We start from the raw sequence: 56,802 nt of genomic DNA on the forward strand, positions 1-56,802 counted from the left end.
ACGCCCCGCCCACCAGGACGACGGTGCTGCCCTTCACGCCTTCACCGCCGTGGCACCGGCGCGCATCATGTTCTGGACCGAGGAGGCGTAGGGCGCCGGGGCGACGGTCGCGCGGATGGTGGTCTGCTCGTGGCGCTCCACCTGAGGCTTGCGGGAGCCGCCGTCGGGCTCGCCCCAGGTCAGCACGACCTCGTCGCCGATGGTGGCGTGACCGTGATGGAGCATCGCCAGGGAGAGCAGCTCACCCTCGGGGTTGAGGTAGCCGGCGTGGCAGGAGACCCCGGCGAATTCCCCGGCGGTGCTGCGCACCTCGTCGAACTGGTTCCACGCGTAGTAGGCGACCGGCATCTCGATGGACTTGTAACGGGGTCCGGGGCCGAACTGCGAGGCGAGGACCTTGGCGACGTCCTCGCGGTTCCACACCAGGCTCACCTTGGTGCGGCGCTGCTCGGGGGTGATGGCCTCCAGGGCCTCGCGTCCGACGAAGTCGTGGTCGAACTTGACGATGTTGCCGTAGCCGAGGTCGTAGGGGGTGGCGTAGTAGTCCTCGATGTTCGGGGAGCGGAAGCTGCCGCCGAGCTCGGTGCGGGCCTCCCAGCCGTCGCCCGGGAGCCACTCCCGGAAGCCGCGCAGCTCGTCGGCGGTGAAGATCGCCGGCACGGGGTAGGCCATCCACGCGTTGGACAACGGGGTGCTGAAGTAGGCGCTGGTCCCCACCGGCTTGATGCCATGGCGGGCTCCGACCTCGAGAATGGCGTCCCGGACGCGGTTCTCGTGCGCGAAGGGTCCGGACAGCTCCACGCCGCGATGTCCGGCCATACCGTGGCGCAGGACGAGCACGTCGACGCCGGCGATCTTCACAGTGGCGGTGCGGAAGAACCCGATCTCGGGCAGTTCGCCCTCGACCACCTCGCGGAAGATGTCCTGGGCCGCGGGACCGTCCAGCTGGAATCGGAAGTTGGTCCGCCCGCCGGTGGGGTTGATGTTGGAGGGGGCGTCACGCACCACCTCGACGTCCCAGTCGCCGGTCTCGGCGTTGAAGGCCACCCAGTCCTGCAGGGGCATGCCGCTGACCAGCTCGAAGCGGTCCTCTCCGAGCCGGTAGGCGATGCAGTCGCCGATGACATGGCCGCTGGGGGCGCAGACCACGTACTGCTTGGCGCGGTCGGTGGTGAAGTTGGCGACGCTGTTGATGCCGAGGTGCTCCAGCAGGCGCAGCGCGTCGGGGCCGGACAGGAACAGCTCGGGCATGTGGTGGGACTGATGGAACAGGGCCGCGGTCTCGTCCCAGGCCGTCTGCTCATCGCGCCAGTTGGTGAACGCCGGGGGGATGAAAGCCGCGGACCGACTGCCCGACCGGGCGAAGTGCGGGGCGGGGGCGTCGTTGCTGAAGTGCTCGACCAGATCGGGAGTGCGGTCGATGAGCTGTTGGAGCGACTCCGGTGTGGCTCCACCTGCGACGGACATGGGGTGCTTCCTTTCAAGGGGAGGACCTGGACGGGACAGCTGGTCAGCCCGGGGACGGGCACGCATCGCCTGAGCGTTCGCGGGGCCGGTCGTCCCTCGTCCCGAAAGGCGGACCCCGGCGGTGACCAAATTAATACTGAACGGTGCAGTAAGGAATTGATAGCAGTGCCCGGGAGACCCGTCAAGGGTGATGTCCGGAGGCCGGGTGCACACCGGGTCGGCGACGTGAAGCCAGGGCGGGACTAGCCTCCACAGGGTGACAGGGACGGGAGCGGCAGTGCGCCGTGGGCGACCGCGGGACCCCGCCAAGGACGTCGCCGTCCTCGAGGCGACGATCGCCCTGCTGGCCCAGGAGGGCCTGGGGCGGGTGTCGATGGACCGCGTGGCCGTCGCCGCCGGGGTGTCGAAAGTGACGATCTACACGCGCTGGCGCAGTCGTGACGAGCTGATCGCCGCCGCCCTCCAGCACCTCGAGCTGGGCGACCTGCCCCCGACCACGGGCGACCTGCGTCAGGACCTGGTGAGCCGGCTCGAGGCCATGCGCCGCCAGTACGACCGAGTGGGCGGGATGAGCATCATCGGCAGCTGCCTCGCGGACGAGCCGAGCTCGGGGCAGATGCTCGACATCATCCGCCAGAGCACGCTTCTGCCCCGCCGGGCTCACTTCGCCGAAGTGGTGCACGCCGCCGTCGACCGGGGCGCCCTCCCGGCCGGCCTCGACGTCGAGCGCTTCATCAGCCTGCTCATCGGGTCTCTCTACGCCGAGCATCTTGCGGGCCGCCCCCTGGACGAGCAATGGGCGCCGGCGGTGGTGGACATGGCGCTGCGGGGCGTGCAGGCCTGACGCCCGCGGGTGCGGTCCGGTCGACGGGTGGTGTCGACGCCCACGACACGATGTGGTCGACGTGTGACACACCATTGACAAGCGACCGGAAAACGTTGCACGCTCAGGGCCGCCGTCACCGCTGGTGAAGGGCGCCGCACCCGCCGGCCGTCCTATCCCGCCTCCGCGACCCCGTTCACAGTCGCGCCCCCACACGCACGGGAGCCCGGTCGCTGGTGTGACGCCCCGTCCCGACGGCCCCACTCCCTTCCCACCAGGAGCGTTCAATGACGAACTCCGGTAGTGACCGCCACCCCGAGGACCACCCGCAGCGACGACTCGACGACCGCGACCGGGCCCACGTCGCGCGCCGGGCGGCATGGGGCAGCGCCACCGGCACCATGCTCGAGTGGTACGACTTCGGCATCTACGGGGTCATCGCGGCCCTGGTGCTCAACGGCGCGTTCTTCCCCGCCCTCGACCCGGCCGTGGGCACCATCGCAGCCTTCAGCACGGTCGCCGTCGGCTTCGTGGCCCGACCCATCGGCGCCATCCTGTTCGGGCACCTCGGTGACCGGGTCGGGCGGCGCAGCGTGCTCATCGCGACGCTGGTCATGACCGGCGTCGTCACCATCCTCATCGGGCTGCTTCCGACATACGCCGAGATCGGCATCGCCGCCCCCATCCTGCTCGTCACGCTGCGATTCCTGCAGGGTGTCGGGCTCGGCGGGGAGTTCGGCGGCGCGGTCCTGCTGTCCACCGAACACGCGCCCGAGGGCCGCCGCAGCTTCTACGGCGGCATCATGGCGATGGGCGTGCCGCTCGGCGTGCTGCTCAGCAACGTCGTCTTCCTCGTCATCACGCTGTTCGTGCCCATGGACGCCTTCCAGGCATGGGGCTGGCGTCTGCCGTTCCTGGGCAGCGTGGTGATCCTCGCGGTAGGGCTGTGGATCCGGGTCCGGGTGCCCGAGAGCCCGCAGTTCGCCGAGCTCAAGCGCAGCGCCGAGTTGCCGGGAGAGCAGCAGCACGCCCGGCGCGCTCCCCTCACCGAGCTTCTGGCCACCCGACCGGTCACCGTGCTGTGGGCGTTGCTCGTCATCGTCGGATCGTCCGCGATCGCCTACACCTGCCTGACGTTCGTGCTGTCCTGGGGAAAAGCCGTGGTCGGCTACAACACTCCGCAGCTGCTCGGCGCCATCTGTCTCGGCGCGATCACCTGGGCGCTCACCGCACCGGTGTGGGCCACGCGGGGCGACCGTCCCGGCGGCATGCGCCACCTCTTCATCGGCTGGGGTGTGGTCCGCACCGTCAGCATCGTCCCCTTCTTCCTGGTGCTGGCCACCGGCAGCGTGCCCCTGCTCTACGTGGCCATGGCCGTCATGGGCGTGATCATCAGCGCCACCCAGGTCCCCGCAGGAGCGGCGATCTCCAGCTTGTTCCCGGTGGAGGTGCGCTACACCGGCACGTCCTTCGCCTACCAGGTGGGAGCCATTCTCGGTGGCGGGGTGACGCCGCTGGTCGCTGCGTCCCTCATGGTGACCTCCAGTGGCATCATGGGGGTCGCCGCGTACGTGACGGCCGTGAGTCTCCTCTCCACGGCCGCGGGCCTTGTCTTCCGCCGCTCATCGGTTCCCGGTCGCACCCCCGACGCCACGCCGCAGCCCTCCGGTGCCGCGCGGTCGGCCCGCTGAGCGGAGGTTTCCGCGCTGCGACAACACCATTGGGTCAGGGCATCTCGGACGGGCGAGGGCAGTGTCGACGACGACGCTGCCCTCTCGTTCAGTCGACCGGCGGGGGCTCGCAGATCTCGGCCTGCACCACGGCGGCGACGTACGCGCGAGCCGCCGGGCCCAGTGCGGCATGGGTTCGGGTGAACAGCTCCCAGGCCCGATGACCGGGCCAGTTCGACGGGCACAGCCCGATCGGCAGGTGGGGGTCCCTGAACGGGAACTGCCGGTAGGTGGAGATCAACTCCGTCCGTGCCACCAGCGCCTGAGCCCCGCCGAGGCGCTCCGGGTGGGCCGCGAGGTCGGCGTTCGCGTCGAGGAACTCCTGGTACTCCCCGGCGAGCGAGGGCAGGTTCCAGCACCGGGCAGCGAGCTCCCGATCGTGGTCATGGTCGCGGGCGGCGCAGATGAAGACGTCGATGCGCGCCGTCAGCTCGCCGCCGAGGAGCTCGGAGGTGGCCGCCTCGATCTCCGCCCGCCGGTCGCCCGGGGCCAGCCACGTGGAGGTGGCCATCTGCCCGAAGCCGTGCCAGGCCAGGGCGCGGCGCAGCTCGTCCCGGCCGCCGCGGTCGGATTCCGCCAGGCTGTAAATGACCATGGTCCACGTTCGGTCCCATGTCTGCGGGGGCGCCTCGAAGATCCGACGGCGTCCCTGCTCGAGCAGGGTGATCATCTCGTCGCTGAGCCGGTAGACGGTCTCGCGGCCCACCCGCCGGGTGGTGAACCAGTTCTCGCGGCGCAGCCGCGACAGTGTCATCCGCACGGCGGCCGGGGCGATCCCGAAGACCCCGAGCAGCTCGGTCATGTGCCCCAGGCGGACCTCCTGCCCGGTGTAACGCAGATAGTCGCCGAACAGGTCCAGCACGAACGAGCGGGGAGCAGCTGTCACCGATCCATTCTCGCCGCGCGGATGACCCGGGGTTAGGTGGCGCGAGGGTGCCGGGGCGATCAGGCAGCCCGGATGACGCGGTAGCGCAGGTACTGCACCTGTCCGCCCAGCGTGCGGCTCTCCACCAGGTCGAGCGGGACGGTGCGCTCGTCCCGGGCGAAGTAGGGGATCCCGCCGCCGACCAGGATCGGGTACAGACGGATCCGGTACTCGTCGATCAGCCCGGCCATCGACGCCGACGCGGCGAGAGTGGCCCCGGCGATGGCGATGTCGGTGTCGACCGGCTCGGCCCGCAGACGCTCGATCTCGCCGACCAGGTCAGTGGTCGCGAGCCGCGTGTTGCTGCCTTCGACCGAGGCGAGGGACCGGGAGAAGACGATCTTGGGCAACGCCCGCCAGCTGACGGCCCACTCGCGCTCGATGACGCTCAGGTCCTGGTCCTGCTCGGCCGTCTCCCAGTAGAGCATCGTCTCGTAGAGCCGACGGCCCAGCAGGATGACGCCGATACCGGCCAGCTCGTCCTGCGCGGTCCGGAAGACCTCCTCGTCCGGCTCCGACCAGGCGAACCCGCCGTCCGGGCCGACGATGAAACCGTCCAGTGACGTGCTCATGGAGTAGGTGACGCGACGCATCGGTGAAGCTCCTCGGGTGTGGCAGTGAAGCACAGACCGCGGCGCGCTGGCTGTTCAGTGCTCCCCGGCGATTGTGGTCCCCATCCGTTCCGCTCGCAGCAGAAACCGCCCATATCGGGAATGCGTCGCCGCCCGTCGCGTTGCCACCGGCATGACCACAGTCGGCATCATCGGAGCAGGCAACATCGGTTCGGCCCTGGCGCGGGGGTTCGCCGCCCGGGGCTATCAGGTCGTCATCAGCAACTCCCGGGGTCCGGAGACGCTCACCGAGCTCGTCGACGACCTGGGCGACGGGGCTCGGGCCGCGACCGCGACGGAGGCGGCCGAGGCCGGCGACTTCGTCGTCGTCACAGTGCCGCTCAAGGCCTACCAGGACGTGCCCGTCGAGCCGCTCGCCGGCAAGATCGTCCTCGACACCAACAACTACTACTGGGAGCGGGACGGCCGGATCGCCGACCTGGAGGACAAGCGGACCACCACGTCGCAGATGCTGCAGGAGCACCTCCCGCAGTCCAGGATCGCCAAGGCGTTCAACCACATCATGGCGGCCGACATCCTCGCCGACGGGACTCCCGCCGGCACTCCCGACCGCCGCGCGCTGGCCACCGCCGGTGACGACGCCGACGCGGTCGCCCTGGTCACCCGGGTGTACGACGAATTCGGCTACGACACCGTCAACATCGGCCCGCTGGCCGACAGCTGGCGGGTCGAACGTGACCAGCCCGCGTACGTGGTGCGGCAGAACCGCGACGAGCTGACCGCGAACCTGGCCCGCGCCACCCGCTGACCTGTCCGCGGTGACCTATTCCGCCAGGTGCTCGGCCCACAACCGTTCCACCACCGGCAGATCCGCGTCGGCGATCCGCGTGCCGCTGCCCTGCGGTGTCCACGTCGTCCGCGACGCCTGGGCCACCAGCAGGTCCAGCGGCAGCGGGTCGTCCGGATCCACGACGAACTCCCAGTCGACGGCGACGTACCGCTTGAGCCGGCCGGAGCCGTTCCAGTGCTCGCCCATCCACGTCCCGCCGTCGTCCGGGATGACCCCGCACCCGACGATGCCACGGGGCTCCGCGCCCTGGCGCAGCAGGAACACCCGGTCGCCCCGCCGGTACCCGTGCTTGCGGCCGCCGCTGCCCCAGTCGGCCCGGCCCGGCCGCTGTCCCCGGGCGCTCGCCCGGGCCGCGTCGTCGACCCAGACGTAGGACGGCCGGTACCGCGGATTCCAGGTCAGCAGGAACCCCGACTGCCCGGGTAGGGCCTCACGTGCGCGACTCATACCGGTGGGGTTCCCCGGCCGGCCTCCGTCGAGCGTCGCGGGCGGCGGGGTGACGCGGCTGATCATGGTCGACGCTGATGAAGTCGTCAGGCAACCGGGCAGAACGCCCTGCACATGCCGAGTTGGCAGCGTCAGCCCCGTTCCGCCGCGTCGGCCCACTTCGTCAGCGTCAGCCGACCTCGGCGGGACTACAGCAGCGCCGGGCTGTCCCGCTCGTGGAACGGCGCCGCCCCGCCGACGGGCTCGCCGGCGGCGACGGATTCCAGGATCTCCACGGCGACGTCCCGCAGCTTGCGGTTGCTCTCCTGCGACATCCGCCGCAGGGTGGTGAAGGCCGCGTCCGGCCCGCCGCCGCGCTGGTTCATCAGGACACCCAGGGCCAGATCGATCACCCGGCGGTTGTCCATCGCCGACGTCCGGTCGTCGAGGTTCTGGGCCTGCCGGGTCAGCAGCCGGGCCAGCCCCAGCCCGCCGGCGATCTCAGGGGCGGCGGCGGCCGCCGTCGAGCGGTCCTCGGCCGAGATGCCGTCGACCTCCGGGTGGTAGACCTTCAGCACCGCCGACGGCCGGCCGTGCAGCAGGACCGGCACCGACACACAGCTCGCCGCCCCCAGTTGCGCCGCCTGCGGGCCGTACTCGCCCCACCGGTCGTCCCCGGCGAGGTCCGGCACGTACAGGCCGACCCCCTCGGTCAGCGCGAACAGACACGGCCCGACGCCGATCCGGTACTGCAGTTCGTCGACCGCCCGGGCCAGCTCGGTGCTCGCGCCGACGGTGAACGGCGCGCCGTCCAGATCCATGGTGACCGCGACACCGGCGGTCGGGCCGAGCCGGCTGTCGATGCGCTCGGAGAGGTCGTCCAGGTACTCGATGAGCGCACTCAGCACGTCCGTCACCGCGCCCGAGGCCAGGGGGGCGTCGTTCGTCGTGTCCGTCTCCGTCATGTCGAATCCTCTCCGCGAGCTTCGCCCGGTTTCATCAATTCCGTGACATCGCCGCCACGAGGTCCGCTTCAGGCCGCACAGTAGGGCACCGAGGCGCCTATCGCGCTCCTGCTGTTGCGCTCCGGTGGGCTCGGCGACCGCCGAACACCCCTTGTCCATCCCGGACAATGCCGTGGCCTACTTTTGTCGGCCTGGTCCATCGGCCCGGTCGGCGGACGAGCGGCACTGTGACCACGGCAACAACCGGGCCTCGAGGTGGCGGATCCTCGGCTCCGGTGCCCGCACCCACGGGTCGCGCCCCAACTTCAAGGAGGAAGTTCCATGGCTGAAGTGCTCGCCGAGGGTTTCAACGTCTTCGACACCACCAAATCGCCGGCGGGCACCGTGAAGTACCTGGAATCGCCGTCCGACGTCATCAGCCTGATCCGGTCGGGCAAGCTGGGCGAGCACATCCTGCTCGTCCGCGGCGGCACCACCACGTTCCTCGCCCCCGCGCTGAGTATGGGTGCGATCGGCGTGATCACGATGTCCGGCGCCCCCGAGTCGCACCTGGGCATTCTGTCCCGCGAGTTCCAGACTCCCTGCGTGATGACCGCCCACCTGTCCAGCAGTGAGTCGCGCTACGTCGTCGGCGACACCGACGACGCCCATTTCGTCGAGATCGCCAAGGCCCTCGACGGCCGCCGGGTCCGGCTCGACTGCACCGACCACGAGACCGGTCGCGTCCTCGCCGACGACTGACCCGCTCACCCCACCCTCAGCCAGCACGCAGCACCGGACAGGAGCGCGAGTCAATGACGACCACTGCAGCACAGGGCACCACCACCGGGTCGACCTTCCGCGACCGCTACCGACCCGAGGACGAGGGTCTGCGGTTCCAGGAACTCACCTACACCGGAAACTTCGTCGGCATGGAACCGGTCACGGACGGCATCAAGGGCGACAAGATGATGCGGGCCCGGGCCAAGAGCAAGGTCCTCGAGAAGGTGACCGCCGACGACGTCCGCAAGGACCAGTTCACGATCGACGAGCTCAACGACCTCAACAACTACCTGGCCTGGAACATCTGGGACGTCCTGGTCATGCGGGCCACCGAGGGCGTGAGCGGCATGATCCCGCGGCAGGAATACGAGATCCTCGCCTTCATGCACGAGTTCTACCGGTGGCCGGAGATCCTGCGCATGACCACCCGCGAGGTCGGCGGCGCCCAGGGGATCATGGACATCGGCGCGACCGCCCGCCGGGAGATCGGCACCAAGGTCAACGCGGTCCACGACTGGGCCATCGGGGCCGTCGGTTTCGGTATGGGCCGGTGTGGCCTGCTCGCCCTGGAGGCGATCGGACCCGACGACTACATCTCCGAGTCCAACGACATCCTCAAGTTCATGCAACGGGTGCTGTGGGGCAAGCGGCAGGACGGGTATCTGCTGAACTCGCAGGACCGCTACCGCTGCAAGATCCACGACGACGACTTCCTGGCCACCCTCACCGCGCAGATCGAACCGCTGGAGGCCGGCGGACCCGAGCACGCCGCGTTCACCCAGTTCAACGCGGCCGCCGAGTTGCTGTCGTTCCTGGACCACTACGACTGTCGGCTCGGCCTGGGCGACACCGGCCCCTACGAGCTGCCCGACGGCAATCTGCTGATCCTGCGGGACCTGTTCGTCAACGAGGAGGTCTTCCACTGGAGCGACGTCTGTGACGACGCCGGCCTGCCGCACGCCTACACCCTGGCGATCGTCCTGGACCCGGAGAAGATGTCGCTGGCCGAGATCCGGGTCAACGACATCTCGACCACCTTCACCCGCCCCAAAAACTACATCGACGCCATCGTCGGCGGAGCCGTGTTCTCGCGGGAGAAGTGGAACACCCCCATGGGCCAGGTCGCCAACATCCCCATCAAGGACCTGCCCGGCCACCTGGAGCGGGTCCGGACGGCGACGCTCAAGCTCTACAGCAAGACGTCGCGGATGTGCCGTCGCGATCTCATCTGGAACGGCCAGTACGTCTACTACGTCGACATGATCCTGCCCCACCTGCGATTGGCCGGCACCTACGACAAGGCCTGCCGGGACTACAACCTGTGGGAGATCGACCAGCGGGTGGCCAACTACTACTACGACATCACCAAGCGCGGCTTCGCCCAGGAGACGGTGCCCAGCAAGATCTTCTCCGGCGCGGGATACCTGCCCTTCTCCGACGGGGCCGACCTGGGCAATTCGAAGGGGCGTTGGCTCTAGGCCCGGCCCACTGTTTTTTCCTGCACCACCGGTGAGAACGACAGGCGCGGTCGACGGCTCCCGTCGGCCGCGTCTGGCTCTCCCACCCGCCGATCCAGGAGGAAGTGCTCCGATGGTCCACCCGCTGGACGACACCGATTACGACGTACTGAATGTCGTGGCGTTGAAGAAGATGGCGTCGGCCGAGGTGGTCGCCCACGACGCCCGGATCGACATCGGCACCGCCGAACGGGCCCTGGCCGCGTTGGCCGATCAGGGGCTGCTCGTACTGGCCGGCGGGATGGCCCTGCCGAGCGACGCCGCGGAACCGGCCCTGCGGTCGACCGCCGACACCCGATACGCGCGGCTCCGCACCGACGACGAGATCGCGCGCCTGGTCGACCGTTTCGAACCGATCAACACCCAGTTCCTGACCACCATGTCGGCCTGGCAACAGGTCGAGGTCGGCGGTCGGAAGGTCACCAACGACCATTCCGATCCTGAGTACGACGGAAAGATCATCGATCGGGTCGACCGCCTCGTCACCCGCTTGCAGCCGCTACTCGACGCGCTGGCCGGATTCGACCCCCGGTTCGCCGGCTACCCGGAACGGTTCGCTGCCGCCCTGGCCCAGATCGATGCCGGCCGGGTCGAGTTCGTCTCGTCGCCGACCCTGGACTCGGCCCACACCGTCTGGTTCGAGTTCCACGAGGACCTGCTCCGCACCCTCGGACGGGAACGCGCCGAATGAGCGCGCCGACACCCACGACCGAACAGACCACCCCACCGATGCCCGAACGCTTCACCGTCACCTTCGCCGAGGCCGATCCCGCCGACGTGGACAGCCTGGGCGGCAAGGGATCCGGCCTGGCCCGGATGACCCAGCAGGGGCTGCGCGTACCGCCCGGGTACGTCGTGCGGACCCCGGCCTGCCGGGCGTACCTCACCGCCCGGCGGCTGCCGGAGGGTCTGGCGCAGGAGGTCCGGGACCGGCTGGCCGAGCTGGAGCGGGCCACCGGCAAGACCTTCGGCGGCGGCCCGGTCCCGCTGCTGCTGTCGGTGCGCTCCGGCGCCCCCGTCTCCATGCCCGGGATGATGGACACCATCCTCAACCTGGGCGTCTGCCGGGAGTCGGCCGCCGCCCTCGGGGCCGCCACCGGCGACGCCCGCTTCGTGGCCGATGTCGTCGCCCGTTTCCACGCCATGTACGCCGAGACAGTCCTGGGCGCACTGGAATCCGCCCCCGCGGTGGCCGACGCCGTCGCGGCGGTCGACGCCGGGGACGACCCCGCCGTGGTCTACGAACGGATCTGGTCCGTGGCCGAGGCGGCGCTGGCCGAGGACACCGGGGACAGCGTCCCCGCCGACCCCCGTGAACAGCTGCTCGGCGCTGTCGAGGCGGTGTTCCGGTCGTGGAACACCCGGCGGGCCCGCACCTATCGCGACTTCCACGGCATCCCCAACGACCTCGGCACCGCGGTCGTCGTCCAGTCGATGGTGTTCGGCAATCTGTCCGACGACTCGGGCTCCGGGGTGGTCTTCACCCGGAACCCGGTGACCGGGGAGCCGGGCCTGTTCGGCGAGTATCTCGCCCACAGCCAGGGCGAGGACGTGGTCGCCGGCGTCCGCACCCCGGACCCGGTGGCCGAGGCGTTGGCACCCGCCCTGCTGGACGAACTGCGCGCCACTGCCGCCGATCTCGAGCGCGCACAGGCCGACGTGCTCGACATCGAGTTCACCGTGGAGCGTTCGGAGCTGTTCCTGCTGCAGGTGCGCAGCGCCAAGCGCACCCCGGAGGCCGCGGTGCGCATCGCCGCCGACCTGGTCGCCGAAGGTGTCGCCGACGCCGCGGCGGCGCTGCGGTCGGTCACCCCCGAACAGGTCCGGCAGGTGCAGCGCCCGGGTTTCGACGACGCCGAGGTGCAGTCCGCCCGCGAGGCCGGCCGCCTGCTCACCACCGGCATCGGCGCGTGCCCCGGCCAGGTCACCGGCACCCTCGTCCTGGACCCGGACCGGGCCAAGGCCCAGGCCGAGGACGGCCGCGCGGTCATCCTGGCCCGGGCCGTCACCAGCCCGGCCGACCTGCACGGGATGATCGCCGCCCGCGGGATCGTCACCGCGACCGGCGGGTCCACCAGCCATGCCGCCGTCGTCGCGCGGGCTCTGGGGACCTGCTGCGTCGTCGGTGCCGGGGACCTGCAGATCGACGCGGCCGCCCGCACCGTGACCGTCGCCGGCCACACCGTCGCCGAGGGCGACGAGGTCTCCCTGGACGGCTCGACCGGCGAGCTGTTCACCGGGAGCTTCGCGGTGGCCACCGCCGCCGCGGCCACGACGGCGATGGACGCGCTGCTGGGCGTCGCCCGGCGGGCCTCCGGGTGCGAGGTCCTCAGCCGGGTCACCCTGGTCGACGACGTCGAGGCGGCCCGTTCCGCCGGGGCCGACGGACTGGTCACCGCGATCGATGACGTCCTCGCCGCCACCGGGCACCTCGACGGGCTCATCGATCACCTGCTGGCCGCGCCCGGACCGGGTGCCCCCGAGTTCGACGACTTCGCCGAACTGATCGCCCGCGAGATGACGCCGCTGCTCCGAGCGGCCGGTGACATCGCGATCGGCGTCCGCGCCATCGATCTGGTCGCCGACGAATCCCGCGAGCTGCTCCAGCAGACCGCGGTGACCACCCGGCACCCGGAGCTATCGCTGCCGCTGGGGCGGCTGGCCCTCATCGAGGCCCAGCTGGCCGGGCTGCACCGGGCGGTCGCCGCCGTCGACGGAACCCCCCGGGTGCACCTGGCCGTGCGGCACCTCACCGACCCCGCGGAGGCGCAGCTGCTGCGCGACACCGCGGACCGCATCGCCCCGGGCATCGCTGTCGGTTCCTACCTGACCAGCCCGCGGGGGATCGACCGGATCGACGGTATCGCCGCGGCCGGCGACGTCGTGTGGGTGGAGACGCGCGCCCTGCAGGCCGCGCTGTTCGGTCTGCCGGCCCGGCTCCTGCTGACCGCCGAACCGCTGGACGAGTACGTGCGCCGCGGCCTGCTGGCCACCGATCCGCGGACCACCCTGGACCCTGTCGCCGAACGCCTGCTCGCCGACGTCGCCGCCATCGACGGCCGGAACGGCGTGCGGGTCGGCGTGCGCATCTCGGGCGAGGTCAGCCAGGGCCTGGTGTCCCAACTCCACGCACTCGGCTTCCGCCGGTTCGCCATCTCGACCGGCGAGACCCGCCCCCTGCAGGTGGCGTTGGGACGAGCCGCGACCGGGCGCTGACGCCACCGCCGGCCGGGCCGGGGACCGCGCACCTCCTGCACAGCGGTCCCCGGCCCGTTGCGGCACCCCGAGGTGACCGGCGGGCCGATCAGGGCTGCGGCGGCCGTGACTCCAGGAGCCCGTCGCGCAGCCGAGCGATGAGAACGTCGTCGATACCCCGGGCGTTGGCCCAACCCACCGCCCCGCCGGGGATGGCGTCGACGGCCGCGAGGAAACCGATCATGGTGTGCTTTTCGGCGCGGTAGACCTCGGCCGGCACCCGGGTGAGGTGGTCGCGGTAGCGGGGCCACTCCAGGAAGCGTTGGACGATGCGGGGCATGTTCGGCGCCGTCCGCAGATAGTCGGCGACGATCGCATCGTCCGGCACGCCGAGCAGCCGCAGCAGTAGCGCGGTGACCAGGCCGGTCCGGTCCTTGCCGGCCGCACAGTGCACGACGAGCGGACGCCCCGCCTGCACGCACACGACGCGCAGCGCGGTGGCCAACGCCGAGTCCGGGCTGTGCAGATGATCGAGGTAGAAGCCGACGGTCTGTTCCTTCTCCGGCCGGTCGCTCGGCGCCAGGTCCTGCAGAGGGGCGTTCAGGTAACAGACGCCGGTGTTCGCCAGCGGCCCCCGCCCCTCGGCCACGGCCTCGCGCCCCATCCGGAGGTCGACGAGGAGTTCGATCCCCCAGTGGTCGACCAGGCGGGCGACGTCATCGTCGGTGAGGGCCTGCAGGGTGTCGCTGCGGAACAGCACCCCCGGTCGGATGCGCCGCCCGTCGGACGTGGTCAGGCCGCCGAGATCGCGAAAGTTGAAGGCACCCCGGATGTCCGGGGCGCCGGCCGGGTGCGTCGACATCCCGGTCACCGGGTCGGGCAGATGCGACGCAATGCCGCCATCAGCTCGTCGGCCGCCGCGGTCGACGGACGGCTCGGCCTCGACGACGAGGCGTTGGCGGGACGCCGGGCTGGTTCACCCGCCACGGGACGGCCGTCGGGGGACACGGCGGACACCGGGTCGTCGGCGGTTCGCGCCACGGAGACAAGGGCCCGCCGTCGGTCGCGGCGGATGGCGGCCGCGCGGGCGGCGTCGTCCCGCGGGCGGTCGGGGCCAGGACCGGGACCGGCGAAACGGGCCACCGGGCAGCCCTTCCCGCTGCAGTCACATCCGCACCCGCCCCCGGCTTCCGCCTTGTCCGGCACCGCGTCGTTCGTGGCCGCCGGGGTGATCGCCGAGGTCGTGGCACGGCCGGCGGGACGGTGGATCGCCGGGACGGCGCAGGCCCCGCCCGGGGGCCGGGACGCGGCGTCACCCAACAGGTGCGCCGTCAACTCCTGCGGCCACAGCGCGACGAACTCGGCGCCGGCGGCGGTCAGTTCTTCCGCCGAATGCATGCCCCAGGTGACGCCGACCGCCCGGATGCCGACCTCGCGGGCGTCACGGACGTCGCCGGCCGTGTCGGTGACCAGCACGGTGCTCGCCGAATCCGCGTCCCGGCGGGGGTCGGCCTCGTCGTAGTCGGCGGCGCAGCGCCGCCCGAACCCGGTGCCCGCGTCGGCCAGGAAACTCCGCATGGCGGTGCGCTTGTCGGGGGTGACGTCGCCACCGAACACGTGCGCGAAGCAGAAGGCCAGGTCATTGGCCACCAGCACGCGGCGCAGAACGGCCATCGCGTTCGACGACATCACCGCCAGGGTGCAGTCACTGGCCAGTCGACGGACGACCTCGGCGACCCCGGGCACCAGCGGCGGCGTGTACTCCGTCCGCAGCAGGTCCAGGAACGCCGCGTTGACCTCGGCGGCGTGCGCGTCGTCGCGGCACAGCTCGCGGATCGAGGCGAAGACGTTGCCCCGGAACAGCCGGTAGTACTGCTCCGGCTCGTCCACCCCCAGTTCGAACCGGTCGCTGATGCGTCGGAAGATCTCCCACGACGCCACCCGCGTCTGCACCAGCGTGCCGTCGAGGTCGAAGATCACCGCCCGCACCGGGGCCGCCGGGCGACCGTCCGCCACGCCGCTCAGCTCCCCGAATCGTGCAGGCGCTGGTAGACCCGTCCCAGTTCGCCCATGCCCACGAAGTCCATGGCCTCGCCCCAGCCGACCCGGCCGTCGGACTCCCACCGCAGCAGGCTGTTGTGGCCCACCACCCCGGGCTGGGACTGCCACGGGAACGTGGTCACCGCACGGCCCTCGACATCCCAGGTGCGGTCTGAACTGTCAGTCACCGACAGGGTCACGTGCTCGGGGTAGAAACCCTCCCGGCGGGTGCGGCCGCGGCCCGCCTTGAGCCCGTACACGACGCCGTCCCGGAGCACGTAACCGTGGGTCAGGGTGAGATCGCCGGCGGCGTCGGGGCCGTCGTCGGTGGAGAAGTCGAACAGGGCGTGCACCACCAGGTCCGGACCGAAGTGGGCGTGCATCCAACTCAGCCGCGACGTCTGGCGTTCGGCCCGCACCCCCCAGCTGTGGTCCATCGTCGACACGCAGTCGATCGGGGTGCGCACCCCGCGCAGCACGATCTCGCCCTCGTAATGGCCCGACTGGTCGAAGTGGCCGGCGTAGGCGTGCCCCCAGGTCAACGACATGTCCCGCCGGGCCGCCATCGGATCCTGGTCCGGGTCGTTGATGTCGTAGGGCTCCATCAGTGCCGTGTACCGGAAGTGCAGCTCCAGACCGGCGGCCGGATCGGAGAAGTCGACGTCCCAGACGCGGTTCGGATCCGAGCAGCGCACCCGCAGGCCGTTGGCCAGCGAGTAGTCCAGCAGGTTCGACGGCTGCGGGACGACGAGGTGCTCCCAGGCGTCCCAGTAATCGGCCGCCCACGGCATGGTCACCCGCCGGCTGTTGACCGACACTGTCGACCCCACCACCCCCAGCGGCTCCCGGAACAATCCGTAGACCCCGATGTTCATCGGCCGTTCGGTGTCCTGCCCGGCGTAGAGACCGAAGTAGTTGGTCTCCGCCCAGAGCGGGTCGTCGCAGGTCGGGGGGTGGAACTGTGCGTCCTCGGGGCGGATCACCGATGAACCTCCTGGGTCGGGCACGGTCGACGGCATCCGGCGACGTCGTCGGACGCCCATGTTCCGGACCCGACCACCCTCACGCCGGCCGACCGACCGCAGCCATGCACCGCAAGGCCAACGGACCTGGTCGACGCTATCCGGTCGGGATAACGCCGCGAGGACATCGTCCGACCTAGCGTCCGGTCGTCGGGAGTGGCGGCCATCACCAGGACGGCGGATCCGACGACCGAGTGACGGCGACGCGGCCGGTGCCCACCACCGCTTCGTCGCTTGACGACGACGAGGGAGGGGTGGGCCACATGCGCCTGGCGAAGGTGCTCGGTCAAGTGGTCTCGACCGCCAAGGAACCCGGCCTCGACCGGTTCACCCTGCTCCTGGTCCAGGACGCCGACGACGACGAACCCGATCGTTCTGCGGGGCCCTGTGCGGTGGCCGTGGACGTCGTCGGGGCCGGCGTCGGCGAGGTGGTGCTGGTGGTCAGCGGGGGAGCCGCGCGGGTGGCCGCCGGTGCCGACACCCCGACCGACCTGGCGGTGGTCGGCATCGCCGACACCGTCATCCGCGACCGGGCCGTCGTCTACCGCAAGGAATGAGCCCACCCGGGCCGCATCCCACGGTGCATCGGGCCGACACCCGTACCGAACGCACCAGCACTGACCGAACCAGCACCACCCCACGACCACGACAGCAGGACTGGACCCGCGACAACCGATGGAGGACGACATGGCAACCCCGACTGGTGCGCCCGGCGCGCAGACCCCCCGTGGCGCACTGGGGCTCATCGAGACCAAGGGCCTGGTGGGCGCCATCGAAGCGGCCGACGCCATGGTCAAGGCGGCGAACGTGCAGGTGGTCGGTCACCGCGAGATCGGCGGCGGCCTGGTCACGATCATGGTCCGCGGCGACGTCGGCGCGGTGAAGGCCGCCACCGATGCCGGGGCCGTCGCCGCCGGCAAGGCCGGTGAGGTCGTCTCGGTGCACGTCATCCCGCGCCCCCACGAGGAGACCGAGGGCATCCTCGCCGTCCTCAGCCGCCCCAAGGGCTGACCGTCCTCGTCCGTACCCGGGGCCGCCGGCATCGCCGGCGGTCCGGGTGGCGGGCGGCCGCACCCGCTTCCCGAACGCTGAGGTGAGAGATGACCGCGACACTGGACGCCGACCTGGTCGGTCTGGCCGACGTCCGGGCCAAGGCCCGCGCCGCCCGCCGGGCGTTCGACGAGCTGGCCGGCGCCGACCAGGAGACGCTCGACCACATCGTCCGCGCGATGGCCCGGGCCGGGACGCGGGCGTCGGAGGAACTGGCCCGGCTCGCCGTCGACGAGACCGGCTACGGCGTCTACGAGCACAAGATCCACAAGAACCGCTACAACACGGGTTTCGTCGCCCGATGGATGCTGGAACGTCGGGCCGTCGGCGTGCTCTGGGCCGACGAGCGGACCAGGGTGACCGCGATCGGCGTCCCCATGGGCGTGATCGCCGGCATCATCCCGGTCACCAACCCCACCGCGACCACGCTGTTCAAGAGCCTGGCCGCGCTCAAGTCGGGTAACGCCGTCGTCCACGCCCCGCATCCGCGGGCCGCCCGGTGCACCCTGCGGGCGGCCGAGATCATGGCCGAGGCGGCCGTCGGGGCCGGCGCCCCCGAGGGCATCATCGGCTGCCTGGAGAACCCCACCCTGCCGGCCACCCAGGAACTGATGCGGCGGCCGGAGATCTCCCTCGTGCTGGCCACCGGCGGGCCGGGGATGGTCCGCGCGGCCTACTCCAGCGGTAAACCGACGATCGCCGTCGGCGCCGGCAACGTGCCCGCCTACGTCGGGGCCAGCGTCGCCGACCCGGCCGAGGCCGCCGAGATGATCATCACCTCGAAGTCCTTCGACAACGGGACCGCCTGCGTCGCCGAACAATCCGTGGTCGTCCACGACGCGGTGGCACCCGCGTTCCTCGCCGCGTTCGAAGCCAAGGGTGCCTTCTGGATGAACCCGGATCAGCAGGCCGCCCTGGCCGCCGTGCTCTTCGACGAGCGCGGCGCCATGCGACCGGCCTCGGTCGGCCAGAGCGCCCGGCGACTGGCCGAGCTGTCCGGCTTCACCGTCCCGTCCGACACCCGGGTGCTGGCCGCGCGGCTGACGACCGTCGGGGTCGGCACCCCGCTGTCCCGGGAGATCCTCGGTCCGGTGCTGTCGGTCTACACCGCGCCCGATGTGGCGGCCGCGCGCGCCCGGTGCCGGGAGATCCTTGCGCTGGACGGTGAGGGGCACACCGCGGCCGTGCACGCCGCCGACCCCGACGAGATCGCCCCGTTCACCTCCCTGCCCGCCGGGCGGATCGTCATCAACACCCCCGCCCTGTTCGGCGGGATGGGCTTCTCGGCCGAGGTCGACCCGTCGTTCCAACTCGGCACCGGAACGTGGAGCGGGTCCATCTGCTCGGACAACGTCACCCCGCTGCACCTGATCAACATCACCCGGGTCGCCCACGAGGTGCGCCCGTGGCGGCAGGTCTACGACCCGGTGGAGCTGTGAGATGCGCAGCAATGGAACAGCTCTCGTGAGCGGCGTCGAGGACCTGCTGCACCGGGCCGCCGAACGGCTGGACAGTGCCGAGCCCGGTGACGCCGTCGGCCCACTGCAGGTCGGCGTCGACCTGGGCACGGCCAGCTGCGTGCTGACCGTCCTGGCTGGTCCGGACGACGACCTGCGTCCAGTCTGGGTGGGGCGCGAGAGCAGCGGCGCCCTACGCGACGGAGTGGTTGTCGACTTCGCCCGGGCGGCCGCCACCATCGGTCGACTCAAGCAGGCCGCCGAGGACGCGCTCGGCGTCACCCTGGAAGCCACCGCCACCGCCTATCCGCCGTGCGTCCCGCTGGCCGACGCCCGCGCCTGCCGGTTCGTCTGCGAGGCCGCGGGTTTCGACCGCGTCGACCTGGTCGACGAGGTAACCGCCGCGCAACGGACGCTGCAGGTGGTCGACGGGGTGGTCGTCGACGTCGGCGGCGGCTCCACCGGGGTCGGGGTCTTCCGGCGCGGCGAACTGGTCGCGTTGGACGACCGGCCGGGTGGCGGGCACCACCTCGACCTCGTGCTGGCCGGGGCGCTGGGGCTGTCCCTGTCCGACGCCGAGGCCCACAAGCGCACCCACCCTCGGCAGTCCCTGCCGATCCTGGTGCCCGGACTGCAACGCATCGCCGAGAACGTCCGCGCCCTGACCGTCGAAGCCGCCGACCTGCCCCTGCATCTGGCCGGCGGCGCGCTGATGATCGACGGCGCCGGGGCCGTGCTGTCCACCTACCTGGAGAGAACCGTGGTGACCTACCCGCACGCCCTGCTCATCACCCCGCTGGGGATCGCGAGGTCGGCCTCATGAGCGGGGCTCGCCGAGCGAACTATCGACACCGCGACGGCGTCCGCGCCGGGGCGACTGAGCTAGCGAAGTACGAACCCGGAAGGACGACGTCATGACCTCGCCGACCTTGCGGACGTACGCGTTCATCGACCGGATGCAGCCGCAGTGCGCGGCGCACATCGCGGCCACCAGTCCCGGTGACGTGCCGCTGGCCGGGATGGCCGAGCTGTACATCGAGATGGCCCCGGGCAACGAGGTCTTCCGCGCCGCCGACATCGCGCTGAAGGCGGCCGGGGTCCGGCCGGCCCTGCAGATCATCGAGCGGGAGTTCGGTCTGCTGGAGATCCATTCCGAGCAGCAGGCCGAGGTGCTCGCCTCCGGACAGGCGGTGCTCGACGAGCTGGGGATGTCCGAGACCGACCGGATCAAGCCGGTGATCGCGTCGACGCAGTTCATCACCAACGTGCACCCCTACCAGGCGCAGCTGCTCAACAAATGGCGCAAGGGCTCGATGATGATGCCCGGGCAGAGCCTGTTCGTCATGGAGGTGGCACCCGCGGCCTACATCGCGGTCGCGGCCAACGAGGCCGAGAAGGCCGCCAACATCACCGTCATCGAGCTGCGGGCCGTCGGCCGCTTCGGGCGCATGTTCCTGTCGGGGACCGAGAGCGAGGTGCAGTCGGCGCGGGACGCCGCGGTCGCCGCGCTCGAGGCCATGCCCGGTCAGGAGATGAAGAGATGACGGTGTGGGGGGCCGACGCGGTCGAGGACGCCCACCGCGCCGGCCAGGCCCTCGTCATCGCGGCCCGGGACATCCTGACCCCGTTGGCCCAGGAACGGGCCCGTGAGCTGCAGGTGGCGATCACCACCGCGGTCACACCGCCGACCGCCGTGACACCACGGGCATCCGCGCCGTCGCCGGCCGCCGGCCCGGCTCCCGTGACACGTGCATCCGCGAGCACCGCACCGGCTCCGCCCGCCCCGGTGCTGGTCCGGGCCCGCGCCGCGCCCCGGGCCTGGGTCTACAGCCCGCCCGCCCCGTTCGTCGGCGCCCCCTCGGGGGCGCTGTACCGGCGGGGTGCGCCGGTGGCGGGTCGGTCGGCGGTCCGCGCCGGCGGGCCGCCGCGCCCGGTGGTCGTCGGTGCCGGCCGCACCGGCCGGGTGGTCGTCGTCGGGGCCGGGCACGTCGGCATGATCGCCGCCCTGCGACTGGTCGACGCCGACCAGTTCGCCGAGGTCGTGCTGGTCGACATCGACGAGGGGCGGGCCGCCGGGATCGCGCTTGACCTCACCCACACCGCGGCGCTGTCGGGGTTCGCCACCGCGGTCCGCGGCGTCGGCACGGTGGAGGCGGCCGGGCCGGCCGACTACGTCGTCATCACCGCCGGCAAGCCCCGCCAGCCCGGGATGAGCCGTTCCGACCTGATCTCGACCAACGCGGCGATCGTCGGCGACCTGGCCAGGCGGTGTGCCGCGGTCTCACCGGACGCGGTCCTCGTCGTGGTCACGAACCCGCTCGACGAGATGACCCAGCACGCCTGGCAGGCGTCCGGTTTCCCTTCGTCCCGGGTGGTCGGGATGGCCGGAGTGCTGGACACCGCGCGCTTCCAGGCGCTGGCTGCGTTGGGCGGGTCGTTCCGCGCCGACCAGGTCTCGGCCTGGGCGTTGGGCAGCCACGGCGAGGAGATGGTTATCCCGCTGTCGCAGGCCCGGATCGACGGACGTCCCCTCACCGACCGGATACCGAGCGCAGACGTGCGGGCCGTGGTCGACCGCGCCCGGGGCTCCGGGGCCGAGGTCGTCGGGCTCCTGAGGTCCGGCAGCGCGTTCATGGCCCCGGGCATGTCCGCCGCCCGGATGGTGCTGGCGATGGCTCGCGACTCCGGAGAGGTGCTGCCCGCTGCGGTGCTGGCCGACGGCACCTACGGGATCCGGGACGTCTACGTCGGACTGCCCGCCCGACTCGGCCGGCACGGCGTGACCGGCATCGTCCCGGTGGACCTGCAACCGGACGAGCTGGCCGCGTTGCGGGCGGCTGCGGACCGGATCCGCGAACGGCTGGCCGACCTGGCGACGGCGTCGTGAACCCCGGGGGGCGGCGACGGTGAAGGCGGTCGTGCACGACGGTCGGGGCGGCGTGCGGGTGGCCGAGGTGCCCGATGCCGAACTGCTGGATCCCGGTGACGCCGTCGTCCGGGTCCGGCGGGCCGCGGTCTGCGGCACCGATCTGCACGTGCTCGCCCATCACGACGGTCTGCCGGCGGGGACGACGCTCGGCCACGAGTTCGTCGGTGAGGTCGTCGCGGTCGGCGCGGCCGTGAGCGCCCACTGGGTCGGAGACCTGGTGGCGGGCGCGGACTTCTCGGCCTGCGGGACCTGCTGGTGGTGTCGACGGGGGCATCACTGGGAGTGTCCCGAACGTCGGTTCTTCGGTACCGGGACGACGTTCGGCCCGGCCCTGGCCGGGGCGCAGGCCGAGTTGGTCCGGGTGCCGTTCGCCGACGCCACCCTGCAGGCCGTCCCGTCCGGGGTCTCCGCGGACCGGGCCGTCTTCCTGGGCGACACCCTGGCCACCGGTTACGCCGCGGTGCGGCGCACGGGCGCCCAGCCGGGGGACACGGTGGCGGTGCTCGGCGGCGGACCGGTCGGCCAGCTGTGCAGCCTCGTCGCCCAGGCGTGCGGGGCCGGGGTGGTCCTGCTCGTCGAGCCGGTGGAGGCGCGTCGGGCCCTCGCGGCGCAGGAGGGCGCCGTCGCCGTGGAGCCCGACCGGGCGCGCGCCGTCCTGGACGGCCTGACCGACGGTCGCGGAGCCGATGCCGTCGTCGACGCCGTCGGGGGCCGGGTCGGACTCGATATGGCCTTCGGCCTGGTGCGCCGCGCCGGCACCGTGGTCTCGGTCGGGGTGCCGGCGTCGACCGAGTGGGCGATGCCCGTCGAGCGGGCCTTCGTCGACGAACTCACCGTGGGGTTCGCGGTGGGCAACTACCTGCGCGACGGCGCCCCGGTGGGCGCGCTCGTCCGCTCCGGTCTGGTCGACCCGCTCGCGCTGGGGCCCCTGACGGTCGGTCTGGACGAGGCGCCGGAGGCATACCGGGCCATGATCGATCGACGTACCCTCAAGACACTGATCGCGTTCTGACACCGATGGAGGTGGGCTCGATGACGTGCCCGGATCGGACCCGACGGTGACCGCTGTGCTGACGCCCGCCGCTGGTTCCCCGGTGGCGGGGTGCGCGCACACCCCGTCCGTTGACACCGACCTCACCCGCCTCCTGCAGACCGTTCCCGACGAGATCGATTCCGCGGCATCCCATGTCGCGCAGGCGGCCGGGGACCTGCTGAGGACGGCGGTGTCGGTCGCCGGGTGGACGGGACACCGCTGGGTGGCCCTCGCCGGCCCGGTCGTGCCACTGCCCGGGCACCCGCTCCCTGGTACCGCCCCCGGTCGTGCCGGCACCCCGGACGGCCGGATCGTCCTGTGCTGGGACCCGTCGATCGCCGCCGCCGAGGCGCAGCCACTGCTCGTCCAGGCCTGCGTCTGGTTGGCCCTGTTGCACCGGTCCCGCGGGACGCAGGGCCCGGCGACCGCCACGCCGGACGCCGAGTCGCTGGCCGTCCGCGAGGTCGTGCAGCAACTGCTGACGGTCCGCGACCTCGACCGGGTCATGACGGCCATCGCCGAGCGCACGTTGCGGCTGCTCGACGCCGACATCTGCGGCGTCATGTTGCGTGACGGCGATGTCGTCGACATGCGGGCCTGCGTCGGGAACCGCTGCCGGGAGACCACGCGGCTACGGATGCGGCGCGGTCAGGGTCTGGCCGGTCTGGTCTTCGACACCGGCCGGCCGGCGAAGGTCGACTCCTATCTGGACGATCAGACCATCAGCGACGACTTCATGTCGCTGGCGCAGCGCGAGGAGACGCTGTCGGCGCTGGCCGTCCCGCTCAGCCTGCAGGGCGAGTTCCTCGGGGTGCTGGAGGTCTGGCGACGCCGCGCCTCGATCTTCACCGAGCAGGACGTCCGGCGGATGGTGACGCTGGCCGACATCGCCACCGTGGCCATCGACAACGCCCGTCAGCACGACGTCGGGGCCGCGGCCACCGCCGAGGCCGAAGCCGCTCGGGACGAACTGCAGCGGCAGGTGGCGGTCCTGGACCATTCCAGCCGGCTGCAGCACAGCCTGCTGACCACCGTCGTCGAAGGCGGCGGCCTGCCCGCCGTGGTGCACGCCGTCGGCACCGAGATGGGCTGTGAGGTCGCGGTCTTCGGACCGGACGGGAGTTCGTTGGCCGCCCACCATCCCGACGGTGCCGACCCGGTGCTGCCGGAGCGGCTGGCACTGCGGTCCATGGGGCGCCCCGATCCGGTCGGCAGCGGGCGCTGGTCGCGACCGGTCTACGCCGACGGCGACCGGGTCGGCCAGGTGGTCCTGGTGCAGGGGGTGCAGTCGGCGGAGCTGATGACCGCGGTCGTCGGGCACGTCGCCATGGCCTGCTCACTGGCCTCGCTGCGGGAACGCGCGGCCAGCCGGGCCCGGGCGCAGGCGGTCGACCAGGTTCTCTGGGACCTGCTGCAGGGGCCTGTCGAACACCGGGTCGCCGCGCGGAGCCGGGCTCAGCAGCTCGGCATCACCCTGCCCGGCGCGCTGCGCGTGCTCCATGCCCGACTGGAGAACATCGAGGACCTCGCCGCCGCGCAGGGCTGGGACACCTCGCAGACCGACAAGGTGCGACGCAGTGTGCTGCGGGTCGTCAAGGACGTGGACTCCGCCCGCCGGCTCGTCCTCGTCGGGATGCGCGGCGACCTGCTGGTCGGCGTCGGCGGCGACCTGACCCGTGACGCCGCCCGGCAGCTCGCCGCCGCGGCCCGGGCCGCGGTGCACGCCGAACGGCCTGGGTTGCAGCTCACCTGGGGGGTGAGCCGTGAACACGACAACCCGATCGAGCTGCCCAACGCATTGCGCGAGGCGGAGACGGCCCTGGCCGCCGCCCGTCGGCTCGGTGGGCGGGAGGCCTTCCTCTACGAGGAACTCGGCATCGTCCGGCTGTTGCTCGGCTCCGGGGACGACCCGGATCTGCAGACCTTCATCGACGAGGTGACCGGCCCGCTGATCGCCTACGACCACGACAACGACGGAGCGCTGATCCGCACCCTGCGGGCGTTCTTCGACGCCGACTGTTCCCAGCGGGTGGCCGCGGAACGACTGTTCATCCACCACAAGACGATGCGCTACCGCCTGGAACGCATCCGACAGCTCACCGGGCTGGACCTGAACCGCCACGAGGACCGCATGCGAGCCGACTTCGCGCTGCGCCTGCTGGAGATCAATCAGCCGACCGACGAGCCCGACGCCCGGCCCCAGCCGGCGCTCTGAGCATGACCCGGCGGGGGGAGCGGCGAGTCGGGCGGTGGTCGGCCGGTCAGACCGGCGGGGTGAACGCCTGTCCCACGATTCCTTCGGTCTCGCCGTGCGGCCGCGCGATGATGTGGCTGGCGACGAGGTCGCCGACCCGCGCGGCCGCCACCCGGCCCGCGTCGATGGCGGCCTTGACCGCCCCGACGTCGCCGCGGACGGCGACCGACACCTGGCCGTTGCGCAACGTCCGGTACCCCTCGACCTCGACGTTCGCGGCCTTGACCATGGCGTCGGCAGCCTCGATCGCCCCCACCAGGCCGCGGGTCTCCACCAGTCCGAGTGCACCCTGCGCCATCACGCACCGTCCGTTCTCCGACGCCGGCCCTGGTCAGGGAAGAACCTGCCCAGCTGGCCGGAGGACGGCGACCCGTCCTGGGGGCGACGGTAGGGCGGCCGGACGTCGACCGGCCCTGTCCCGGTCGGTCAGTTCTCCCCGGGTGTGTTGTCCGCCCCGGACATGGGATGCGCCGGGGCGGTCGGGTGATCGTGGACGCCGCCCAGCCGGGTGCCGACGACCGCCGTCGCTGCCCGCCCACCCCCGTCAGCCCGAGGAGGCCGCGTGATGCCACCGCCCGCCTTCGGCCACGCCCCGCTCCCCGGCCTGCCCGCGCACATCACCGTGTGGGAGGTCGGCCCCCGGGACGGCCTGCAGAACGAGTCGACGGTGCTGCCGGTCGCCGTCAAGGCCGAGCTGATCGAGCGCCTCGCCGACGCCGGCAGCACGGTCATCGAGACGACCAGCTTCGTCCACCCGGCGTGGGTCCCGCAGCTGGCCGACGCCGAGGATCTGCTGCGGACCATCGAACGTCGACCGGGGGTGCGCTACCCGGTGATGGTCCCCAACCAGCGCGGTCTGGACCGGGCCCGGGTGCTCGGGGTGCAGGACATCGCCGTGTTCGCCAGCGTCACCGAGTCCTTCGCCGTGCGGAACCTCAACCGCAGCCTGGACGAGTCGCTGGCCATGTTCGACCCGGTGGTGGCGGCGGCCCGGGCCGACGGGATACGGGTCCGCGGTTACCTGTCGATGTGCTGGGGCGACCCGTGGGAGGGTGCCGTCGCGCCCGGCCAGGTGGTCGACGTGGCGATCCGACTGCGCGACATGGGCTGCACCGAGCTGAGTCTCGGCGACACCATCGGGGTGGCGACGCCCGGCCGGGTGGTCGCCGTTCTCGATGCGCTGACCGCCGCAGGCGTGGAGATCGCCGACGTGGCCGTGCATTTCCACGACACCTACGGTCAGGCGCTGGCCAACACGTTGACCGCCCTGCAGCACGGCGTCGTCACGGTGGACAGCGCCGCCGGCGGCCTGGGCGGCTGCCCGTTCGCCGGCAGCGCCACCGGCAACCTCGCCACGGAGGACCTGGTGTGGCAGCTCGACGGGCTCGGGGTCGACACCGGACTGGACCTCGGTCGGCTGGTCGACACCAGCGTCTGGCTCGCCGGCCGGCTGGGCCGGCCCAGCCCGTCCCGGGTGGTCCAGGCCCTGAGCGGAGGCCGGACATGACCGACGCGCCCCTGGTGCGATTGCTGATCGGCGCGGACAGCCCGTTCGGGATCGGCACGGGCACCGTGGTTCTCGACTCGCCGGCCAACCGCAACGCCCTGTCCGCCCGGCTCCGCCGCGAACTGCTCGCCGCCCTCGACACCGCCGCGGCCGACGAACGGGTCCGGGTACTGGTGCTGACCCACACCGGACCGGTGTTCTGCGCCGGGATGGACCTCAAGGAATCCTGGGGGGCGGCTTCCGGCGCCCAGGGGGTCGGGGAGCTCCCGTCGATCCTCCGGCGGCTGTGGGAGTTCCCCCGGCCGGTGATCGCCCGGTTGGCCGGGACCGCACGAGCCGGCGGGGTCGGGCTGGTCGCCGCCGCCGATCTCGCGATCGCCGCCGACACGGTCACCTTCGCCTTCACCGAGGTGCGGATCGGGGTGGTGCCGGCCGTCATCTCCGCCACCGTGCTGCCCCGCCTGCAGCCCCGGGCCGCCCAGGAACTGCTGCTGACCGGCAACCCGTTCCCGGCCGCCCGCGCCGCGACCATCGGCCTGCTGACCGCGGCGGTGCCGCCCGCCGACCTCGACGCCGCGGTGACCGACCAGGTCGCCGCCCTCCTGCGGGGTGCGCCGGGAGCGCTGGCCGCCACCAAGGAGCTGCTGCGCCGCCCCCACCGGACGGATCTGGCGGACCTCGACGAGCTGCAGCGGTCCTCCGCCGACCACTTCGCCGGGCCCGAGGGTCAGGAGGGCATCGCCGCATTCCTCCAGAAGCGGCCCCCGTCCTGGGTGATCGAGCCCCGCCCCGCATTGGAGGACGACCGTGCCTGACCATCGCCCCGGCCCGGCCGAGCTCCCGGTCCTGGCCACCCACGCCGATCCGTCGAGCCGCGACTGGGCCACGCGCGACCACGAACACCGGGCCCTGGTCGACGATCTCGCCGCGCACCTGGCCACCGCGCGGGCAGGCGGACCGCCCGCCGCACGGGAGAAGCACCGGGCCCGCGGCAAGCTGCTGCCCCGAGAACGGGTCGACACCCTGCTCGACCCGGGATCGCCGTTCCTGGAACTCTCGCCGCTGGCCGCGCACGGCCTCTACGACGGGCAGGCCCCGTCCGCGGGGATCATCACCGGCGTCGGCCGGGTCAGTGGCCGCGAGTGCGTGATCGTCGCCAACGACGCCACCGTCAAGGGCGGCACCTACTACCCGCTGACGGTGAAGAAACACCTGCGGGCCCAGGAGGTCGCCGCCGAGAACCGGCTGCCCTGCGTCTATCTCGTCGACTCCGGCGGCGCCTATCTGCCGCTGCAGGACGAGGTCTTCCCCGATCGCGACCACTTCGGCCGCATCTTCTACCAGCAGGCGCAGATGTCCGCGCGCCGCATTCCGCAGATCGCCGCCGTCCTCGGGTCGTGCACCGCGGGCGGGGCGTACGTGCCGGCCATGAGCGACGAGGCCGTCATCGTCCGCAACCAGGGGACGATCTTCCTGGGCGGGCCGCCGCTGGTCGCCGCGGCCACCGGCGAGATCGTCACCGCCGAGGAACTGGGCGGGGGCGACCTGCACACCAAGGTCTCCGGCGTCGCCGACCACCTGGCCCGCGACGACACCCACGCGCTGTCCATCGTCCGGTCCATCGTCGCCACGCTGCCCGGCAAGCCGGCCCCGCCGTGGACGGTGCGGCCGACCGACGAGCCGGTCGTCGACCCGGCCGGGCTCTACGGTGCGGTGCCGACCGACCCCCGCACGCCCTACGACGTCCGCGAGGTGATCGCCCGCATCGTCGACGGGTCGCGGTTCGGTGAGTTCAAGGCCGAGTACGGCACCACCCTGGTCACCGGGTTCGCCCACATCCACGGGCACCCCGTGGGGATCGTGGCCAACAACGGCATCCTCTTCGGCGAATCCGCCCAGAAGGGCGCCCATTTCATCGAACTCTGCGACCAGCGCGGTATCCCGCTGGTCTTCCTGCAGAACATCACCGGGTTCATGGTCGGCCGCGAGTACGAGGCCGGCGGTATCGCCAAGCACGGCGCGAAGATGGTCACCGCCGTCGCGACCACCCGGGTGCCGAAACTGACCGTGGTGATCGGCGGCTCCTTCGGCGCCGGCAACTACTCGATGTGCGGGCGCGGGTTCTCGCCCCGGCTGCTGTTCCTCTGGCCCAACGCCCGCATTTCGGTGATGGGTGGCGACCAGGCCGCCGCCGTGCTGTCCACCGTGCGCTCGGGCGCCGACGACCCGGTCGAGACCGAACGCCGCAAGGCCGCCGTCCGCGAGCAGTACGAACGCCAGGGCCACCCCTACTACTCGACCGCCCGCCTCTGGGACGACGGCGTCATCGACCCGGCCGACACCCGGATGGTCCTGGGTCTGTCCCTGTCCCTCGCCGCCAACGCCCGGCTGCCCGACCCGGGCTTCGGCCTGTTCCGGATGTGACCCCGATGATCGATCACGCAGCTCCAGGAACACTTTTCGACACTGTCCTGGTCGCCAACCGCGGGGAGATCGCCGTTCGCGTCATCCGCACGCTGCGGCGCCTCGGCATCCGTTCCGTCGCCGTGTACTCCGACGCGGACGCCGGCGCCCCGCACGTCGCCGCGGCGGACATGGCCGTCCGGCTCGGCCCGGCGCCCGCGGTCGACAGCTACCTCCGGGGGGACCTGATCGTCGCGGCCGCGCGGCGCACCGGCGCGCAGGCCGTGCATCCCGGGTACGGGTTCCTCAGCGAGAACACCGCTTTCGCGCAGGCCTGCGCCGACGCGGGCCTGACGTTCATCGGCCCGCCGGTCGCGGCGATCGCGGCGATGGGCGACAAGATCCGGGCCAAGCAGACCGTCGTCGCCGCCGGGGTGCCGGTCGTCCCCGGCTCGAGCGGGCTCGGCCTGACCGACGCCGAGCTGGCGATCGACGCCGAACGGGTCGGCTACCCGGTGCTGCTCAAGCCGTCCGCCGGGGGCGGCGGCAAGGGCATGCGGGAGGTCCACGACCCGGCCGACCTGGTCGACGCCATCGCCGGGGCCCGCCGGGAGGCGCGGTCGTCCTTCGGGGACGACACCCTGTTGGTGGAACGGCTCGTCACCACCCCGCGGCACCTCGAGATCCAGGTGCTCGCCGACACCCACGGCGGCGTGGTGCATCTCGGCGAGCGGGAGTGTTCCCTGCAACGCCGCCACCAGAAGGTGATCGAGGAGGCGCCGTCGCCGCTGCTCACCCCGGCGCAACGCTCGGCGATGGGACAGGCCGCCTGCGCGGCTGCCCGCGCGTGCGGGTACGCCGGCGCCGGGACGGTCGAGTTCATCGTCGGCGGCGACCGGCCGGACGAGTTCTTCTTCCTGGAGATGAACACCCGGCTGCAGGTCGAGCACCCGGTCACCGAACTCGTCACCGGACTGGATCTCGTCGAATGGCAGGTGCGGGTCGCCGCCGGTCAGTCCCTGCCGTTCGCGCAGGACGACATCACCCTGACCGGCCACGCGGTCGAGGCCCGCCTCTACGCCGAGGACCCGGCCACCGGATTCCTGCCCACCGGGGGACCGGTGCTCGCCTGGGAGCCACCGGCGGACGCCCGGGTCGACGCCGGCATCGTCACGGGCTCGGTGGTCGGCTCCGACTACGACCCGATGCTGGCCAAGATCATCGCCCACGGCGACACCCGGGCCGCCGCGCTCGACCGACTGGCCCACGCGCTGCGATCCACCGTGCTGCTCGGACTGCCGACCAACCTGGCGTTCCTGCACGACCTCGTCACCGACCCCGACGTGCGGGCCGGCCGGCTCGACACCGGACTCATCGCCCGTCGACTCGACGACCGGCCCGCCGTGACCGCCGCGCCGCCCGGTGAGGTGCTGGCCGCGGTCGCCGCCGTCCACCTGCTGGCCGCCGAACCGGCGAGCCCGGTGATCGACCCGTTCGACCTGCCCGGTGGCTGGCGTCTGGGCCCGCCGGCCTGGACCCCGATCGCCGTGCAGGTCGACGGGGCTCCCCCTGTCACCCTGCGGATCCGGGGGCGGGCCGCGGCCGGCGAGTACGCCGTCCCCGGTGCCGACGGGGCCCGACCGGCCGTCGCGATCACCGCGGCCGCCACGGGGGGCCAGGGCGGCACCCGGGTCCGGGTGCAGAGCGACGGACTGACGACGGAGTGGGCGGTCGCCCACGACCCCGACGGCACCCTGTGGGTGGGCCGGGACGGCCACACCTGGGCCGTGCGACTGCGGGACCCGGCCGCGCCGGACACCGGCGGCGAGGAGACCGTCGGCGGACCGGTGCGCTCACCCATGCCCGGCACCGTCACGGTGGTCGCCGTGACCGAGGGGCAGACCGTGCACGCCGGCCAGACCCTCGTCGTCATCGAGGCGATGAAGATGGAACACGTGCTGTCCGCGACGACGGACGGGGTGGTGAGCGGGCTACGGGCCCGCGTCGGCGGCACCGTCGGCCGGGACGAGGTACTGCTCAGCGTCGGCCCCGACGACGACGCCCCCACCGCCTGACCGGTCCGGTCAGACCGACCGCCAGTCGTCGGACGTCAGGTGCGACCCGGCCTGTGGGCCCATGCGCTGCATGCCGCCGTCGACCACCCACGTCGCCCCACTGACGTAGCCCGCGCCGGCCGAGGCGAGAAAGGCGATCACCGCAGCGATCTCGCGGGCGTCCCCGGGACGCCGCAGCGGAATGCCCGGGCGCTCCACCGAGCGGGGATCAGCGTCGGTCTGTCCCGTCATCGGGGTGGCGATCTCCCCGGGGGCGACCGAGTTGGCGGTGATGTCGTACTGCCCGAGCTCCAGGGCCAGGGTCTTCATCAGGCCGCCCAGGCCGTGCTTGGCCGCGTCGTAGGCGGCCGACCCGACCCGGGGTTGCAGCTCGTGGACGCTGGTCACGGCGATCAGCCGCCCGCCCCGTCCGGCGGCGACCATGTGCCGGGCCGCCCGCTGCAGACAGACGAACGCGCCGTCCAGGTCGGCGGCCACCGTCGCCCGCCAGGTATCGAGATCCATGTCCAGGAAGGGGGTTCCGCCCCCGGCCCCGGCGTTGTTGACGAACACGTCCACGCGGCTCAACCGGGTGACCAGATCGTCGACGACGTCACCGCACCCGGGCAGGTCGGTGGTGTCCAGCCGGGCCACCTCTGCTCGCCGGCCCAGGCTGCGGACCTCGGCCGCGGTGTCCCGCGCCCCGGACTCGTCGGTGTGCCAGGTGATTCCCACGTCGAGCCCCGCGGTCGCCAGGGCGACCGCGGTGGCCCGACCGATCCCGGAGTCCGCTCCGGTGACGATGGCGGTCTGCGGCTGGAAGGTCATGTCCGCATGGTTCCGCCGCCGCCCCGTCGCAAACCCCGGGATCGCGCAGGGATCAGATCCGGTCGCGACCGGTGCCGGTCGTCGGGTCGTCCACCGCGATCTCCTCCTTGCGGACGTCCCCGGTCACCGTCTGCTGCTCGGTGACGGTCTCGGTGTCCAGGCGCACCCGCTCCACCGGGACGGCCTCGGTGGTGACGACCGGCCGCTCCTCGGTCAGGACGACCTCGTGCTCCTCCTCGGTGCCGACGACCGCCGTCGCCGCCCGCCCACCCCCGTTCGCGTCGGTGATCGGCTCGCGTTCGACCCGCACCTCCTCGCGGGTCACCGGCACCGTCACCGTCTCCTGCTCGGTGACGACGTACTTGCGCAGCCGGGCCCGGCCGGCCTCCACGCGTTCCGTCCCGACCTGCAGGTGCTCCTCCGAGCGGGTCATGGCGTCGTCGGTACTGGGTCCCGAGACGTCGTGCCCCGGGCCGCCGGTCGTCCCCGTCCCGACGAGTCCGGCCGAGTCGGTGCGGCGGTCGGTCTCCTGCCCGGACGACACCGAGGTCTCGCTCCCGGAGCGGCCGAGAGCGCCGTGCTGGCCGTAGTAGTCGTAGAGCATTCGCTCCTCGTCCTCGTCCAGGTGGTCGGCGTCGGCGATGTCCGGCGCGTCCTTGACGACGTCCTTGTCGAACGGCAGGACGACGTCGTCGCCGGTGGACGACGCCCCGGCCAGCGGCACGAACTTCTCCTTGTGCCCGAACAGGCCGGTGTTGACGGTGACCCAGTCCGGCTGGCCGGTGGCGTCGTCGAGATACACCTGGCCGATCGAGCCGATCTTGTCGCCGTTGCGGTCGACGGCATTTCGCCCGAGGTAGGAGTCGGGCGACAGCGCGTTGGTCATGCGAATGCCTTTCCGTGCGAGGGGTGATGGGGGAGAGGGGAAGTCAGCGCACCGGGAGGTCGTCGACGGAGCGGTCGACCTTGCGGTGGAAGCGCATGCCGGCGAGCCCGCCCAGCAGGGCGCCGACGAGCGCGGCGAGCAGGGCGGCGCCGATGACGATGGCGCCCACGGTCGTCACCTGGCCCTCGTTGACGGGCAGGCGCGGCAGGTTGAGCTGCGCGAGGACGTCGTACTGCGAACCGGCGATCGCGGCGACGGCCGCGACGATCAGGGCGGTGACGACACCCCAGATCCACACGGCCAGGCCCTGGCGGAGCCCGTTGAACCGGGCCATCCGGCCCGCGACGTACCCGCCGCAGTAGTAGGCGAGCAGCAGGACGACGAGGAAGACGATCCCGCCGACGAGCCCGACCGTCTGGGCGGTGTCGGTCGCCTGGCCCGCCTCGTTCACGGCCTGGTCGACGGTCGCGTCGTCGGCGATACCGAAGGCGACGCCGGCCGCGGCCAGGATGGCGATGAGGATGACGGCCATCCCGGTCGCGGTCAGCCACCCGAAGAACGCCGAGCCGAACTTGATGCCGCCGAAGCGTTCCTCCTGGCGGTGGGCCAGGTCCCGGGAGTCGACCGCCCCGGTCGGTCGGGTGGTCGGCGCGTCGTACCGGTCCCGATCGGCGGTGTGATCGCCGTCGGTCCAGGTCGGGTCGGAAGCCCGGGCGGACTCGCCATCGGGGTGCAGGGGACTGCTCATGGCACAACCTTCTGGGTGTGGAGTGACCCGGATCTGGGTAGTGACAGCGTCGACAACGCAATGGATGTCGCCGCCGCCCTGCCGGGCCGGTGGGGTGTCCGAACGGTTTCGCGGACGAGGGAGGACGATCATGAAGCGGTCGACCGAACGTGCTCCGCGACGCGAGCTCCAGGGTTCGGACGACGTCGGGGCGCACATGGTGCTGCGAAGGCACCGCCGGCGTCTGGCCACGAGCCGGGCGACGACCGTCAGGACGCACGGACCTCCGGGTTGAGGTCGCGTCATCCCAGGGGTACCCGGGTCGTCGAAGCACAAACGAGACCCGATGGACCCGAAGGGAAATGACCGACAGGACTACCGTGGAAGCCGACGCACCCCCCGTCGGGCCGGTTTCCCCGGACCCGAACCCGGTCGACCGCACACCGCGGCCGACCCCGCATCACCGGTCCAGCAGCGGGCCGCTCCGTCCGTTCCGAACACCGGGCCACCCACGGATCCGACCGGTGTTCCGAACGCCGCATCCCCCCGCGACCGGCCACCGCCTGGCCGGCTCCGCTCCATCCCGCACTGAGGAGTCATCATGCTCGGCCTCATCATCTCGATCATCATCGTCGGATTCATCGCCGGAGCGCTCGCCCGCTTCCTCGTCCCCGGCAAGCAGCCCATGTCGTGGGCGCAGACCCTGATCCTCGGCATCGTCGGCTCGTTCGTCGGCGGTTTCCTGGGCTACCTGCTGTTCCGCAACGACGCCCAGAACGGCTTCCTGCAGCCGTCCGGGATCATCGGCTCGGTCGTCGGCGCCATCATCGTGCTGCTGCTGTGGAACAAGTTCGGTCGTCGCTCGGCCGTCACCCGTTGATCTGACGCAGTCCCCGGGCGTCGTACACCGCGGCGCCCGGTCATCACCCTCGGACGAGCCGGCGGTCTTCCGTCGGCTCGTTCGCTTTCTCGAAGGATGGTTCGGTCATGAAGGGTCTGTTGCGCCGCTTCGGCGGCATCGGCGGTCTGATCGCCCTGGCTCGCAGCCCCATCGGGCGCCGGGTCCAGCGGGAGATCACCACGGCGATCCGCAACCGGCGTCAGCCCGCCGCCGGCGGTGCCGCCCCCAGGTCGCCGAGACGGTAGAGCCGCACGGCGTTCTCGCGGAGCACCGCGGGAACCAGGCCCGGGTCGACGGTGGCGACCGCCTCCGCGACCCGGGCCACGTCCTCGTCCCGGAACGGGACCCGGGCCCGGGTGGACGGCAGGTCGGTACCGAAGACCAACCCCGCCGGTGAGGTCCGCACGACGGCGGCCATCAGGGCCTCGGGATCGCTCACCGCGATCCGCCCGAAGCCGGTCGCCTTCACCACCGCCCCGCCCGCCACCAGATCCAGCAGCGTCCCGGTGGTGTCGTCCGACATCGCCAGGTGATCGATGGTGACCTGCGGGAGCGACCGCAACCGCGGCGCGAGATCGGCCAGATCGCCGGCGTCGACGTACAACTCGGTGTGCCACCCGGCCACCTCGTGGACCATCCGGGCCAACCGGTCCAGGTCCGCCGGCCCCGCCGAACCGCCGCGGTAGAGATTGATCCGGACCGCCCGCACCCCGGCCGCGTCCAACGCCAGCACCGTCTCCTCGGAGACCGTCGCCGGCAGATTCGTCACCCCGGCGAACCCGGGACCCAACTCGGCCAGCGCCGCCACCAGGTAACCCTGGTCGAAGGCCTGGAACGACCCGCTCACCACCGCGCCGCCGACAACCCCCAGCTCCCGCACCCGCGATCGGTAGTCCGACGCGGTGAAGGCCGGCGGGAGGTACCCCTGGTTCGGCACCAGCGGATACCGCGGGTCGATCACGTGGAAGTGGGCGTCGACGACCGCCCCGTACGGGGAACTCATGGGCCCAGTCTGCTCGGCCGGACCGACCTCACCGATAGTTTCCGCCCATGAGCTCGCTGGTCCAGCGCTACCTCGAGGACGTCCACACCGAGCTGCTGCAGGAGCGGTCGGGCGCTGTCGCCTCCTACATCCCCGAACTGGCGCGCGTCGACCCCGACGGGTTCGCCATCTGCCTGGCCACCAGCGACGGGCACGTCTACGAGGTCGGCGACAGCCGCCGGGAGTTCGCTATCCAGTCGATCTCCAAACCGTTCACCTACGCCCTGGCCCTCGCCGACCGGGGCATCGCCGCGGTGGGCGAGAAGGTCGACGTGGAACCCTCCGGGGAGGCGTTCAACGAGATCAGCCTGGACCCGACGACCGAACGCCCGCGCAACCCGATGATCAACGCCGGCGCCATCGCGAGCGCCTCCCTGATCGACGGATCCGATGCCGCCGAGAAGTTCGAACGCGTGCGCCGCCTCTACTCCCGGTGCGCCGGCCGGGACCTGACCGTGGACGAGGCCATGTTCGCCTCCGAGAGCGAGACCGGGCACCGCAACCGCGCCATCGGCCACCTCCTCCGGGGTTACGGGATCATCGAGGGCGACCCGCAGGAAGCCGTCGAGCTGTATTTCCGGCAATGCTCCATCGAGGTCAACTGCCGCGATCTCGCGCTGATGGCCGCCACCCTGGCCGATAACGGCGCCCACCCGCTCACCGGGGAGCGGGTGCTCGACCCCGCGCTGTGCGAGCGGGTCCTGTCGGTCATGACCACATGCGGCATGTACAACGGCGCCGGCGACTGGGTCGCCCGCGTCGGCCTGCCGGCCAAGAGTGGGGTCGGCGGCGGCATCCTCGCCGTCCTCCCCGGTCAGTTCGGGCTCGCGGTGTACTCGCCCCGCCTGGACCAGCACGGCAACAGCGTCCGCGGGGTGGCCGCGTGCCGCCGGCTGTCACAGGATCTGGAACTGCACTTCCTGCACGTCACCCGGGCGGCCCGGTCGGCCATCCGGAACAACTACGACATCGTGGACCGCCCGTCCCGGCACCGCCGCACCCCCGCCGAACAGCGGGCCCTGCTGACCTTCGGCCGACGGGCGCGGGTCTTCGAACTCCACGGCGACCTGCTCTTCGCCGGCGTCGAGTCCGTCATCCGCGAGATCACCGCCGAGCTCGACGAACTCGACGTCATCGTGCTGGACCTGCGCAACGTCGCCGAGACGGCGGAGGTGACGCGCCGGCTGATGGCCGCCGCCCGCGACCAGCTCCTCGAACGCGGCATCGAACCGGTCATCGTCGATCCGGACGCGGTGCTGCTGGACGCCGACCCGGGTCGGCTCGTCCGACATTTCCGCGACGTCGACTCCGCGGTCGAATACGCCGAGGACCGGCTCATCGAACGGCACGCCCCGGCCGACGACGCCCCCGATGCCATCGACACCGGTGAGCACCCGCTGCTGGCGGACCTGCCGGCCGCCGACCTCGACGCCCTCATGCCCTGGTTGCAGATCCGGCAGTGGGCGGCCGGCGATGCCGTCGTCCGGGCCGGGCAACCACCCCACGGCCTGTTCCTCGTCACCGCCGGGCTCATCGAACTGACCGTCGACCGCCGCGGCGTCCGCCACCACCTGTCGGTCTTCACCCCCGGCACGACGTTCGGGGTGGTCTATGCGATCGCCGGCCGGGACTACGACCTCGACGCGACCGCCCGGACGGACACCGTCGCCGCGGTGCTGCCGCAACAGGCCCTCACCGAACTCGGCGTCAGCCGACCCGGGGTGCTCCTCACCCTCCTCCGCCGGCTCGTCGTCGGATCCATGGACCAGCTGGACTGGGTCACCCGCAGCCTCGTGACTCCCAGCCGCTGAACCGACCCCGTCAGCGGGTCCCCGTCCAGTCCGCCCACAGGTCGGCGTACCGGCCGCCGCGGCCGCGCAGCTCGTCATGGCTGCCCTGCTCGACGATCGATCCGCGGTCCAGCACCACGATCCGGTCCGCCGCGGCGGCCTGCGTCAACCGGTGCGCGACCACCAGTGCGGTCCGCCCGCGGACGACCGCCTGCGCCGCATCCTCCAGGTCCCGCGCGCCGGCGCTGCCGGCCTCGGCCGTCGCCTCGTCGAGCACGACGATGGGCGGATCCATCAGCAGCACCCGGGCCAGTGCGATCTGCTGCGCGACCGCGGGCGACACCGGATGCGCGGTCTCGCCGATCACCGTGTCCAGGCCGGCCGGCAGCGTCGCCACCCAGCCGGCCAGGCCGACGGCGGCGAGCGCCGCCTCGACCCTGCCGTCGTCGACCGGCGTGCCGGCCGGCACGGCCAAGGCGACGTTGTCGCGGACGGTCCCGGCGAACACGTGCACCTCCTGGCTGACCAGGGCGATGTGCCGGGCCACGTCGTCCGGGGCGATCCGGTCCAGCGGGGCCCCGCCGACAGTCACCCGGCCGCCGGTCGCACGCACGAGACCGGTGGCGATCGCCGCCACCGTCGTCTTGCCGGCCCCGCTGGCGCCGACCAGGGCGACCCGCTCGCCCGGCGCCACCGTCAGCGAGATGCCGTTCAGCACCGGGGGACCGTCGCCGTACCGGTGGGTCAGCTCCCGCAGTTCCAGGGCACCGCCCACCGGAGTGGCCGGATCGACCGGCACCGCCGCCGCGGCCATCCGCGTCACCCCGACCAGCCGGGCCAACGCGACCCCGGCCTCCTGCACGTCGTCGAACGTCACCATCAACAGGGCCAACGGGTTGAACAGCCGATGGAAGTACAACGCGGCCGCCGTCGTCGCCCCGACCGTCACGACGTCGGCACGGACCAGCAGGAACCCGACGACCAGGACGGCGGCCAGGCCGATGCACTCGGCCCGGTTCATCCAGCCGGCCCACCCGCTGAACATGCGGAAGACCCCGTTGGACAGCGCGAACGCCCGCTCCGACCCGCCCCGCACGGCCGCCAGGTGCTCGTCGTGCACGCCGTAGGCCCGGACCGTCGGCAACCCGGACAGGCTGCCCAGCATGGCCTGCGAACGGTCGGACACGGCCGCCCGGGCCTGCGCGTACCGGGCCGCGGCCCGCGGCAGGTACCAGCGCAGCGCCAGCACGTACACCGGCAGGGCCGTGGCCCCGGCCAGCGCCAGCCGCCAGTCCAGCAGCCCGAGCCCGACCAGGGTCAGACCCAGCGTGAACAGGGCCGCCACGACCAGCGGGATCAGCCCGGTGAACGCGGCGGCGACCAGCTTCACGTCGTCGCCGGTCCGGGTCAGCAGATCGCCGGCCCCGATGCGCTCCAGGGTGGTCGGCGGGATGCGCACGGCCCGGTTCATCAGGTCCTCGCGCAGGTCGGCCAGCACGCGCTCGCCGAGCCGGGCGATGAGCACCCCGCCCACCCAGGTGAGCACCCCGGCGGCGAGCGCCGCCCCGGCCATCACCGCCACCAGCGGCAGCACACCGGCGACCGCGTCACCGGTGCCCGGCGCCGGACCACCCGGCAGGTCATCGATCCGGTCCACCAGCACCCCGAGCGTCCACGGGGCGACCAGCCCGCAGGCGCTGGCGGCCAGGGCCACGAGGACGGCGGCCAGCGCGGTACCCGGATACCGCCGGCACCGGGCGAGCAGGTCGCGGCCGGTCACCCGCCCGGTGGCCACCGGCAGGCGTTCCGGCCCGTCCGTCGGGGTGGTCGTCACGGCGTCGAGCGTCGCGGTCATCGCAGCACCAGCTCCCGGTAGTCGGCGCGTCGGGCGACCAGGTCGGCGTGGGTGCCGCGGTCGGCCACGGCGCCGTCGACGACCAGCACCACCTGGTCGGCGACGGCGAGGAGGGTCGGACTGTTGGTGAGCAGCACGGTCGTGCGAGGCCGGTCCGTGTCGGTGTGGCGTAGTCGGCGTAGACCGGCGGCGATGCGGGCCTCGGTAGCCGCGTCGACGGCGGTGGTGGGTTCGCTGAGCACCAGCACGTCCGGGTCGGCCAGCAGGGACCGGGCCAGCGCGAGCCGTTGCCGCTGGCCGCCGGACAGCGACGCCCCCCGGTGCGCCACCGGATGGTCCAGGCCGGCCGGGTGGCCGGCGACGAACTCGTCGGCCGCGCTGGCCCGCAGGGCGGGGTGGTCCACCGCGACTCCCGGGTCGTCCCCGGGCGCCCGGTCGTCGGTGGGCGCGCCCGGGAGGGCGCGCAGGTTCTCGGCCACGGTCCCGGCGAACAGATCGGTCTCGTGCGGTTCCACCAGCACCCGCCGCCGCAGTTCGACCAGCGGCACCGTCGAGACGGGTCGTCCACCGATCCGGACGCTCTCGTCGGTCGCCGCGTGTTCACCGGTCAGCAGGCCCCGGATCGCGACGGCGTCCCGGGGGTCGTTGCCGGCGACGGCGACCAGCCGGCCGACCGGGACCGGCAGGGTGAGCCCGCGCAGCGACCCGGCGTGCACGTTGTGGAGCTCCACCGCCGGCGCGCCCGGATCCGTCCGGTGGGCCGGGCGATCGGAGCTGGCCGCGTCGGTGACCGCGTCCGGGGCGGACAGCACCTCGGCGACCCGGCGGGCCGAGCCGTTGGCCACCGCGAGCTCCCGGGCCGCGAAGACGAGAGTGCCCAGCGGTTCGGCGACGAACTGGGCCAGGCCGACCACGGTGATGAGCTCGCCGATGGAGATGTCGCCGTGCCAGGCCCGGATGCCGGCGACCGCGGCGACGACGGCCAGGAACAGTCCGCTGAGCAGGACACCGGCGCCGGCCTGCGCCGACGACGTGGTCGCCGCCCGCAGGGACGCCGCGAGGGTGGTGCGACTGGCCGCCCGGTAGCGGTCGACGCTGGAGGCGGTGGCCCCGATCCCGCGGATCGCCCGCAGCCCGCGGATCAGGTCGGTGGCCAGCGCCGCGCTGCGACCGGCCGCCTGCTGGGCGGCTTCGCTGCGGCGGCTGATGACCGGGCCGAGGCCCTGCAGGAGCAGCAGGACCAGGGGAGTGCCGGCGATGACGAGCAGCCCCAGCCAGCCGTCGATGCGCAGCAACAGGACGGTGGCGCCGACGATGGCCACCCCCGCCGCGATCAGCCGGGCCCGCGCCTCGATGGCCGACGCGGTGGTGTCCGCATCGCCGGACGCGATCGACACCAGCTCGCCGGTGGCCCGATCGGTGCGCACCCCCGCCGGCTGCAACAGGCGGGCGGCGACGGCCGTCCGCAGACGGTGCCCCTCCCGGAGTTCGGCGAACTGCACGGCCCGGGCCCCCGTCCGCCAGCACAGTCGCAGGGCGGTGAACAGGACGACCAGGCCGCCGATGCACCAGGCCAGCGCCACCGGGTCGCCGGTCGTCACCGCCCGGTCGATCGTCAGGCCGATGACCACCGGCACCAGCACCTCGGTCAGCTGGTGCAGCGACAGGAACAGCACCCCGACGGACAGCGGGCGCAGCTGCGCCCGCCGCCCGGATCGCAGCAGTGCGCGGGCGTCCCGGGCGCGGACGGAACTCTCGGGTCGGTCAGCGGAGCGAACGGCGACGGGCGGAGCGAAGGACACCAGGTGAGGGTAGCCTTACTTTGGTGCCTGAGACATTCGCGGGTTGTCGACGGCCGGTCAGCTCGCGCCAGCCAACGGGTACGCCAGCACCCCGGCGGGGTCGATGAGCCCTTGCAGGCGGCGCAGCCGCGGCAGGTTCGCACCGTAGGCGGCGACGATCTCGTCCGGCGTCTCCAGGAACCCGGGACGCACCTCCACGCTGTAGACGCCGACGGTGTGGTCATCGAGCAGCCGCACGGTCCGCCGGGCCCAGTTCTGGGCGGCTTCCCGCTGGTCCGGGGAGTCCCAGATGGCGTTCAGCGGGATGTTCCACTCCCCGGACCGCCCGTGGAACGCCGTCGCGTCGTCCGCGACATCGCCGAGCGCTCCGCCGGTGTGCTGGAAATCGATGCGGCAGGCGCGCGTCGGGGCGTCCCGCAGGGCCGCCAGCAGTTGGTCGGCCACGGCGTCATCCAGGGTCGGGCCGGTGAACACCGACTTGCCGTAGAACCCACCGCGAACCTCCCCGGGCTCGGGCAGCGGGATGGGCGACGGGTCGGCGCCATCCGCACCGGGGGGTGCGAACTCGGGCAGACCGGCCAGGTACCGACCGCTCCGTTCGGACCGGTGCAGCAATAACGCCGAGGTCGCGGCCTGCACCTCGTCGTCCAGGGCCCGGGCCGCGTCGACCGCGCCCGGTTCGGCACAGGCGGTGTAGACGAGCAGCAGGGGTGTGCCCGGAGCCAGCTCGGAGTACCCGAGCACGGCGCCCATGGTCACCTCGCGCGGGCACTGCGGAGCGACCGCGAAGTAGGCGGCCAGGGCCGCCGCGCCATCGGTGCCGTCGAGCCCGAACACCAGGCGCTCCACCCACATCGGCCCCTGCTCGACGGTCCGGAACGTCGCCGCGGTGACGACCCCGAAGGCCGGGGCGCATCCGCGTACCGCCCACCACAGATCTGCGTCCTCACCCTGGCTCGCGGACGACAGATCGTGGGTGCGCCCGTCGGGGGTGACGAGCTCCACCGCCGTCAGGTGGTCGAGGGTCAGGCCCCGACTGCGGGTGAGGTAGCCGACGCCGCCGCGGGTGGCCAGTCCGAGGCCGGCGTGGCCGACGATGCCCACCGGCAGCACCCGACCCGTCGGGGCCAGCGCCGTCAGCACGGCCCCCACCCGGCAGCCGCCCTGGACCACCACGGCGCGGCCCTCGTCCCGCACGTCGACCCCGGTGAGGTGGGCGGACAGGTCGAGCAGGACGGCCCCGTCCTCGACACACGTCGAACTGAGGCCGCCGCCCCGGACCGTGACCCGGCCGCCGGTCCGGCCGGCGATGCGCAGGACCGCCGAGACGTCCCGCGCGTCGCGGGGTCGCACCACGCACGACGGGTGCCGGCGCGCGGCGTCCGGGAAGAAGATCCGACCGAGGGCGTCGGTGTAAGCCGGGTCGCCGGGCCGGGCGACGATGTCGCCCAATTCCGTCGCCAGGGCGGTCACGTGGGCGTCCTCGAGCGGCATGGGTCGGACGCTAATGAGCCGCGGGCCGGTCACGGCCAGGTCTGGACCACCGGTGCCCCATCCGGGGTGACCGGCTCAGCAGTCGATGGTGTGGTCGGGAGATTCCGTCCAGCTCAACCAGCGGCCGTAGGCGCCGGACGGCGCGACCTCCAGGGCTTTGCAGACATCGGCCCGGCTGTACCCGGCGGGCACGTACACGGCGTAGATCGGGTCGCCGGACGGCGTCGCGGGGGTCAGCGACGGACAGGTCACGTCGGTGCGCAGGTAGCTGCTGCCCGGCGTCGCCGCCAACGCGTCCGCCACATCGGCGGCGTAGGCCCCGGGGGTCGTGGCCGACTTCAGGACGAGGATGCCCAGTCCGTCGCAGGCCGGTGAACTGATCGGCTGGGCCAGGCCCAGGTCGCCCGGCAACCGGCCGGCCGGGGCGGGGTTCACGGGCACGGGCACCGCGAGGACGCTGGTCGCGGTCGCGGTGACCGTCGACGGGGGGACCGTGGTGGTCGCCGGCGCGGCGGTCACGGTGACCGGGGCCGGGCTCGGCGTCGCCCGCGCGGCCGTCGAACGGGCCGCCGCCGGGGACGTGGCCGGCGACCCGGGCGCGGTCGCGGGACCGGTGTTCGTGCCCACCGAGGCGACGCCGGTCGTCTGGTGGGCGCAGCCGGCCAGCAGGCCGAGCACGGCGATCAGGGCGAGCACACCGACCACGGCCAGGCCGATCGCCAGGGCCCCCGACCGCCGGACGGACCCGCCCGGTGTCGTCCGTTCCGCACTCTTCATCGTTTCCCGCCCTCGCTGCGCCCCGATGCCCGGACCCGCCGCCCCGGAGCTCGCCGTTCATCACACCGGATGTCCGGTTCGGGCGACAGTCCCGACGGGGTGAGTCGAGGTATCGGACGGGTCGATCTGGCCGGTTCAGGCCCGGACGCGCGGCTCGCGAGCGGCGAGCACCCCGAGCACAGTCAACAGGAAGAGCCCCCCGACGACGACCAGCAACGGGGCCACCCAGGCGCCGGTGGAAGCGTGCAGACCGCCGACCACCACCGGACCCAGGCTGGCGACCGCGTACCCGCCGGTCTGCACGATGGACGACAGCTGCCGGTTCTCCCGCTGCCCCCGGGTGCGCAGCACGACCACGGTGAAGACGGCCGTGAACCCGCCGCCCTGGGCCACGCCGGCGAACACGCTCCACAGCGCCCAGCCCCCCGGGGCCAGCAGCAGGCCGAGCGGCATGGTCAACCACAACGCCCCGTTGACGGCGAACGCGGTGGCCGGTCCGAAGCGGTTGATGACAACCGGGGTGAGGAAGGCGCCGGCGACCGCGCACACCTGGAAGATCGACGACGCCGCCCCGGCCGCGTCGTGCGACAGGCCCTCCTTGTCGGCCAGCAGGGTGGGCAACCAGGCGGTCAGGCCGTAATAGCCGAAGGCCTGCCCGGAGAAGGCGCCCGTCAGCATCCAGGTGGTCGGACGACGCAGCAGGGTCCCCAGCGACGGCCGCTGCTGCTCGCCGCCGGCTGCCGTCGGCTGCTGCTCCCGGTGGGCGGTCGCCATCCGGTCGCGGTGGGCCGGTCGCCGCACCAGTACCAGCCACACGGCCACCGCGGCCAGCGTGAGGACCGACGGCAGGGCGAGGGCGACGGCCCAGCCGGCCGATGCCGCGACCGATGCGGACACCGAGAGCGCGAGCATCGACCCGACGTTCAACGCGGCGGTGTAGGCGCCGGTGACCCCGGCCGCGGCGGAGCGGGGGAAGTCCCGCGCGATGATCATCGGGGCGACGATGTTGCCGACGGTGATGGCCAGGCCGACGATGACCGTGCCGACCATCGCCGTCGGGACGCCGCCGACGGACCGCACCGCGATACCGACCAGCAGCGTGAGCAGGCAGGCGAACACCGACCGTTCGATGCCGAGCCGACCGATCGCCGCCGACGCCAGCGGGGCGGAGAGGCCGAAGCACAGCACCGGCAGGCTGGTCAGCAGACCGACCGCCGCCGGGGACATGCCCAGGGCGCCCTCCAGGTCACCCGCCACCGCCGACACCGCCACGAACGGCGCCCGCAGGTTGAAGGCCAGCAGGATGAGGGCGATGAGGACGAACACCGGGAACGCGGCCCGACGGGCCGTCCGATCGGTCATCGTGTGCGGTCTCCTGCATCCGTCGGGCCCGGTCGCCGGGCACAGAGCTGCCCGACAGTTCGCCTCGCGAAACGCTACCCGGGCCGCGGAGCCGCCGTCCGGTCGCACCGACCTGGGTAGGGTGCGGCCCATGGGTCTGTTCTCGGACGAGCACACGGTGGCCATCGGTCCCTCGACGGTGCAGGTCACCGCGAAGACGGGGCTGGTGCACGCCACCTGGACCTTGCTGGTCGACGGCGAGGCGGTCGACGAGGCCACCGCCGCCGGTGACTTCCGGCTGCGCGGTCAACTGGCCGACGGGTCGCCGGTGGTCGCCGCCGTCTTCCAGAGCCTGCTGGGCCCGACCCGGGTCACCGTGGAGCACGCCGGCACCGAGATCGCCGAGTTCACCGGCTTCGTCGCGTGAGTGTGGTGGCCGATCCGGCCGTGGCCGAGCCGGCCGACTTCGGGTTCACCGTCGACCACCGCCTGCCCGGCCGCCTCGGCCGCACCGGCACGATCACCACCCCGCACGGGGAGATCCGGACTCCGGCGTTCATCGCCGTCGGCACGAAGGCCACCGTCAAGGCGGTGCTGCCCGAGTCGATGGCCGCGCTCGGTGCGCAGGCTGTCCTGGCCAACGCCTATCACCTGTACCTGCAGCCCGGCTCGGACCTGATCGACGAGGCCGGCGGGCTGGGCGCATTCATGAACTGGCCCGGGCCGACGTTCACCGACTCCGGCGGCTTCCAGGTGATGAGCCTGGGCGTCGGGTTCAAGAAGGTGCTGGCGATGGACGTCAGCGGGTTGCAGTCCGACAGCGTCATCGCCGCCGGCAAGACCCGGCTGGCAGCTGTCGACGACGACGGGGTGACCTTCAAGTCGCACCTGGACGGGTCCCGTCACCGGTTCACCCCCGAGGTGTCCATGGGCATCCAGCACCAGCTCGGCGCGGACGTCATGTTCGCCTTCGACGAGCTGACCACGCTGATGAACACCCGCGAGTACCAGGAACTCTCGGTCCGCCGCACCCACGAGTGGGCCATCCGCTGCCTGGCCGAGCACCGCCGGCTGACCGCGCAGCGGGTCGGCAAGCCGTACCAGGCGCTGTTCGCGGTCGTCCAGGGTGCGCAGTACGAGGACCTGCGCCGGCAGGCCACCGCCGATCTGGCCGCGCTGCGGGTCGACGGGCAGGCGTTCGACGGTTACGGGATCGGCGGGGCCATCGAGAAGCAGATCCTCGGCGACATCGTCGGCTGGGTCTGCGAGGAACTGCCGGAGGACAAGCCGCGGCACCTGCTGGGCATCAGCGAGCCGGACGACTTCTTCAACGCCATCGCCAACGGCGCCGACACCTTCGACTGCGTCTCGCCGTCCCGGGTCGCTCGCAACGGGCGGATCTTCGCCGACCGCGGCTACTACAACGTCAACAACGCCCGTTTCCGCCGCGACCTCACGCCGTTGGACGAGGGCTGCGACTGCTACGTCTGCGCCCACTACACCCGGGCCTACCTGCACCATCTGTTCAAGGCCAAGGAGATGCTGTCGGCCACCCTGGCCACCATCCACAACGAACGCTGGGTGGTCCGGCTGGTCGACCGGATCCGGGCGTCCATCGCCGACGGCACCTTCGACGAGTTCCGGGACGAGATGCTGGGGCGTTTTTACCGCAGCTGACGCCGTGCCTGCGTCGAAGGTGGAGCGTTCTACCCGGTGAGCGGGAGAAATCCCCTACCGCCGCTGGTCATCGAGGGGTAGTTGCTACGCTTGCTACAGCGTCACGCACTTCGAGGGAGCCGACGATGACAAGAACGATCCCGCACCGCGAACTGCGGAACAACAGCAGCGCGATCCTGCGTGAGGTCGCCGGCGGCGAGTCGTTCGCCATCACCAACAATGGTGAGGTGGTCGCCCTGCTGGTCCCCCCGGCGGGTCCGTCGTCGCCACCGCTCCGTCGACGGTCGGCTCGGGTCCGTGGCGGCTTCGGTGAGATCGTCCGAGCCGGTCTCGATCACCCGATCCAGGACGATCTCGACGCCCTGCGCGGCGATCGGTGATCGTCTACATCGAGAGTTCCGCGGCGGCCAAGCTGCTCGTCGCGGAGGCCGAGTCGAGCGCCCTGGTGCGTCACCTCGACCACCTCGCGCAGGACGGCGGTGAGCTGGTGGCCGGAGCCCTGCTCGACACCGAGCTTCGGCGCCTGGCGGTACGGACCGGGCTCGACCAGACCTCGGTCTCGGCGGTGCTCGACCGGATCGACGTGGTGGACCTCGACCGGGACGTCTTCCGCGCCGCCGGTCTGTTGCCCGGTGCCAACCTGCGGAGTCTTGACGCCCTGCACGTCGCCGTCGCCCTGCGTCTGGACGTCGATGCGTTCCTGACCTACGACGAACGGCAGGCGCAGGCCGCCCACGCGTCGGGACTGGCGACGATCGCCCCGCGGTGACCGCCGGGTGGCGCACGTGCAGTCACAGGCGGCTGCCGATGCGCCACTCGCTTCGGTCGGAGGGCCTACCGGGTGACCGGGAGGACGAACTGCCCGGTGACGTAGTCCGGCTCGTACTTCTTGACCAACCGGATGGTCGGATAGGTGACCGGGAGCAGGACGACCTCGACCAGCACCTTGTAGAGGTAACCGGTGATGACGTAGTTGAGGAACTCGCCGCCGGTGATGACGCCGTAGAAGGCGATGGTGCAGAACACGACGGTGTCGGCCAGTTCACCGACGACCGTGGAGCCGATCAGCCGCACCCAGAGGTTCTTCTCCTTGGTGCGCTGCTTGATCTTCACCAACACCCAGGCGTTGAGCAGCTGCCCGACCAGGAACCCGCACAGGCTGGCCAGCACGATCCGCGGCACGAACCCGAGCACCGCCTCGAAGGCGGACTGGTTCTCGTAGGCGGCGGCGGCCGGGGCGATCTGCACGATCCAGAACACCAGCGAGGCCAGGATGCTGATCGCGAAGCCCAGCACGATGGCCCGGCGCGCCCGCTTGAACCCGTATACCTCGGACAGCACGTCGCCGAAGATGTAGGTCAGCGGGAACAGGAACGCGCCGCCGTCGGTGATGAACGGCCCGAACTCGATGAGCTTGGTGGCGCCGATGTTGGAGATCAGCAGCATCGCGCAGAACAGCGCGACGATGATGTCGTAGTTGCCGGCCCGCAACGGGGAATGCGGCGGGGTTCGGTCGGAGAGTGGAGATGTCACGGCGGAAATGATCCCCGCTCGCCGGGGGGCCTGACGACCAGATCGTCCGGACGCACGATCCAGGGTTCGCGCGGCAGCTGTTGCGGGTCGAATTTCTCGAGCAGGGCGTCCGGCGTCGCCGGCTCGCCGACGGCGGCCAGGCCGAGCGAGGTGGCCAGGATTCCGAGCACGTCGGTGGGGGTCAGCCCTTGGTCGACGAGTTCGGCCAGGGTGACCGCGCCGTCCCGTTTGGCCAGGCGCTGCCCGGCGGTGTTGAGCGCCAGCGGGACGTGGGCGTAGACCGGCGCGGGCACGCCGAGCAGTGCCGCCAGGTAGGCCTGACGGGGCGCCGAGGCCAGCAGGTCGTCGCCGCGGACCACCTGGTCGACGCCCTGGGCGGCGTCGTCGACCACGACGGCCAGGTTGTAGGCGGCCACCCCGTCGTTGCGGCGCAGCACCAGGTCGTCGACCACGCCGGTGTACTCGCCGTGCAGCACGTCGATGACGGTCCAGGTGCGGACGTCGGCCCGCAGCCGCAGGGCACTCGGCCGGCCCTGCGCGCGCCGCTCGGCGATCTGATCGGGGGTGAGCTCACGACAGGTACCCGGGTAGAGCTGGGCGGCGACCGCGGCCGGGTCGGCGCTCGGATGCGGGGCCGAGGCGGCCTCCCGGATCTCCCGGCGGGTGCAGAAGCACTCGTAGGTCTGGCCATCGGCGACCAACTTCCCGATCGCCTGGTCGTAGACGGCGGTGCGCTCGGACTGCACGAGCACGGCGCCGTCGTGGTCGAGGCCCAGGGCGGCCAGGTCGGCCAGCTGACGCTCGGCGGCCCCGGCCGCGACGCGGTCCAGGTCCTCGAGCCGGACGAGGAACCGGCGGCCGGTCGAGCGGGCGAACAGCCAGGCCAGCAGCGCGGTCCGCAGGTTGCCGACGTGCAGGTCGCCGGAGGGGCTGGGCGCGAAGCGACCGGCGGCGGACGGGACGGAGGCGGGCACGGGTGGCGTACTCATCACCGTCCATCCTGACGGGCATCGGTGGGCATGATGGTGGTCGCCTCCGTGACCGGGGACGGAAGGAGTCACCGATGACGACAACGCAGACGGATCGCCCGCACGCCCGGCGGGGCCCGCACCCGACCCGTGACCTCGACGTCGACCTGCTGCCCGAGGTGTGGCACTACCTCCGCGAGATGGCCGACCGGACCGGACGGATCCTCGGCCGGGACCTGGTCGGCGTCTACGCGGCCGGTTCACTGGCGCTGCACGCCTACCAGCCCGGCCGCAGCGACATCGACATCGCCATCGTGTGTTCCGGTCCGTTGACCCGGCCGGCGAAGCGGGCGCTGGTCGATGCCCTGCGTCACGAGGCCCTGCCGTGCCCGGCCCGCGGACTCGAGCTCGTCGTCTACCGGGCCGAGTTCGCCGCTGCCGGCACTTCCGAACCGGGCTTCGAGGTCGAGCTGAACTCGGGTCCGCGGATGCCGTTCCGGGTCACCTGGTCCGGGGCGGACCGCGGTACGGCCGACGGCACGTTCTGGTACGCGGTGGACCGCAGCATCCTGGCCGCGGCCGGCCGCGCCGTGGCCGGACCGCCGGCCGGTGCCGTGTTCCGCTCGGTCCCTGACGGCGTGCTGGCCACCGTCCTGGCCGAGAGCCTGCGCTGGCACCTGACTCTCGACCGTCCAGCGGAGCCGCCGGAGGACGAGCCCGGTCCGCCCGGCACCGACGACGCCGTGCTGAACGCCTGCCGGGCCCGGCAGCGCATCCGTACCGGCCGGTGGAGCGACAAGGTTTCCGCGGGCCGGGATGTGCTCGCCGATGCGCCGACCCCGGTCGTCGAGCAGGCGTTGGCCGCCCGGTCCGGGGGACCGATGCCGTCGCGGGCCGCCGCCCGCGCGTGGCAGGAAGCCGTGCTGGCCGAGTTGGCGGCGACCCGCCCGTGACCGACCAGCTCGCACCGGGACCACCCGAGGGCGTCGACGTCGTCATCGTCGGCGCCGGGCTCTCCGGCATCGGCGCCGCCTGCCAGTACCGACAGGCCTTCCCGGACCTGGCGATCGCCGTCCTGGAGGAACGAGCGGCCATCGGCGGGACCTGGGACCTGTTCCGGTACCCCGGAGTGCGTTCGGACTCGGACATGTCGACGTTGGGGTACTCGTTCCGGCCGTTCGGGTTGGGGTTGGACGACCCGCCGACCATCGCCGACGGGGCACTGATCCGTGACTACATCGAGCAGACGGCCCGGGAGTTCGGGGTCGATCGGTGCGTCCGGTTCGGTCACCGGGTGGTCCGGGCCGACTGGAACTGGACGACGGCGCGATGGACGGTCACGGCCGAGACGACGGGTCCGGACGGCCGCCGCACGGTCCGGCTGAGCGCCCGCTGGCTCTCGGCCTGCGCCGGGTACTACGACACCGCCCGTGGCCATCGCCCGGCCCTGCCCGGCGCCGACGAGTTCACCGGCGTCTGGGCCGACCCGCAGCACTGGCCGGCCGACCTCGACTGGACCGACCGGCGGGTCGTCGTCATCGGGTCGGGGGCGACGGCCATCAGCATCGTGCCGGCGCTGGCGCAGCGGGCGGCCCGGGTCACCATGCTGCAGCGCACGCCGAGCGATGTCCTCGCCATCCCGCGGGGCGACGCGCTGTCCGCGCGGCTGCGCCGGGTGCTGCCGCCGCGGTCGGTCGCGCGGGTCGTCCGGGGCAAGAACGCGGTGGTGGCGTTGGGCTTTCACCAGTTCGCCCGCCGGCTGCCCACCCGGGCCCGGCGGTTCATCCAGGCCGGCGCCCGCCGGTCCCTCCCGCCGTCGGTCGACGTCGACGTGCACTTCGCCCCGCCGTACGCGCCCTGGGACCAGCGGGTCTGCTTCGTCCCCGACGGCGACCTGTTCCAGGCCCTGTCCGGCGAGCGGGCCGAGATCGTCACCGACCACATCGACACGCTCACGCCGGACGGCATCCGGCTGCGGTCCGGCCGGCACCTGCCGGCCGACGTCATCGTCCCGGCGACCGGTCTGCAGGTCCGGTTGCTCGGTGGTCTGCGCCTGCACGTCGACGGCGCCCTGATCGAGCCGCAGGACACCGTCGTCTACAAGGGCACGATGCTGTCGGGTGTCCCCAACTTCAACCAGGTCGTCGGCTATCCGAACGCGTCGTGGACGCTCAAGGCCGACCTGGCCAGCGGTTTCGTCGTCCGCGTCCTCCGCGAACTCGGCAAGCGTGGCGCCGACTGGGCGGTGCCCGATCGGCCTGATCCCGCTGACGTCTCCGATCGCCCGCTGCTGGACCTGCAGTCGGGGTACATCCGCCGGGCCGCGGGCACCATGCCCCGGCAGGGTCGCCGGGGACCGTGGCGGATGCATCAGAACTGGTTGCGGGATGTAGTGCTGCTCCGCTGGCGGCCGGTGACCGACACCGGCCTGCGGTTCGGCCGGCAACCCGGGCACCCGAACGACGGGCGCCCGCAGCACGAGACGACAGGAGCACTCACGGTATGAAGCGGTTCGACTTCCGGCGCGGCACCGCAGTGGTGACCGGCGCGGCCAGCGGCATCGGCGAGCAGGTCTCCCGCCAGCTGGCCGAGCGGGGCAGCGCGTTGGCCCTGGTGGATCGGGACGGCGACCGGCTCGACGCGGTGGCCTCCGGGATCCGTAGTCGCAGCAGCGTTCCCGTCGCCACCTACGTCGTCGACCTGGCCGACGAGGACGCCACCCGCAACCTCGGGCGCACCCTCGCCGACACCCACGAAGACACGACGCTGCTGGTCAACAATGCCGGCGTCGCCCTGGGTGGAGCCTTCGCGCAGACCAGCGCCGAGGAGTTCGACTGGCTGCTGGCGATCAACCTGCGCGCGCCGATCACGCTGACCCGGGCCCTGCTGCCGGTGCTGCAGTCCCGGCCCGGCTCGCACCTGGTCAACCTGTCGAGCGTCTTCGGCATCATGGCCCCGCCCGGCCAGGTCGCCTACGCCACCAGCAAGTTCGCGCTGCGCGGGTTCAGCGAGTCGCTGAGGGCCGAGATCGGCGGGACCGTCGGGGTGACCGTCGTGCATCCCGGCGGCATCCGCACCCGCATCGCCGCGAATGCGCGGGTGGCCGCCGCCACGGACCCCCGGGAGGTCGAGGCCGGTAAGGCCGCGTTCGAGAAGTTCCTCAGTTACCCGGCTGACAAGGCCGCTGCCCAGATCGTCGCCGCCGTCGAGAAGCGCAAGCCGCGCGTCCTCATCGGCAGCTCGGCCGTGGTGCCCGATCTCGTCGTCCGGCTGACCCCGCAGCACTACCCGCGGATCCTGGCCCTGCTGCAGCGGGAGAAGTAGTCAGTTGCCCGGGGTGGTCTTCAGCCGACCAGCCCTGACCGGAACACGGGCATATCGCTAGCATCTCGGCACATCCCACGATGCAGAAGCCGTCGTCCGACGGTGGACGGGAGGTCCCCAGCGATGTCACATCACAATTCCGGACCCCGGGCGCACGCGTTGCCGGCCGGCGACATCACCGACATGTACGTGTTTCCGGCTCCGGACCACCCGGGTCGGCTGGTCCTGGTTCTGGACGTGGTGCCCTTCGCGGATCCGCAGGGCACCTTCGCGCCCGAGTTGATCTACCGCTTCCGCGCCCGGCCGGTCACCGCGGACCCGGACGCACCCGCCCGGTTCGTGGCGGCCGGCCCCGACTCCGAGGTCGTCGTCGACTGCACGTTCGCGGCGCCACAGGGCGCGGAACAGGCCGGGACGTGCACCGTGTCCTCCGGCCCGTCGGTGACGTTCACCGTCGGCGACGAGGCCGGCGGCGCCTCCGACCAGCTCCGGGTCTTCGCCGGTCCCCGCTGGGATCCGTTCTTCGACGACGCGATGGCCCTGGTCACCACGCTCACCACCGGGAAAATGGCGTTCACGCCTTCCGGGACGATCCTGGGCGACGGCAAGAACGTGCTCAGCATCGTCGTCCAGATCGACACTGCACTGCTCGGCGACGTGACCCTCGTCGGAGTGGTCGGGGAGACGCTGATCGGCGGGGCGATCCCGGTCCGCTGGGAGCGTTTCGGGCGGCCCGAATTCGCCAACGCCATCCTCGGTCCGAAGAACCACGATCCGGTCAACCGGGATCTGGAGATCCGCGACCTGTTCAATGCCGAGGACGTGTTCGCCCTCGGACCGGACTACGTGTCGGCCTATCGGGCCCGCGTGAACGCCAACCTGGCTTTCTGGGACGGCCTCGACGGGCGGACGGACTGGCCGCCGGCGGCCGACGGCACGCATCCGCTGACCGAGCTGCTTCTTACCGACCTACAGGTCGTCGACGTCACCCGGCCGTACGCGGAGGACAGCTTCCTGGAGATCGAGCGGGCCGCCGTCGAGGGGCGCGCGCACAAGACATGCGGGGGCCGGTCGCCCAACGACGCGTGCATGCCGACCCTCTACACGTTCCTGATCAGCGCGGACTCTGGACCGCGCATCGTGGACGGCGTCGACAGCGCGACCCGGCCGGCCACGCGCTCCTTCCCCTACCTGGTGTCACCGAACCCGACCCCGCCGGCGCACGCGGCGCACTGACGTTCCTCGCCGGGCAGACCCGGGACCGATGGACGCCGCCGCCCGGATCATGGCCGCCGCCGAGAAGCGCAGCGTCAGCGGTGCTCAGCCGCCGGGCGAGTACAGCGCGCCGATGACCTTCTTGGCCAGCTCCACCGCCGGCCCCTGCCCGTCGGTGGTCGGCGCCGGGGTCGCCCAGGTGACGATCGTGGTGTCGGTGACCGGGTCGTAGCCCATGAACGAGTTGAACCCGGGCAGCTCGCCGCTGTGCCCGTACAGCGGGCCGAACTGGGCCAGCGCGTAGCCGTACTTGACCGTCGGATCCGCCGGGTCCCGTGGCTGCAGACTGTCCAACCGCTGCTGCTGCATCTGCGGGCTCAGCAGTCCGCCGCCGACCAGGGCCTTGACGTAGGTGGCCAGGTCGTCGGCGGTGGAGATGCCGGCGCCGGCCGCGCCGCCCCAGCTGGGGTTGACGTCGGTGACGTCCTTCGGGTCCAGCGTGCCGGCCTTGGCCGCGGCCTGGATCTCCGGGGAGAGCACCGAGCTGTCGATGGTCTCGACGTTGGTGCCCCACGCGTAGCCCTGGGGATGCGGCGACGGGATCGATGCGTCGTCGGCGGCCGGGTACGAGGTCTGGGTCAGCCCGATCTTGTCGAAGATCCGCGTCTGGAAGTTCTGTTGCAACGACTGCCCGGTGAGCTGTTCGATGATCGCGCCGAGCAGCACCGTGTTGGTGTTCGAGTAGTAGAAACCCTGTCCCGGCGCGAATTCCACCGGCTGGGCCAGGCCCTTGGCGATCAGCTCCTCCGTCGTCCAGGCCCGGCTCGGGTTGCTGTCGTTCTGCTCGTTGAGCTCGCGGTCGACGGTGTAGTTGCCCAGGCCGCTGCGCATGTTGAGCAGCTGCGCGATGGTGATGTTCTCGCCGTTGGGGACGTCCGGTCGGTACTTCGACACCGGATCGTCCAGCGCGATCTTGCCCTCCTCGACCAGTTGCAGGACCACGGTGCCGGTCCAGGTCTTGGTGTTGCTGCCGATCCGCACGTGGTCGTCGACGGTGACCGGCTCGCTGCCCTTCCAGGTCTGGGTGCCGAACGTCTTCGTCCAGTCGCCCTGCGGGGAACGGACGAGCACGACCGCGCCGGAGATGGTGTTGTCGGTGATCGCCTGTTCGAGCTGGGGTTCCAGCGCGGCGACGTAGGCCGGGGTGCCGTCGGCGGACGAACTGCCGGTGCCGCTCGATCCGGCGGGTGCGCTCGACGACGCCACGCTGCTGGACGCCGCCGAGCTGCTGGCGGGGGCGGCGCTGCTGGACGCAGCCGACGTCGCACCGCTGGTCGTGCTGGTCGCGGACGGGGTCGAGGACCCGCAGGCGGCGAGCAGCAGGACGGCGGCGGCGCCGAGCGGCACCCATGCCCGGCGACCGGAACGGAATGACACCTGGACCACGATTCTCGACCCCCGACTGATGCGAACGTGCGGTCGCCGTGCGCTGGTGACGGCGACCCGCCCGCCCAGTGGTCGGCGGACCCTGTCACCCTCGCCGTTCGAACCGGTCCCGGACAATGGACCCAGGTCCCCAGTCGCCGGGAGGGTCAGGCGGAGGCGCGACCGGACGGGACGGGTGCCGGGTCGGTGCTGGTCGGCACCGGCAGCACCGCGGGTGGGTCGGTGAGGGTGGGCGCGCCGGCGATGAAATCGCTCAGCCAGCGCCACCGCGGGTCCCACCGGTGGTCGAACTTCGCGGCCCGACGTTCGGCGCGGGCCATCCGGCGGTGACCGTAGAAGTGGCGCGCCCACCAGGAGCCCGGGCGGCCGAGCCGGATGGCCGCGACCCAGGCGATGAACGGGATGAAGCAGCTAATCAGGGCGGTCCGGTACTTGGCCTTGAGGACACAGATCAGGGTGCAGATCAGCTGAATGACCAGGCCGGTGACGAAGGTGACCCGCAGGGTGACGTCCCCGAGCTCGACACTGTCGACGCCCCAGGGGCTGAACCCGAGCAGGGTCATCCCCAGGCAGGCGACGGTGAGTCCGATCAGCTCGACCGAGACCCGGCCCTCGTTGGTCCAGTAGACGTCCTGCAGGTGCAGGATCAACGCGAACTCGTCGAGGATGAGCGAGGCGCCCATGCCGATGAGCACGGCGGCGACGCATCGCCAGGCGATGTGGTTGGCGCTCACCGACATGAGCGCCCCGGTGATCAGCAGGATGAGACCGGGCACGGCGTGGTGGATGTGGACGCCGGTCGTCGACACGTTGTTCTTGAACGGTCCGACCCCGGCGCGGATCATCCGGGTGATGATGCGGGTGGCCAGGAACGTCACCACGAAGGCGAGCAGGCACAACAGGAGCGGCAGCTTGCCGGGCTCCACGATGTTGACCTCGAACCACTCGACCACGATCCGATCGTAGGGTCCGCCGTGCCGCGGCCGTCTCGTTCCGCGGTCAGTGCAGCCGCGGGAGCACCTGATCGTGACGCAGGACCGGTGCGAAGAGGTCGCCCCGCTCGGCGATCCGCGTCGGCATCGTCCGGAGGGTGAAGCCGTCGGGACGCAGGTCCGGGTCGTCCAACTCGTCCCAGTCGATCGGCGCGGACACCGGCGCGCCCGGCGCGGCCCGCGGGCTGTAGGGCGCGACGAGGGTCTTGTTGATCGCGTTCTGGGTGTAATCCAGGCGGGCCAGGCCGCCGCGTTCGTTTGTGTGCCACCGCCAGCTCACCAGGTCCGGGGCCACCTTGCCGACCGTTTTCGACAGCTTCTCCACCCAGGCGCGGATGTCGTCGAAGGTGGGTCCGGAGCGGATGGGGATCCAGATCTGGATGCCGCGCCGGCCGGTGACCTTGGCCCGCGCGGTGATGCCCAGGTGCTCGACGGCGGTGCGGTGCAGCCGGGCCAGGTGCAGCAGCTCGTCCCAGGTGGTCCGTCCGCCGGGGTCGAGATCGACCAGGGCGTAGGTGGGTTCGTGTGGCGCGTCGACCATCGACGTCCAGGCGTGCCATTCCAGGGCCCCGTAGTTGGCCGCCCAGATCAGCGCGGCCGGTTCGTCGACGACGAGGTACGTGCGGCTCTCGTCGTCGTCGGCGTCCGGGTTGTCCCAGCGCGGCAACCAGTCCGGTGCGTGCGAGGGCAGCTCCTTGTGCCAGAAGCCCTTCGTCTGCGCGCCCTGCGGGAAGCGGTGCATGTTCAGGGCCCGACGGGTCAGGTACGGCAGCAGGGTGGGCGCGACCAGCGCCGTGTACCGGATGAGATCCCGCTTCGTGACGGGCGGCTCGCCGTCCCGGCCGGGGAACAGCTCCTTGTCCAGGTTGGTCAGCCGCAGCTCCCGGCTTAAGACGGTCCACGTGCCCTTGGCGCCGAGACCGTCCAGCGCGGCCAGCTCGTCGTCGGTGGGCGGGTCCACCGGGTCGGGCCGCAGCCGCACCGATGCCTGGTCGGCCGGCGCGTCCGACCGCCACAGCCGGTCCGGGTCGGCCTTCACCTCGTCGTTGGTGCGCTGCGTCAGCACCGACCGGGGATGGTCCTCGGCGTCCCAGCCGCTGACGGCGAACTCGTCGTGCTTGTGCTTGAGCAGCCAGGCTTCCTTGCCGTGCTGGTCGGTACGGGTGCGGATCAGCACGAATCGCCCACGCAGCTTCTCGCCCTCGAGATCGAAGTGCAGTTCG

General features: G+C 72.2%; 53 protein-coding genes (2 of these 53 running past the window's edge). 29 read left to right on the forward strand and 24 right to left on the reverse strand.

Annotated elements, in window-relative coordinates:
• Both FDO65_RS20755 and FDO65_RS20760 read right to left on the reverse strand, forming a co-directional pair.
• Positions 1-37, reverse strand: partial view of an alpha/beta fold hydrolase gene (locus tag FDO65_RS20755; protein WP_137451658.1) — the beginning only. 683 nt of this gene lie to the left of the window's left edge; the window shows 37 of its 720 coding nt (coding positions 1-37); the start codon lies at positions 35-37; its stop codon lies off the left edge, out of view.
• Positions 34-1,467 carry an aminomethyltransferase family protein gene (locus FDO65_RS20760; protein WP_137451659.1) on the reverse strand — a complete coding sequence of 478 codons (1,434 nt, stop codon included), beginning with the start codon at positions 1,465-1,467 and terminating at the stop codon, positions 34-36. The genes FDO65_RS20755 and FDO65_RS20760 overlap by 4 nt, the downstream gene beginning before the upstream one ends.
• A gap of 256 nt (positions 1,468-1,723) precedes the next feature.
• On the opposite strand from FDO65_RS20760, the gene FDO65_RS20765 reads away from it, so the two are divergent.
• A complete protein-coding gene (locus tag FDO65_RS20765) occupies positions 1,724-2,311 on the forward strand; it encodes a TetR/AcrR family transcriptional regulator (protein WP_137451660.1) in 588 nt (195 codons plus the stop codon).
• Between the two features lie 266 nt (positions 2,312-2,577).
• Positions 2,578-3,981 carry an MFS transporter gene (locus FDO65_RS20770; protein ID WP_137451661.1) on the forward strand — a complete coding sequence of 468 codons (1,404 nt, stop codon included), beginning with the start codon at positions 2,578-2,580 and terminating at the stop codon, positions 3,979-3,981.
• 88 nt (positions 3,982-4,069) lie between these two features.
• Here FDO65_RS20770 and FDO65_RS20775 read toward each other — a convergent pair whose 3' ends face one another.
• Positions 4,070-4,906, reverse strand: coding sequence for a PaaX family transcriptional regulator (locus tag FDO65_RS20775; RefSeq protein ID WP_137451662.1), 837 nt, complete (start codon positions 4,904-4,906; stop codon positions 4,070-4,072).
• A gap of 59 nt (positions 4,907-4,965) precedes the next feature.
• Positions 4,966-5,538, reverse strand: coding sequence for a dihydrofolate reductase family protein (locus FDO65_RS20780; protein WP_137451663.1), 573 nt, complete (start codon positions 5,536-5,538; stop codon positions 4,966-4,968).
• Between the two features lie 151 nt (positions 5,539-5,689).
• On the opposite strand from FDO65_RS20780, the gene FDO65_RS20785 reads away from it, so the two are divergent.
• Positions 5,690-6,325 (forward strand): NADPH-dependent F420 reductase, encoded by a 636-nt coding sequence (locus FDO65_RS20785; protein WP_137451664.1) that lies wholly within the window; start codon positions 5,690-5,692, stop codon positions 6,323-6,325.
• Between the two features lie 15 nt (positions 6,326-6,340).
• Here FDO65_RS20785 and FDO65_RS20790 read toward each other — a convergent pair whose 3' ends face one another.
• The gene (locus FDO65_RS20790; RefSeq protein WP_137451665.1) at positions 6,341-6,814 is read right to left on the reverse strand and encodes a hypothetical protein; all 474 of its coding nucleotides are present in this window, start codon (positions 6,812-6,814) and stop codon (positions 6,341-6,343) included.
• Positions 6,815-7,002: 188 nt separating this feature from the next.
• Positions 7,003-7,758 (reverse strand): GAF and ANTAR domain-containing protein, encoded by a 756-nt coding sequence (locus tag FDO65_RS20795; protein ID WP_166442327.1) that lies wholly within the window; start codon positions 7,756-7,758, stop codon positions 7,003-7,005.
• 321 nt (positions 7,759-8,079) lie between these two features.
• On the opposite strand from FDO65_RS20795, the gene FDO65_RS20800 reads away from it, so the two are divergent.
• The 4 genes from FDO65_RS20800 (at position 8,080) to FDO65_RS20815 (ending at position 13,253) form a co-directional block, all read left to right on the forward strand.
• Positions 8,080-8,499 (forward strand): PEP-utilizing enzyme, encoded by a 420-nt coding sequence (locus FDO65_RS20800; protein WP_137451667.1) that lies wholly within the window; start codon positions 8,080-8,082, stop codon positions 8,497-8,499.
• A 53-nt stretch (positions 8,500-8,552) separates the two neighbouring features.
• Positions 8,553-9,998, forward strand: coding sequence for a hypothetical protein (locus FDO65_RS20805; protein ID WP_137451668.1), 1,446 nt, complete (start codon positions 8,553-8,555; stop codon positions 9,996-9,998).
• 112 nt (positions 9,999-10,110) lie between these two features.
• Positions 10,111-10,728 (forward strand): hypothetical protein, encoded by a 618-nt coding sequence (locus FDO65_RS20810; protein ID WP_137451669.1) that lies wholly within the window; start codon positions 10,111-10,113, stop codon positions 10,726-10,728.
• On the forward strand, positions 10,725-13,253 hold the full coding sequence (locus FDO65_RS20815) for a pyruvate, phosphate dikinase (protein ID WP_240757769.1): 2,529 nt from the start codon (positions 10,725-10,727) through the stop codon (positions 13,251-13,253). Before FDO65_RS20810 ends, FDO65_RS20815 begins: the two co-directional genes overlap by 4 nt.
• Positions 13,254-13,341: 88 nt before the next feature.
• Here the strand turns inward: FDO65_RS20815 and FDO65_RS20820 are convergent, their stop codons facing one another.
• Genes FDO65_RS20820 through FDO65_RS20830 form a run of 3 tightly spaced genes read right to left on the reverse strand, consistent with a single transcriptional unit; the run spans position 13,342 to position 16,255 of the window.
• Positions 13,342-14,094 carry a tyrosine-protein phosphatase gene (locus tag FDO65_RS20820; protein ID WP_137451670.1) on the reverse strand — a complete coding sequence of 251 codons (753 nt, stop codon included), beginning with the start codon at positions 14,092-14,094 and terminating at the stop codon, positions 13,342-13,344.
• A gap of 5 nt (positions 14,095-14,099) precedes the next feature.
• Positions 14,100-15,248 carry an HAD family hydrolase gene (locus tag FDO65_RS20825; protein WP_240757772.1) on the reverse strand — a complete coding sequence of 383 codons (1,149 nt, stop codon included), beginning with the start codon at positions 15,246-15,248 and terminating at the stop codon, positions 14,100-14,102.
• A 5-nt stretch (positions 15,249-15,253) separates the two neighbouring features.
• Entirely contained in the window at positions 15,254-16,255 is a 1,002-nt protein-coding gene (locus FDO65_RS20830) for a DUF7064 domain-containing protein (RefSeq protein ID WP_137451671.1), read from the reverse strand.
• A 302-nt stretch (positions 16,256-16,557) separates the two neighbouring features.
• On the opposite strand from FDO65_RS20830, the gene FDO65_RS20835 reads away from it, so the two are divergent.
• From FDO65_RS20835 to FDO65_RS20870, 8 genes are all read left to right on the forward strand, one after another.
• Positions 16,558-16,851, forward strand: coding sequence for a EutN/CcmL family microcompartment protein (locus tag FDO65_RS20835; RefSeq protein WP_137451672.1), 294 nt, complete (start codon positions 16,558-16,560; stop codon positions 16,849-16,851).
• 130 nt (positions 16,852-16,981) lie between these two features.
• Entirely contained in the window at positions 16,982-17,305 is a 324-nt protein-coding gene (locus tag FDO65_RS20840; protein ID WP_137451673.1) for a BMC domain-containing protein, read from the forward strand.
• 89 nt (positions 17,306-17,394) lie between these two features.
• Positions 17,395-18,783, forward strand: coding sequence for an aldehyde dehydrogenase family protein (locus tag FDO65_RS20845; RefSeq protein ID WP_137451674.1), 1,389 nt, complete (start codon positions 17,395-17,397; stop codon positions 18,781-18,783).
• 25 nt (positions 18,784-18,808) lie between these two features.
• Entirely contained in the window at positions 18,809-19,624 is an 816-nt protein-coding gene (gene eutJ, locus FDO65_RS20850; RefSeq protein WP_240757774.1) for an ethanolamine utilization protein EutJ, read from the forward strand.
• 91 nt (positions 19,625-19,715) lie between these two features.
• Positions 19,716-20,345, forward strand: a complete 630-nt coding sequence (locus tag FDO65_RS20855; protein ID WP_137451676.1) for a BMC domain-containing protein — start codon at positions 19,716-19,718, stop codon at positions 20,343-20,345.
• Complete coding sequence (locus tag FDO65_RS20860) at positions 20,342-21,688, forward strand: malate dehydrogenase (RefSeq protein WP_137451677.1); 1,347 nt, start codon at positions 20,342-20,344, stop codon at positions 21,686-21,688. The genes FDO65_RS20855 and FDO65_RS20860 overlap by 4 nt, the downstream gene beginning before the upstream one ends.
• Positions 21,689-21,719: 31 nt before the next feature.
• Entirely contained in the window at positions 21,720-22,742 is a 1,023-nt protein-coding gene (locus FDO65_RS20865) for an alcohol dehydrogenase catalytic domain-containing protein (protein WP_240757776.1), read from the forward strand.
• 46 nt (positions 22,743-22,788) lie between these two features.
• A complete protein-coding gene (locus FDO65_RS20870; protein ID WP_205850221.1) occupies positions 22,789-24,978 on the forward strand; it encodes a helix-turn-helix domain-containing protein in 2,190 nt (729 codons plus the stop codon).
• 46 nt (positions 24,979-25,024) lie between these two features.
• Here the strand turns inward: FDO65_RS20870 and FDO65_RS20875 are convergent, their stop codons facing one another.
• The gene (locus FDO65_RS20875) at positions 25,025-25,315 is read right to left on the reverse strand and encodes a BMC domain-containing protein (RefSeq protein ID WP_137451679.1); all 291 of its coding nucleotides are present in this window, start codon (positions 25,313-25,315) and stop codon (positions 25,025-25,027) included.
• A 267-nt stretch (positions 25,316-25,582) separates the two neighbouring features.
• On the opposite strand from FDO65_RS20875, the gene FDO65_RS20880 reads away from it, so the two are divergent.
• Genes FDO65_RS20880 through FDO65_RS20895 form a run of 4 tightly spaced genes read left to right on the forward strand, consistent with a single transcriptional unit; the run spans position 25,583 to position 31,002 of the window.
• Positions 25,583-26,524 (forward strand): hydroxymethylglutaryl-CoA lyase, encoded by a 942-nt coding sequence (locus FDO65_RS20880; RefSeq protein ID WP_137451731.1) that lies wholly within the window; start codon positions 25,583-25,585, stop codon positions 26,522-26,524.
• The gene (locus tag FDO65_RS20885; protein ID WP_137451680.1) at positions 26,521-27,339 is read left to right on the forward strand and encodes an enoyl-CoA hydratase-related protein; all 819 of its coding nucleotides are present in this window, start codon (positions 26,521-26,523) and stop codon (positions 27,337-27,339) included. Before FDO65_RS20880 ends, FDO65_RS20885 begins: the two co-directional genes overlap by 4 nt.
• On the forward strand, positions 27,332-28,948 hold the full coding sequence (locus FDO65_RS20890) for a carboxyl transferase domain-containing protein (protein WP_137451681.1): 1,617 nt from the start codon (positions 27,332-27,334) through the stop codon (positions 28,946-28,948). Before FDO65_RS20885 ends, FDO65_RS20890 begins: the two co-directional genes overlap by 8 nt.
• A gap of 5 nt (positions 28,949-28,953) precedes the next feature.
• Complete coding sequence (locus tag FDO65_RS20895; RefSeq protein WP_137451682.1) at positions 28,954-31,002, forward strand: ATP-binding protein; 2,049 nt, start codon at positions 28,954-28,956, stop codon at positions 31,000-31,002.
• A 9-nt stretch (positions 31,003-31,011) separates the two neighbouring features.
• Here the strand turns inward: FDO65_RS20895 and FDO65_RS20900 are convergent, their stop codons facing one another.
• From FDO65_RS20900 to FDO65_RS20910, 3 genes are read right to left on the reverse strand one after another with little or no spacing between them, the layout of a single operon-like run.
• Positions 31,012-31,809, reverse strand: a complete 798-nt coding sequence (locus tag FDO65_RS20900; RefSeq protein WP_137451683.1) for an SDR family oxidoreductase — start codon at positions 31,807-31,809, stop codon at positions 31,012-31,014.
• A 52-nt stretch (positions 31,810-31,861) separates the two neighbouring features.
• The gene (locus tag FDO65_RS20905; RefSeq protein WP_137451684.1) at positions 31,862-32,695 is read right to left on the reverse strand and encodes a PRC and DUF2382 domain-containing protein; all 834 of its coding nucleotides are present in this window, start codon (positions 32,693-32,695) and stop codon (positions 31,862-31,864) included.
• 43 nt (positions 32,696-32,738) lie between these two features.
• Positions 32,739-33,443 carry a hypothetical protein gene (locus tag FDO65_RS20910; protein WP_137451685.1) on the reverse strand — a complete coding sequence of 235 codons (705 nt, stop codon included), beginning with the start codon at positions 33,441-33,443 and terminating at the stop codon, positions 32,739-32,741.
• A gap of 580 nt (positions 33,444-34,023) precedes the next feature.
• Between FDO65_RS20910 and FDO65_RS20915 the strand changes: the two genes are divergently transcribed.
• The gene (locus tag FDO65_RS20915) at positions 34,024-34,302 is read left to right on the forward strand and encodes a GlsB/YeaQ/YmgE family stress response membrane protein (RefSeq protein WP_137451686.1); all 279 of its coding nucleotides are present in this window, start codon (positions 34,024-34,026) and stop codon (positions 34,300-34,302) included.
• Positions 34,303-34,522: 220 nt separating this feature from the next.
• Here the strand turns inward: FDO65_RS20915 and FDO65_RS20920 are convergent, their stop codons facing one another.
• Positions 34,523-35,326, reverse strand: coding sequence for an amidohydrolase family protein (locus FDO65_RS20920; RefSeq protein ID WP_137451687.1), 804 nt, complete (start codon positions 35,324-35,326; stop codon positions 34,523-34,525).
• 47 nt (positions 35,327-35,373) lie between these two features.
• Between FDO65_RS20920 and glsA the strand changes: the two genes are divergently transcribed.
• Positions 35,374-37,176: a glutaminase A gene (gene glsA, locus FDO65_RS20925; protein WP_137451688.1), complete on the forward strand. Its 1,803-nt coding sequence runs from the start codon at positions 35,374-35,376 to the stop codon at positions 37,174-37,176.
• 10 nt (positions 37,177-37,186) lie between these two features.
• Here glsA and FDO65_RS20930 read toward each other — a convergent pair whose 3' ends face one another.
• The 5 genes from FDO65_RS20930 to FDO65_RS20950 form a co-directional block, all read right to left on the reverse strand.
• Positions 37,187-39,010, reverse strand: coding sequence for an ABC transporter ATP-binding protein (locus FDO65_RS20930; RefSeq protein WP_205850222.1), 1,824 nt, complete (start codon positions 39,008-39,010; stop codon positions 37,187-37,189).
• Complete coding sequence (locus tag FDO65_RS20935; RefSeq protein ID WP_137451689.1) at positions 39,007-40,812, reverse strand: ABC transporter ATP-binding protein; 1,806 nt, start codon at positions 40,810-40,812, stop codon at positions 39,007-39,009. The genes FDO65_RS20930 and FDO65_RS20935 overlap by 4 nt, the downstream gene beginning before the upstream one ends.
• Positions 40,813-40,869: 57 nt before the next feature.
• Positions 40,870-42,306 carry an FAD-binding oxidoreductase gene (locus tag FDO65_RS20940; protein ID WP_137451690.1) on the reverse strand — a complete coding sequence of 479 codons (1,437 nt, stop codon included), beginning with the start codon at positions 42,304-42,306 and terminating at the stop codon, positions 40,870-40,872.
• A 75-nt stretch (positions 42,307-42,381) separates the two neighbouring features.
• Positions 42,382-43,083 (reverse strand): serine/threonine protein kinase, encoded by a 702-nt coding sequence (locus FDO65_RS20945; RefSeq protein WP_137451691.1) that lies wholly within the window; start codon positions 43,081-43,083, stop codon positions 42,382-42,384.
• A gap of 135 nt (positions 43,084-43,218) precedes the next feature.
• On the reverse strand, positions 43,219-44,445 hold the full coding sequence (locus FDO65_RS20950; RefSeq protein WP_166442328.1) for an MFS transporter: 1,227 nt from the start codon (positions 44,443-44,445) through the stop codon (positions 43,219-43,221).
• A 130-nt stretch (positions 44,446-44,575) separates the two neighbouring features.
• On the opposite strand from FDO65_RS20950, the gene FDO65_RS20955 reads away from it, so the two are divergent.
• From FDO65_RS20955 to FDO65_RS20970, 4 genes are all read left to right on the forward strand, one after another.
• The gene (locus FDO65_RS20955; protein ID WP_137451693.1) at positions 44,576-44,851 is read left to right on the forward strand and encodes a hypothetical protein; all 276 of its coding nucleotides are present in this window, start codon (positions 44,576-44,578) and stop codon (positions 44,849-44,851) included.
• A 2-nt stretch (positions 44,852-44,853) separates the two neighbouring features.
• Positions 44,854-46,101: a tRNA guanosine(34) transglycosylase Tgt gene (gene tgt, locus FDO65_RS20960; RefSeq protein WP_420847559.1), complete on the forward strand. Its 1,248-nt coding sequence runs from the start codon at positions 44,854-44,856 to the stop codon at positions 46,099-46,101.
• A gap of 125 nt (positions 46,102-46,226) precedes the next feature.
• A complete protein-coding gene (locus FDO65_RS20965) occupies positions 46,227-46,481 on the forward strand; it encodes a type II toxin-antitoxin system Phd/YefM family antitoxin (RefSeq protein WP_137451694.1) in 255 nt (84 codons plus the stop codon).
• Complete coding sequence (locus tag FDO65_RS20970; RefSeq protein ID WP_137451695.1) at positions 46,478-46,870, forward strand: type II toxin-antitoxin system VapC family toxin; 393 nt, start codon at positions 46,478-46,480, stop codon at positions 46,868-46,870. Before FDO65_RS20965 ends, FDO65_RS20970 begins: the two co-directional genes overlap by 4 nt.
• Positions 46,871-46,935: 65 nt before the next feature.
• On the opposite strand, the gene FDO65_RS20975 is transcribed toward FDO65_RS20970, so the two are convergent.
• Together FDO65_RS20975 and gluQRS are read right to left on the reverse strand one after the other, a co-directional pair.
• Positions 46,936-47,634 (reverse strand): queuosine precursor transporter, encoded by a 699-nt coding sequence (locus FDO65_RS20975; protein WP_205850223.1) that lies wholly within the window; start codon positions 47,632-47,634, stop codon positions 46,936-46,938.
• On the reverse strand, positions 47,631-48,623 hold the full coding sequence (gluQRS, locus tag FDO65_RS20980; RefSeq protein WP_137451696.1) for a tRNA glutamyl-Q(34) synthetase GluQRS: 993 nt from the start codon (positions 48,621-48,623) through the stop codon (positions 47,631-47,633). The genes FDO65_RS20975 and gluQRS overlap by 4 nt, the downstream gene beginning before the upstream one ends.
• Before the next feature lie 74 nt (positions 48,624-48,697).
• Here gluQRS and FDO65_RS20985 point away from each other — a divergent pair, with 74 nt between their 5' ends.
• The 4 genes from FDO65_RS20985 to FDO65_RS21000 all read left to right on the forward strand — a co-directional run bounded on the left by FDO65_RS20985 (position 48,698) and on the right by FDO65_RS21000 (position 53,162).
• Positions 48,698-49,555, forward strand: coding sequence for a hypothetical protein (locus FDO65_RS20985; RefSeq protein ID WP_205850224.1), 858 nt, complete (start codon positions 48,698-48,700; stop codon positions 49,553-49,555).
• A complete protein-coding gene (locus tag FDO65_RS20990) occupies positions 49,552-51,108 on the forward strand; it encodes a flavin-containing monooxygenase (RefSeq protein WP_137451697.1) in 1,557 nt (518 codons plus the stop codon). Before FDO65_RS20985 ends, FDO65_RS20990 begins: the two co-directional genes overlap by 4 nt.
• Positions 51,105-51,926 carry an SDR family NAD(P)-dependent oxidoreductase gene (locus FDO65_RS20995; RefSeq protein WP_137451698.1) on the forward strand — a complete coding sequence of 274 codons (822 nt, stop codon included), beginning with the start codon at positions 51,105-51,107 and terminating at the stop codon, positions 51,924-51,926. The genes FDO65_RS20990 and FDO65_RS20995 overlap by 4 nt, the downstream gene beginning before the upstream one ends.
• A gap of 123 nt (positions 51,927-52,049) precedes the next feature.
• The gene (locus FDO65_RS21000) at positions 52,050-53,162 is read left to right on the forward strand and encodes a DUF4331 family protein (protein WP_137451699.1); all 1,113 of its coding nucleotides are present in this window, start codon (positions 52,050-52,052) and stop codon (positions 53,160-53,162) included.
• Between the two features lie 84 nt (positions 53,163-53,246).
• Here the strand turns inward: FDO65_RS21000 and FDO65_RS21005 are convergent, their stop codons facing one another.
• From FDO65_RS21005 to FDO65_RS21015, 3 genes are all read right to left on the reverse strand, one after another.
• A complete protein-coding gene (locus FDO65_RS21005; RefSeq protein ID WP_205850225.1) occupies positions 53,247-54,578 on the reverse strand; it encodes a serine hydrolase domain-containing protein in 1,332 nt (443 codons plus the stop codon).
• A 155-nt stretch (positions 54,579-54,733) separates the two neighbouring features.
• Positions 54,734-55,540 (reverse strand): hypothetical protein, encoded by an 807-nt coding sequence (locus tag FDO65_RS21010; RefSeq protein WP_137451700.1) that lies wholly within the window; start codon positions 55,538-55,540, stop codon positions 54,734-54,736.
• Between the two features lie 46 nt (positions 55,541-55,586).
• A protein-coding gene (locus FDO65_RS21015; RefSeq protein ID WP_137451701.1) for a non-homologous end-joining DNA ligase LigD crosses the window boundary here: on the reverse strand, positions 55,587-56,802 show its 3' portion. Its footprint extends 401 nt past the window's final position; 1,216 of the gene's 1,617 nt are visible here — the last part of the coding sequence; its start codon lies off the right edge, out of view; the stop codon is at positions 55,587-55,589.

Source organism: Nakamurella flava (genome assembly GCF_005298075.1).
Taxonomy (GTDB): Bacteria; Actinomycetota; Actinomycetes; order Mycobacteriales; family Nakamurellaceae; genus Nakamurella; species Nakamurella flava.

Bases quoted from the DNA above. Each gene is read 5' to 3' on its own strand.
- FDO65_RS20810 (WP_137451669.1), top strand. From the start codon at position 10,111: ATGGTCCACCCGCTGGACGACACCGATTACGACGTACTGAATGTCGTG.
- gluQRS (WP_137451696.1), bottom strand. From the start codon at position 48,623: ATGAGTACGCCACCCGTGCCCGCCTCCGTCCCGTCCGCCGCCGGTCGC.
- FDO65_RS20815 (WP_240757769.1), top strand. From the start codon at position 10,725: ATGAGCGCGCCGACACCCACGACCGAACAGACCACCCCACCGATGCCC.
- FDO65_RS20930 (WP_205850222.1), bottom strand. From the start codon at position 39,010: ATGACCGCGACGCTCGACGCCGTGACGACCACCCCGACGGACGGGCCG.
- FDO65_RS20985 (WP_205850224.1), top strand. From the start codon at position 48,698: ATGACGACAACGCAGACGGATCGCCCGCACGCCCGGCGGGGCCCGCAC.
- FDO65_RS20780 (WP_137451663.1), bottom strand. From the start codon at position 5,538: ATGCGTCGCGTCACCTACTCCATGAGCACGTCACTGGACGGTTTCATC.
- FDO65_RS20920 (WP_137451687.1), bottom strand. From the start codon at position 35,326: ATGAGTTCCCCGTACGGGGCGGTCGTCGACGCCCACTTCCACGTGATC.
- FDO65_RS20820 (WP_137451670.1), bottom strand. From the start codon at position 14,094: ATGTCGACGCACCCGGCCGGCGCCCCGGACATCCGGGGTGCCTTCAAC.
- FDO65_RS20915 (WP_137451686.1), top strand. From the start codon at position 34,024: ATGCTCGGCCTCATCATCTCGATCATCATCGTCGGATTCATCGCCGGA.
- FDO65_RS20880 (WP_137451731.1), top strand. From the start codon at position 25,583: ATGCCACCGCCCGCCTTCGGCCACGCCCCGCTCCCCGGCCTGCCCGCG.
- FDO65_RS20995 (WP_137451698.1), top strand. From the start codon at position 51,105: ATGAAGCGGTTCGACTTCCGGCGCGGCACCGCAGTGGTGACCGGCGCG.
- FDO65_RS20770 (WP_137451661.1), top strand. From the start codon at position 2,578: ATGACGAACTCCGGTAGTGACCGCCACCCCGAGGACCACCCGCAGCGA.
- FDO65_RS20940 (WP_137451690.1), bottom strand. From the start codon at position 42,306: ATGCCGCTCGAGGACGCCCACGTGACCGCCCTGGCGACGGAATTGGGC.
- FDO65_RS20855 (WP_137451676.1), top strand. From the start codon at position 19,716: ATGACCTCGCCGACCTTGCGGACGTACGCGTTCATCGACCGGATGCAG.
- FDO65_RS20895 (WP_137451682.1), top strand. From the start codon at position 28,954: ATGATCGATCACGCAGCTCCAGGAACACTTTTCGACACTGTCCTGGTC.
- FDO65_RS20800 (WP_137451667.1), top strand. From the start codon at position 8,080: ATGGCTGAAGTGCTCGCCGAGGGTTTCAACGTCTTCGACACCACCAAA.
- FDO65_RS20965 (WP_137451694.1), top strand. From the start codon at position 46,227: ATGACAAGAACGATCCCGCACCGCGAACTGCGGAACAACAGCAGCGCG.
- FDO65_RS20790 (WP_137451665.1), bottom strand. From the start codon at position 6,814: ATGAGTCGCGCACGTGAGGCCCTACCCGGGCAGTCGGGGTTCCTGCTG.
- FDO65_RS20845 (WP_137451674.1), top strand. From the start codon at position 17,395: ATGACCGCGACACTGGACGCCGACCTGGTCGGTCTGGCCGACGTCCGG.
- FDO65_RS20795 (WP_166442327.1), bottom strand. From the start codon at position 7,758: ATGACGGAGACGGACACGACGAACGACGCCCCCCTGGCCTCGGGCGCG.
- FDO65_RS21000 (WP_137451699.1), top strand. From the start codon at position 52,050: ATGTCACATCACAATTCCGGACCCCGGGCGCACGCGTTGCCGGCCGGC.
- FDO65_RS20835 (WP_137451672.1), top strand. From the start codon at position 16,558: ATGCGCCTGGCGAAGGTGCTCGGTCAAGTGGTCTCGACCGCCAAGGAA.
- FDO65_RS20875 (WP_137451679.1), bottom strand. From the start codon at position 25,315: ATGGCGCAGGGTGCACTCGGACTGGTGGAGACCCGCGGCCTGGTGGGG.
- FDO65_RS20905 (WP_137451684.1), bottom strand. From the start codon at position 32,695: ATGACCAACGCGCTGTCGCCCGACTCCTACCTCGGGCGAAATGCCGTC.
- FDO65_RS20760 (WP_137451659.1), bottom strand. From the start codon at position 1,467: ATGTCCGTCGCAGGTGGAGCCACACCGGAGTCGCTCCAACAGCTCATC.
- FDO65_RS20910 (WP_137451685.1), bottom strand. From the start codon at position 33,443: ATGAGCAGTCCCCTGCACCCCGATGGCGAGTCCGCCCGGGCTTCCGAC.
- FDO65_RS20885 (WP_137451680.1), top strand. From the start codon at position 26,521: ATGACCGACGCGCCCCTGGTGCGATTGCTGATCGGCGCGGACAGCCCG.
- FDO65_RS20785 (WP_137451664.1), top strand. From the start codon at position 5,690: ATGACCACAGTCGGCATCATCGGAGCAGGCAACATCGGTTCGGCCCTG.
- glsA (WP_137451688.1), top strand. From the start codon at position 35,374: ATGAGCTCGCTGGTCCAGCGCTACCTCGAGGACGTCCACACCGAGCTG.
- FDO65_RS20805 (WP_137451668.1), top strand. From the start codon at position 8,553: ATGACGACCACTGCAGCACAGGGCACCACCACCGGGTCGACCTTCCGC.
- FDO65_RS20955 (WP_137451693.1), top strand. From the start codon at position 44,576: ATGGGTCTGTTCTCGGACGAGCACACGGTGGCCATCGGTCCCTCGACG.
- FDO65_RS20945 (WP_137451691.1), bottom strand. From the start codon at position 43,083: ATGAAGAGTGCGGAACGGACGACACCGGGCGGGTCCGTCCGGCGGTCG.
- FDO65_RS20900 (WP_137451683.1), bottom strand. From the start codon at position 31,809: ATGACCTTCCAGCCGCAGACCGCCATCGTCACCGGAGCGGACTCCGGG.
- FDO65_RS20950 (WP_166442328.1), bottom strand. From the start codon at position 44,445: ATGACCGATCGGACGGCCCGTCGGGCCGCGTTCCCGGTGTTCGTCCTC.
- FDO65_RS20840 (WP_137451673.1), top strand. From the start codon at position 16,982: ATGGCAACCCCGACTGGTGCGCCCGGCGCGCAGACCCCCCGTGGCGCA.
- FDO65_RS20860 (WP_137451677.1), top strand. From the start codon at position 20,342: ATGACGGTGTGGGGGGCCGACGCGGTCGAGGACGCCCACCGCGCCGGC.